General features: G+C 47.2%; 56 protein-coding genes and 1 tRNA gene (2 of these 57 running past the window's edge). 49 read left to right on the forward strand and 8 right to left on the reverse strand.

Features of this window, described 5'->3' with window-relative positions:
- The 11 genes from rpmD to bioB form a co-directional block, all read left to right on the forward strand.
- Window positions 1-43, forward strand: the 3' end of a protein-coding gene (gene rpmD / locus LEUMU_RS0121895) for a 50S ribosomal protein L30 (RefSeq protein ID WP_022954441.1). The gene continues 146 nt to the left of window position 1, outside the view; 43 of the gene's 189 nt are visible here — the last part of the coding sequence; its start codon lies off the left edge, out of view; it ends in the stop codon at window positions 41-43.
- A gap of 2 nt (window positions 44-45) precedes the next feature.
- The gene (gene rplO, locus LEUMU_RS0121900; protein WP_022954442.1) at window positions 46-480 is read left to right on the forward strand and encodes a 50S ribosomal protein L15; all 435 of its coding nucleotides are present in this window, start codon (window positions 46-48) and stop codon (window positions 478-480) included.
- 39 nt (window positions 481-519) lie between these two features.
- On the forward strand, window positions 520-1851 hold the full coding sequence (secY, locus tag LEUMU_RS0121905; RefSeq protein ID WP_022954443.1) for a preprotein translocase subunit SecY: 1332 nt from the start codon (window positions 520-522) through the stop codon (window positions 1849-1851).
- A 25-nt stretch (window positions 1852-1876) separates the two neighbouring features.
- Window positions 1877-1990: a 50S ribosomal protein L36 gene (gene rpmJ / locus LEUMU_RS28665; protein ID WP_084708161.1), complete on the forward strand. Its 114-nt coding sequence runs from the start codon at window positions 1877-1879 to the stop codon at window positions 1988-1990.
- Window positions 1991-2124: 134 nt separating this feature from the next.
- A complete protein-coding gene (rpsM, locus tag LEUMU_RS0121910; protein WP_022954444.1) occupies window positions 2125-2481 on the forward strand; it encodes a 30S ribosomal protein S13 in 357 nt (118 codons plus the stop codon).
- 20 nt (window positions 2482-2501) lie between these two features.
- Complete coding sequence (gene rpsK / locus LEUMU_RS0121915; protein ID WP_022954445.1) at window positions 2502-2888, forward strand: 30S ribosomal protein S11; 387 nt, start codon at window positions 2502-2504, stop codon at window positions 2886-2888.
- A gap of 23 nt (window positions 2889-2911) precedes the next feature.
- Window positions 2912-3532: a 30S ribosomal protein S4 gene (gene rpsD, locus LEUMU_RS0121920; protein ID WP_022954446.1), complete on the forward strand. Its 621-nt coding sequence runs from the start codon at window positions 2912-2914 to the stop codon at window positions 3530-3532.
- A 50-nt stretch (window positions 3533-3582) separates the two neighbouring features.
- A complete protein-coding gene (locus tag LEUMU_RS0121925; RefSeq protein ID WP_026745026.1) occupies window positions 3583-4566 on the forward strand; it encodes a DNA-directed RNA polymerase subunit alpha in 984 nt (327 codons plus the stop codon).
- A 45-nt stretch (window positions 4567-4611) separates the two neighbouring features.
- Window positions 4612-4989 carry a 50S ribosomal protein L17 gene (gene rplQ / locus LEUMU_RS0121930; RefSeq protein ID WP_022954448.1) on the forward strand — a complete coding sequence of 126 codons (378 nt, stop codon included), beginning with the start codon at window positions 4612-4614 and terminating at the stop codon, window positions 4987-4989.
- Window positions 4990-5119: 130 nt separating this feature from the next.
- On the forward strand, window positions 5120-5503 hold the full coding sequence (locus LEUMU_RS0121935; RefSeq protein WP_022954449.1) for a hypothetical protein: 384 nt from the start codon (window positions 5120-5122) through the stop codon (window positions 5501-5503).
- Window positions 5500-6462: a biotin synthase BioB gene (bioB, locus tag LEUMU_RS0121940; protein WP_022954450.1), complete on the forward strand. Its 963-nt coding sequence runs from the start codon at window positions 5500-5502 to the stop codon at window positions 6460-6462. Before LEUMU_RS0121935 ends, bioB begins: the two co-directional genes overlap by 4 nt.
- A 168-nt stretch (window positions 6463-6630) precedes the next feature.
- On the opposite strand, the gene LEUMU_RS0121945 is transcribed toward bioB, so the two are convergent.
- Together LEUMU_RS0121945 and LEUMU_RS0121950 are read right to left on the reverse strand one after the other, a co-directional pair.
- Entirely contained in the window at window positions 6631-7521 is an 891-nt protein-coding gene (locus LEUMU_RS0121945) for a recombination-associated protein RdgC (protein WP_022954451.1), read from the reverse strand.
- A gap of 80 nt (window positions 7522-7601) precedes the next feature.
- Window positions 7602-7916, reverse strand: a complete 315-nt coding sequence (locus LEUMU_RS0121950; protein ID WP_022954452.1) for a BolA family protein — start codon at window positions 7914-7916, stop codon at window positions 7602-7604.
- A 107-nt stretch (window positions 7917-8023) separates the two neighbouring features.
- Between LEUMU_RS0121950 and LEUMU_RS0121955 the strand changes: the two genes are divergently transcribed.
- Genes LEUMU_RS0121955 through LEUMU_RS0121980 form a run of 6 tightly spaced genes read left to right on the forward strand, consistent with a single transcriptional unit; the run spans window position 8024 to window position 15034 of the window.
- A complete protein-coding gene (locus LEUMU_RS0121955; protein WP_022954453.1) occupies window positions 8024-8995 on the forward strand; it encodes an AAA family ATPase in 972 nt (323 codons plus the stop codon).
- Between the two features lie 2 nt (window positions 8996-8997).
- Window positions 8998-9927 (forward strand): DUF58 domain-containing protein, encoded by a 930-nt coding sequence (locus tag LEUMU_RS0121960; RefSeq protein ID WP_051156083.1) that lies wholly within the window; start codon window positions 8998-9000, stop codon window positions 9925-9927.
- A complete protein-coding gene (locus tag LEUMU_RS27300; protein WP_022954455.1) occupies window positions 9927-10406 on the forward strand; it encodes a DUF4381 domain-containing protein in 480 nt (159 codons plus the stop codon). Before LEUMU_RS0121960 ends, LEUMU_RS27300 begins: the two co-directional genes overlap by 1 nt.
- Entirely contained in the window at window positions 10399-11373 is a 975-nt protein-coding gene (locus LEUMU_RS0121970; RefSeq protein WP_022954456.1) for a vWA domain-containing protein, read from the forward strand. Before LEUMU_RS27300 ends, LEUMU_RS0121970 begins: the two co-directional genes overlap by 8 nt.
- A complete protein-coding gene (locus LEUMU_RS27305; RefSeq protein WP_022954457.1) occupies window positions 11370-13292 on the forward strand; it encodes a vWA domain-containing protein in 1923 nt (640 codons plus the stop codon). The genes LEUMU_RS0121970 and LEUMU_RS27305 overlap by 4 nt, the downstream gene beginning before the upstream one ends.
- Window positions 13286-15034, forward strand: coding sequence for a BatD family protein (locus LEUMU_RS0121980; RefSeq protein WP_022954458.1), 1749 nt, complete (start codon window positions 13286-13288; stop codon window positions 15032-15034). The genes LEUMU_RS27305 and LEUMU_RS0121980 overlap by 7 nt, the downstream gene beginning before the upstream one ends.
- On the opposite strand, the gene LEUMU_RS27310 is transcribed toward LEUMU_RS0121980, so the two are convergent.
- Together LEUMU_RS27310 and LEUMU_RS27315 are read right to left on the reverse strand one after the other, a co-directional pair.
- Complete coding sequence (locus tag LEUMU_RS27310) at window positions 15026-17440, reverse strand: acyl-CoA dehydrogenase (RefSeq protein WP_084708162.1); 2415 nt, start codon at window positions 17438-17440, stop codon at window positions 15026-15028. The two genes, LEUMU_RS0121980 and LEUMU_RS27310, sit on opposite strands and share 9 nt — an antisense overlap.
- Window positions 17437-18306 (reverse strand): YiiX/YebB-like N1pC/P60 family cysteine hydrolase, encoded by an 870-nt coding sequence (locus LEUMU_RS27315; RefSeq protein ID WP_084708163.1) that lies wholly within the window; start codon window positions 18304-18306, stop codon window positions 17437-17439. Before LEUMU_RS27315 ends, LEUMU_RS27310 begins: the two co-directional genes overlap by 4 nt.
- Before the next feature lie 260 nt (window positions 18307-18566).
- Between LEUMU_RS27315 and rplM the strand changes: the two genes are divergently transcribed.
- From rplM to murU, 26 genes are all read left to right on the forward strand, one after another.
- The gene (rplM, locus tag LEUMU_RS0121995) at window positions 18567-18995 is read left to right on the forward strand and encodes a 50S ribosomal protein L13 (RefSeq protein ID WP_022954460.1); all 429 of its coding nucleotides are present in this window, start codon (window positions 18567-18569) and stop codon (window positions 18993-18995) included.
- Window positions 18996-19024: 29 nt separating this feature from the next.
- Window positions 19025-19417 (forward strand): 30S ribosomal protein S9, encoded by a 393-nt coding sequence (gene rpsI / locus LEUMU_RS0122000; protein ID WP_022954461.1) that lies wholly within the window; start codon window positions 19025-19027, stop codon window positions 19415-19417.
- A gap of 177 nt (window positions 19418-19594) precedes the next feature.
- Complete coding sequence (locus LEUMU_RS0122005; RefSeq protein ID WP_026745027.1) at window positions 19595-20413, forward strand: porin family protein; 819 nt, start codon at window positions 19595-19597, stop codon at window positions 20411-20413.
- 86 nt (window positions 20414-20499) lie between these two features.
- Window positions 20500-22404, forward strand: coding sequence for a peptide-binding protein (locus LEUMU_RS0122010; protein ID WP_022954463.1), 1905 nt, complete (start codon window positions 20500-20502; stop codon window positions 22402-22404).
- A 16-nt stretch (window positions 22405-22420) separates the two neighbouring features.
- Window positions 22421-23800 carry an ABC transporter permease gene (locus LEUMU_RS0122015; protein WP_022954464.1) on the forward strand — a complete coding sequence of 460 codons (1380 nt, stop codon included), beginning with the start codon at window positions 22421-22423 and terminating at the stop codon, window positions 23798-23800.
- Window positions 23793-24977, forward strand: a complete 1185-nt coding sequence (locus LEUMU_RS0122020) for an ABC transporter permease (protein WP_022954465.1) — start codon at window positions 23793-23795, stop codon at window positions 24975-24977. Before LEUMU_RS0122015 ends, LEUMU_RS0122020 begins: the two co-directional genes overlap by 8 nt.
- Window positions 24974-26641 carry an ABC transporter ATP-binding protein gene (locus tag LEUMU_RS0122025; protein ID WP_022954466.1) on the forward strand — a complete coding sequence of 556 codons (1668 nt, stop codon included), beginning with the start codon at window positions 24974-24976 and terminating at the stop codon, window positions 26639-26641. Before LEUMU_RS0122020 ends, LEUMU_RS0122025 begins: the two co-directional genes overlap by 4 nt.
- A 70-nt stretch (window positions 26642-26711) precedes the next feature.
- Window positions 26712-27188: a Fe-S cluster assembly transcriptional regulator IscR gene (iscR, locus tag LEUMU_RS0122030; protein WP_022954467.1), complete on the forward strand. Its 477-nt coding sequence runs from the start codon at window positions 26712-26714 to the stop codon at window positions 27186-27188.
- Between the two features lie 31 nt (window positions 27189-27219).
- Complete coding sequence (locus LEUMU_RS0122035; protein WP_022954468.1) at window positions 27220-28443, forward strand: IscS subfamily cysteine desulfurase; 1224 nt, start codon at window positions 27220-27222, stop codon at window positions 28441-28443.
- A gap of 48 nt (window positions 28444-28491) precedes the next feature.
- Complete coding sequence (iscU, locus tag LEUMU_RS0122040; protein ID WP_022954469.1) at window positions 28492-28869, forward strand: Fe-S cluster assembly scaffold IscU; 378 nt, start codon at window positions 28492-28494, stop codon at window positions 28867-28869.
- Window positions 28870-28903: 34 nt separating this feature from the next.
- Complete coding sequence (gene iscA, locus LEUMU_RS0122045) at window positions 28904-29227, forward strand: iron-sulfur cluster assembly protein IscA (protein ID WP_022954470.1); 324 nt, start codon at window positions 28904-28906, stop codon at window positions 29225-29227.
- An 81-nt stretch (window positions 29228-29308) separates the two neighbouring features.
- Window positions 29309-29851, forward strand: a complete 543-nt coding sequence (hscB, locus tag LEUMU_RS0122050) for a Fe-S protein assembly co-chaperone HscB (protein WP_022954471.1) — start codon at window positions 29309-29311, stop codon at window positions 29849-29851.
- A gap of 10 nt (window positions 29852-29861) precedes the next feature.
- Entirely contained in the window at window positions 29862-31733 is a 1872-nt protein-coding gene (hscA, locus tag LEUMU_RS0122055) for a Fe-S protein assembly chaperone HscA (protein WP_022954472.1), read from the forward strand.
- 5 nt (window positions 31734-31738) lie between these two features.
- On the forward strand, window positions 31739-32077 hold the full coding sequence (fdx, locus tag LEUMU_RS0122060; protein WP_022954473.1) for an ISC system 2Fe-2S type ferredoxin: 339 nt from the start codon (window positions 31739-31741) through the stop codon (window positions 32075-32077).
- A gap of 10 nt (window positions 32078-32087) precedes the next feature.
- The gene (gene iscX / locus LEUMU_RS0122065) at window positions 32088-32288 is read left to right on the forward strand and encodes a Fe-S cluster assembly protein IscX (protein ID WP_022954474.1); all 201 of its coding nucleotides are present in this window, start codon (window positions 32088-32090) and stop codon (window positions 32286-32288) included.
- A 27-nt stretch (window positions 32289-32315) separates the two neighbouring features.
- On the forward strand, window positions 32316-32840 hold the full coding sequence (gene moaB / locus LEUMU_RS0122070; RefSeq protein ID WP_022954475.1) for a molybdenum cofactor biosynthesis protein B: 525 nt from the start codon (window positions 32316-32318) through the stop codon (window positions 32838-32840).
- Between the two features lie 271 nt (window positions 32841-33111).
- Window positions 33112-37683 (forward strand): glutamate synthase large subunit, encoded by a 4572-nt coding sequence (gltB, locus tag LEUMU_RS0122075; RefSeq protein WP_022954476.1) that lies wholly within the window; start codon window positions 33112-33114, stop codon window positions 37681-37683.
- A gap of 14 nt (window positions 37684-37697) precedes the next feature.
- A complete protein-coding gene (locus LEUMU_RS0122080; RefSeq protein ID WP_022954477.1) occupies window positions 37698-39149 on the forward strand; it encodes a glutamate synthase subunit beta in 1452 nt (483 codons plus the stop codon).
- A gap of 95 nt (window positions 39150-39244) precedes the next feature.
- The gene (dnaG, locus tag LEUMU_RS0122085) at window positions 39245-41002 is read left to right on the forward strand and encodes a DNA primase (RefSeq protein ID WP_022954478.1); all 1758 of its coding nucleotides are present in this window, start codon (window positions 39245-39247) and stop codon (window positions 41000-41002) included.
- 114 nt (window positions 41003-41116) lie between these two features.
- Window positions 41117-43033, forward strand: a complete 1917-nt coding sequence (gene rpoD / locus LEUMU_RS0122090; protein WP_022954479.1) for an RNA polymerase sigma factor RpoD — start codon at window positions 41117-41119, stop codon at window positions 43031-43033.
- A gap of 15 nt (window positions 43034-43048) precedes the next feature.
- A tRNA-Ile gene (locus tag LEUMU_RS0122095) sits at window positions 43049-43125 on the forward strand.
- Window positions 43126-43322: 197 nt separating this feature from the next.
- Entirely contained in the window at window positions 43323-44195 is an 873-nt protein-coding gene (locus tag LEUMU_RS0122100; protein ID WP_022954480.1) for a hypothetical protein, read from the forward strand.
- 179 nt (window positions 44196-44374) lie between these two features.
- Window positions 44375-45967 (forward strand): S1 RNA-binding domain-containing protein, encoded by a 1593-nt coding sequence (locus LEUMU_RS0122105; protein WP_022954481.1) that lies wholly within the window; start codon window positions 44375-44377, stop codon window positions 45965-45967.
- A gap of 243 nt (window positions 45968-46210) precedes the next feature.
- Window positions 46211-47110, forward strand: coding sequence for a UTP--glucose-1-phosphate uridylyltransferase GalU (galU, locus tag LEUMU_RS0122110; RefSeq protein ID WP_022954482.1), 900 nt, complete (start codon window positions 46211-46213; stop codon window positions 47108-47110).
- Between the two features lie 62 nt (window positions 47111-47172).
- On the forward strand, window positions 47173-48174 hold the full coding sequence (locus LEUMU_RS0122115) for an aminoglycoside phosphotransferase family protein (protein ID WP_022954483.1): 1002 nt from the start codon (window positions 47173-47175) through the stop codon (window positions 48172-48174).
- Entirely contained in the window at window positions 48171-48836 is a 666-nt protein-coding gene (murU, locus tag LEUMU_RS0122120; protein WP_022954484.1) for an N-acetylmuramate alpha-1-phosphate uridylyltransferase MurU, read from the forward strand. The genes LEUMU_RS0122115 and murU overlap by 4 nt, the downstream gene beginning before the upstream one ends.
- A gap of 22 nt (window positions 48837-48858) precedes the next feature.
- Here murU and lipA read toward each other — a convergent pair whose 3' ends face one another.
- Both lipA and LEUMU_RS0122130 read right to left on the reverse strand, forming a co-directional pair.
- Entirely contained in the window at window positions 48859-49821 is a 963-nt protein-coding gene (gene lipA / locus LEUMU_RS0122125; protein ID WP_022954485.1) for a lipoyl synthase, read from the reverse strand.
- 161 nt (window positions 49822-49982) lie between these two features.
- Window positions 49983-50528, reverse strand: coding sequence for a hypothetical protein (locus tag LEUMU_RS0122130; protein WP_022954486.1), 546 nt, complete (start codon window positions 50526-50528; stop codon window positions 49983-49985).
- Window positions 50529-50690: 162 nt separating this feature from the next.
- On the opposite strand from LEUMU_RS0122130, the gene ubiE reads away from it, so the two are divergent.
- Genes ubiE through ubiB form a run of 3 tightly spaced genes read left to right on the forward strand, consistent with a single transcriptional unit; the run spans window position 50691 to window position 53730 of the window.
- The gene (ubiE, locus tag LEUMU_RS0122135; protein ID WP_022954487.1) at window positions 50691-51443 is read left to right on the forward strand and encodes a bifunctional demethylmenaquinone methyltransferase/2-methoxy-6-polyprenyl-1,4-benzoquinol methylase UbiE; all 753 of its coding nucleotides are present in this window, start codon (window positions 50691-50693) and stop codon (window positions 51441-51443) included.
- Window positions 51443-52078, forward strand: coding sequence for a ubiquinone biosynthesis accessory factor UbiJ (locus tag LEUMU_RS27320; protein ID WP_022954488.1), 636 nt, complete (start codon window positions 51443-51445; stop codon window positions 52076-52078). Before ubiE ends, LEUMU_RS27320 begins: the two co-directional genes overlap by 1 nt.
- Window positions 52075-53730 carry a ubiquinone biosynthesis regulatory protein kinase UbiB gene (ubiB, locus tag LEUMU_RS0122145; protein WP_022954489.1) on the forward strand — a complete coding sequence of 552 codons (1656 nt, stop codon included), beginning with the start codon at window positions 52075-52077 and terminating at the stop codon, window positions 53728-53730. The genes LEUMU_RS27320 and ubiB overlap by 4 nt, the downstream gene beginning before the upstream one ends.
- Before the next feature lies 1 nt (window position 53731).
- Here ubiB and LEUMU_RS0122150 read toward each other — a convergent pair whose 3' ends face one another.
- Both LEUMU_RS0122150 and LEUMU_RS0122155 read right to left on the reverse strand, forming a co-directional pair.
- The gene (locus tag LEUMU_RS0122150; RefSeq protein ID WP_022954490.1) at window positions 53732-54391 is read right to left on the reverse strand and encodes an outer membrane beta-barrel protein; all 660 of its coding nucleotides are present in this window, start codon (window positions 54389-54391) and stop codon (window positions 53732-53734) included.
- Between the two features lie 156 nt (window positions 54392-54547).
- A complete protein-coding gene (locus tag LEUMU_RS0122155; RefSeq protein WP_022954491.1) occupies window positions 54548-55384 on the reverse strand; it encodes a sulfite exporter TauE/SafE family protein in 837 nt (278 codons plus the stop codon).
- A gap of 39 nt (window positions 55385-55423) precedes the next feature.
- Here LEUMU_RS0122155 and LEUMU_RS0122160 point away from each other — a divergent pair, with 39 nt between their 5' ends.
- The 3 genes from LEUMU_RS0122160 to LEUMU_RS0122170 all read left to right on the forward strand — a co-directional run.
- On the forward strand, window positions 55424-56380 hold the full coding sequence (locus tag LEUMU_RS0122160) for a tRNA dihydrouridine synthase (protein WP_022954492.1): 957 nt from the start codon (window positions 55424-55426) through the stop codon (window positions 56378-56380).
- A gap of 176 nt (window positions 56381-56556) precedes the next feature.
- Window positions 56557-56985 carry a response regulator gene (locus LEUMU_RS0122165; protein WP_022954493.1) on the forward strand — a complete coding sequence of 143 codons (429 nt, stop codon included), beginning with the start codon at window positions 56557-56559 and terminating at the stop codon, window positions 56983-56985.
- 36 nt (window positions 56986-57021) lie between these two features.
- Window positions 57022-57671 carry the 5' portion of a cytochrome b/b6 domain-containing protein gene (locus LEUMU_RS0122170; RefSeq protein ID WP_022954494.1) on the forward strand. Its footprint extends 16 nt past the window's final position, so 650 of the gene's 666 nt are visible here — the first part of the coding sequence; the start codon lies at window positions 57022-57024; its stop codon lies beyond the right edge, outside the window.

Consider the following 57671-nt stretch of genomic DNA (forward strand, 5'->3'; position numbering starts at 1 on the left):
GATCAATAAGATCTCCTACATGGTTAAAGTTGAGGAAGTTTAATAATGAGACTTAATACGCTGAAGCCAGCAGATGGAAGTACTACCGATCGCAAGCGCGTTGGTCGTGGTATTGGTTCTGGTCTGGGTAAAACAGCTGGCCGTGGTCATAAAGGTCAGAAGTCACGTTCAGGTGGTTTCCATAAGTCAGGTTTCGAAGGTGGTCAGATGCCTTTGCAACGCAGACTTCCGAAGCTTGGCTTTACATCACGTAAATCTCGCGTAACCGCAGAGATTCGTTTAAGTGAACTTGCATTGCTTGATTCTGAAGTAATCGATTTAGATGCACTTAAAGCCGCTAATATTATTAGTAAAAATATTCGTTTTGCCAAAGTCATTTTGTCTGGAGAGTTATCCAAATCTGTGACATTGAAAGGCATCGGTGCTACCAAGGGCGCTCAGTCTGCCATTGAAGCCGCCGGAGGCAAAGTCGAAGCATAACCGGAGATAAACTCTGTGGCACGTCAGAATCCTACAAGTATGCTCGGTGGCATGGGTAAATCAGCTGAAATAAAACAAAGATTACTCTTTGTTTTTTTCGCTCTAATAGTTTACAGAATTGGTACTTTTATTCCAATTCCAGGGGTTAACCCAGCTGCTCTGCAACAATTTTTTGATCAAAACACCGGAACCATTTTAGGTGTTTTCAACATGTTTTCTGGTGGTGCGTTACAGCGTTTGAGTATCTTTGCATTGGGTATTATGCCGTACATTTCGGCCTCTATTATCGTGCAATTGATGACAACAGTTGTGCCGTCGCTAGAGCAATTAAAGAAAGAGGGTGAAGCAGGTAAGCGTAAGATTACCCAATACACTCGTTACGGTACTGTTGGTCTAGCATTATTTCAAAGCTTTGGTATTGCCATCGCCTTGGGTGGTCAAGATCTAGGTGGCGGACAAACCATTGCCCTGTACCCTGGTACAGGCTTTGTTATCACCACAGTGATCTCTCTCGTTACAGGAACTTTGTTTCTAATGTGGCTTGGTGAGCAAATTACTGAACGTGGTATCGGTAATGGTATCTCTTTGATCATATTTGCTGGTATAGTTGCCGGCTTGCCAACTGCGATCGGTGGAACGTTGGAATTAGCTCGTAATGGTGAGCTTCGTCCAGAGTTCGTTATAATCTTGCTCGCAATGGCAGTACTGGTGACAGCTTTTGTGGTTTTTGTTGAACGAGCGCAGCGTCGTATTACGGTCAACTATGCGAATCGTCAACAAGGTAGGAAGATGGCAATGGGTCAATCCAGCCATTTACCACTAAAGCTGAATATGGCAGGTGTAATACCTCCAATTTTCGCATCAAGCATTATCCTGTTCCCATCAACTTTGGGATCGTGGTTTGCTAGCGGCGAAGGAATGGAGTGGTTGCAGTCAGCGGTTAATAAGTTACAACCTGGTCAGCCTTTGTATATTTTGTTTTATGCATTAGCGATCATATTCTTTACTTTCTTCTATACAGCACTGGTCTTTAACTCACGTGAGACAGCAGACAATTTGAAGAAAGCAGGCGCGTTTATTCCAGGTATTAGACCTGGGCGCGAAACAGCTAAATATATTGATGGTGTGATGACGCGACTAACAGCGGTTGGTGCGATTTACATTACCTTAGTATGTTTGTTGCCTGAGTTTTTGATCTACGGTTGGAAAGTGCCATTTTACTTTGGTGGTACATCGCTGTTGATTATTGTAGTTGTTGTAATGGATTTCTTGGCTCAAGTGCAGGGACATATGATGTCTCAGCAGTATGAAGGCCTGATGAAAAAAGCAAACTTTAAAGCTGGTGGCAAGAATAAGCCGCGGACCAGTTGATAGTATTCTGTTAGAGGATTAAGTAATGAAGGTACGTGCTTCGGTGAAAAAAATGTGTCGCAACTGCAGCGTTGTAAAGCGCAAAGGTGTTGTGAGAATCATTTGTACAGATCCAAGACATAAGCAACGTCAAGGGTAATATCCCGTAAGACGATTTTTTGGGAAAACTTTTGGATATGAATAATATTCAAAATGTTTTCCCAAGTTGTATTGATTAACGTCAGTGAATAGGGTATATTTGCCCGCCTTTCACGACTGCCTGGAGATAGGTTCATGGCTCGAATAGCGGGTATTAATATCCCTGTTAACAAACACGTTGTGATCGCTTTGACCGCAATATATGGGATTGGTCGTTCGCGTTCGCAGGACATCTGTGCAGCAGCTAATGTTGCTACTACTACCAAAATTCGCGACCTGACTGAAGAAGAAGTTGAAAGTCTTCGTACAGAGATCGCTAAATACACGGTAGAGGGTGATCTGCGTCGTGAAGTATCCATGAGCATTAAGCGTTTAATGGATCTTGGTTGTTATCGCGGTATACGCCATCGTCGTGGTTTACCACTACGTGGACAGCGGACCAAAACGAATGCACGTACGCGTAAAGGCCCTCGCAAGCCGATTCGCAAGTAACAGACGATAGGAATTGAAACATGGCTAAAGCCACTAAAGCGCGTAAAAAAGTCAAAAAGTCAGTGAGCGATGGTATCGCTCACGTGCATGCGTCTTTTAATAACACGATTATTACAATTACGGATCGCCAAGGTAATACATTATCATGGGCTACTGCCGGTGGCTCTGGTTTCCGTGGTTCACGTAAAAGCACACCGTTCGCTGCGCAGGTTGCTGCAGAGCGTGCTGGTGAAGCAGCTAAAGAATACGGTTTGAAAAATCTTGACGTAATGGTTAAAGGTCCTGGTCCTGGTCGTGAATCAGCTGTCCGCGCCTTGAATAACATTGGTTACAAGATTACTCAAATTATGGATGTGACGCCGATTCCACACAATGGTTGCCGTCCGCCAAAGAAACGTCGCGTTTAGCCGCAATATACAGGAGATAGGTCATGGCTAGATATATTGGAGCTAAGTGTAAGTTAATGCGTCGTGAAGGAACAGATTTGTTCCTGAAGGGACGTGGTCGTTCTTTGGATAACAAATGTAAACTGGATAAGATCCCAGGTGTACATGCTGAGCGTCGTAGTCGTTTATCTGACTATGGACTGCAGCTTCGTGAGAAGCAAAAAGTCAGACGTACATATGGAATTCTTGAAAAGCAATTCCGTAGCTACTTTAAAGAAGCTGCTCGTAGAAAAGGTTCTACCGGCGAAAACCTTCTTAAGTTGCTTGAGTGTCGCTTAGATAACGTTGTATACCGTATGGGTTATGCTTCTACTCGTGCAGAAGCACGTCAGTTAGTAAGTCATAAGTCTGTAATGGTTAACGGTTCTTTGGTTAACATTCCATCTTTCCAAGTTAAAGCAGGTGATGTTGTTTCTGTTCGTGAAAAAGCGAAGAAGCAAACTCGTATTGTTGATGCTATGTCTGTAGCTGATCAGTTAGGTCTTGCTGCTTGGGTTGAAGTTGACTCAAAGAAACTGGAAGGTACTTTTAAGTCTGTTCCAGAACGTGATGAATTATCACAAGAGATTAATGAGTCTCTCATCGTTGAACTTTACTCTAAGTAATCTTCTGATTCGTTCAGTTATATTATTTAGTTAATTTTAGAGGGATTGTTATAGTGTCTACTGCAACAGATTTGCTAAAACCTCGTAATATACAGGTTAGCGAAGTCAATGGCCGGACATCCAAGATCGTATTGGAGCCACTTGAGCGAGGCTTCGGTCACACGCTTGGAAATGCTCTACGTAGAATACTTCTCTCATCAATTTCGGGTTGTGCCGTAACTGACGTTAGAATTAATGGCGTCGATCATGAGTACACGGCAATTGAAGGCGTTAAGGAAGATGTTGTTGAGATTCTGTTGAATCTTAAAGGCCTTGCTGTTCGTCTGAATGAAAAAGACAGTGTAACTCTGGATCTGCGTAAGCAGGGTCCAGGGTTAGTAACTGCCGCAGATATTCGTTTGGATCATGACGTTGAATTGATTGATCCTGATCACGTGATTGCAACACTGACATCTGATGTTGAACTCGATATGAGCATTACTATTGCTCGTGGTCGTGGTTATCAGCCTGCCAGTGTTAGACGTGGTCCTGATGCTGAAGAATTGCCGTTAGGAACATTGCTGCTTGATGCAAGTTTTAGCCCAGTTGTTCGCGTAGCTTATACCGTGGATAGTGCACGTGTTGAGCAGCGTACTGATATGGATAAGCTGATCATTGAGTTGGAAACTGATGGTTCTGTTGGTCCTCAGGAAGCGATTAGTCGTGCAGCGACGATCCTACATGAGCAGCTAGCTGTATTCTTCGATCTGACTATTGTTGAGCCAGAGCCAATTTCAGAGCCAGAGCCTGAAGTTGATCCTGTTTTGTTGAGACCTGTTGATGATTTAGAGTTAACAGTACGCTCCGCAAACTGCTTGAAGGCAGAACAGGTTTACTATATCGGTGATCTGGTACAGAAAACTGAAAATGAGCTGTTGAAGACACCGAACCTTGGTAAGAAGTCTTTGACTGAGATTAAAGATGTATTGGCGTCACACGGTCTTACACTTGGTGCAAGATTGGAAAGCTGGCCGCCATCAGCCATCGATAAGTAATTTTGCCATCTGGCGAAGATTAGAATTTAGGTAAGGATGTAGAAAATGCGTCATCGTAAAATTGGTCGTCAATTAAGCCGTAACAGCAGTCATCGTAAAGCGACACTGCAGAGTTTGTCTAACGCTGTGATTCTTCACGGTGGTATCAAGACTACTGTTGCTAAAGCTAAAGAATTGCGTCGTGTTGTTGAGCCTCTAGTTACTCGCTCTAAGAGTGACAGTGTTCATAACCGTCGTATCGCTTTTGCTCGTCTACGTGATGATGTGACTGTAGGTATGTTGTTCAATGACCTAGGTCCTCGTTACAAAGAAAGAGCGGGTGGTTACATGCGTATCATCAAGTGTGGCTACCGTGCTGGTGACAACGCTCCAATGGCTTACATTGAGTTTGTTGATCGCCCACAAGACACAGCATCTGCCTGATTCTTGTTACAAGTTATAAAAAAAGCTGAGTTTATCTCGGCTTTTTTTATGCCCATTATTAAGTCGTTTGTATTTTAACTGTGTCATACTTTGTGAATTATTAGTGTTAACAATTTGCAGGATAAAGGTCATGGATACCGATCTGGTTAAGGTAGAACCCGCTGAAAGCTCCAGAAAATCGGCTCGCGCTTTTAGTTACGGAAACATCATCGCAGCGTTGTTTCCACCCTTGTTTGTGCTGTGGTTTGGCGCATCAATTATTGTCTATGCGATACTACGGCACCATCCCAATCCTCGTGTCGGTTTCTATACGCAAAGAGCGGCTTATTATTACTATGCTATAGCCGGATCACTAGTTCCTATTCTTACATTCGCTCCGAGTGGATTTTTAAAGAATTATTGGCTCTATCTATGGGCTATTTGTGGCGTAGTTCTGATAACATTGTCCGTCCTGTTGATTCGTCAGATCAATCGGGAGTCCTGGGAAGATATTGAATACAAAGGTAAATCATGAACGAATTGCGCAATAATTGGACCGTCGAAGAAGTTGAAGAATTATTTGATCTGCCGTTTAACGATCTGATATTTCGTGCACATCAGTTGCATCGTGAAAACTTCCAACCAAATGAAGTACAAATTAGTACCTTGTTGAGTATCAAAACCGGTGCTTGTCCGGAAGATTGTTCGTATTGCTCACAGAGCGCGATTAACGACACTGGTCTTGAGAAGGAGCGCTTGCTTGAGCTTGAAGCTGTTAAGTCAGCGGCTGCTGAAGCTAAAGCCAATGGCGCAACCCGTTTTTGTATGGGTGCTGCATGGCGTAACCCGACGGATAAAAGTCTGGATAAAGTAATCGATATGGTTACTGAAGTGCGTGGTATGGGTCTTGAGACGTGTGTAACGCTAGGTATGCTTAAGCAAGAGCAGGCTAAGCGCCTTAAAGATGCTGGCCTTGACTACTACAATCACAATCTTGATACCTCTCCAGAGTTCTACGGCAGTGTTATCACTACCCGTACTTATCAGGATCGTATCGATACCTTACAGTTTGTTCGTGATGCAGGTATTAACGTGTGTTCTGGTGGTATCTTAGGAATGGGTGAAACCCGTCGTGACCGCGCGCGTTTACTGCAGCAGTTATCTAACTTGCCACAGCACCCTGAATCAGTGCCTATCAATGACTTAGTTCAAGTTAAAGGTACGCCTTTAGATGGTATTGATAAGCTGGATGCTTTCGAGTTTATTCGCACAGTGGCGGTTGCTCGTATCATGATGCCAAAGTCCTATGTACGCTTGTCAGCGGGTCGTACTGAGATGAATGAGCAGACTCAGGCTCTATGTTTCTTCGCTGGTGCCAATTCAATGTTCTATGGCGACCGTTTATTGACGACTGATAATCCAGATGAGAATCACGATCAGGTTCTATTTGGCAAGTTGGGAATTGAGCCTGAGAAGGCTAGAGTTTCTGCTTAAGCTAAATCGTAAGGGCAAATAAAAAAGGGAATCGTAATGATTCCCTTTTTTGTGCCCAACACTCCTAAAAACCTAGCTTATAAACCTCGAAAGTAGCAGTGACAACTCCGCGAGCAGTGGTTTTCAGTAATGGTGAGCCTTTGCTTATAAGAAAGTTATAAACAAATTTTAAGTGAACTGCTTAACTAAATCTGGAATCATCTGCGATAACTCGCCAGTCATTAGCGTAAACTCAATGTCCATTCGCTCTTCATGAGACTGTGGATCTTGCTCGTTCATTTTCTCATCTAGCACATCAAGAAACTTCAGCTTTTTAACGACCATATCTTCGCCAACCACAAAGCTCACTTTGTTGTCCCAAATCAGTGCTAGCTTGGAAACATATTTGCCGCTTTCCAAGTTAGTCTTAACGTCATCCGTTCCAAGCTCATGTTTCTTAAATGCTGCTACGCCAGTATTATCACCGCTGCCTTTTAGCTCGCACTCATCGCCGATCACAAATGGCTCAGGTGCTTTGTAATCTGATAACCATTGAGTCAGGCATGGGCTAACTGCTTCAGTCTTAGGCGGAACAACAGGCAGGCTACCAATCGTCTTACGCAGTAGCGTACTAAAGGTCTCAGCGCGAGATGGCGAAGACGTATTAATTACCAACCAGCCACCAGCAGGATCAATCCAGGCATCCATTTTTTGAGTGCGGGTAAATGCTCTTGGCAGTAATTCATCTTCGATACGCTCACGAAGCTCTTTCTTTTCTTTCGAGCCGACTTTGCGACTCTCGCGATCCTGAATCTCGATCACTCGCTCATCAAGCTCTTCACGAACGACAGACGCTGGTAACAAACGCTCTTGGCGTGCCATCGTTAGCAGAATGAAGCCATTAGCCGAATGTGTATATGACTCTGAGTTTTTGCCCAGTGGCGGTACCCAGCCCATACTTTCGCGCTGCATGGCGGAGCACTCTGTAAATGGTTTTCCGCTTAGTTCCTCGTGGAGTGCTTCTGCATCGAGGGTGAAGTCCTTTTCGAACTGATAGAGATATAGATTTTTAAACCACATATAATTTTTATCACTTAGCTGGGAAATCGAGGCGCGATTATGCACCAAATACTAATGTTGTACAAAGTTAAGCCACAATCTTAATTGCTTTTGCCGCCACCAAGGCACTCTGGAGAGTCTGGGACTTTACCTGATTTTGCAAAATATTCTTCAGGTGTCATTGTGTGAATGGCTAGAGCGTGGATGCTGTTTAATTCCTCACTCAATGTCTTGTTAATTAAGCGATGACGAGCCAGTAGCATCTTGCCAGCAAAGGCCTCAGATACCACGGTAACTTTGAAGTGAGACTCGGAGCCCGCAGGCACATTATGCATATAGCTTTCATTGATAACATCGAGAAACTCGGGCTGGAAAGTCTCTTCGAGTTTTTGCTCAATAATTGATTGAATGGTCATGAATTAAGAATCCTTAACGATGTGAAAGTACCTTGAAATCAGTAAGATCTGCTACCATGCTAAGCAGGCAACCTAATGACAATAAATAACGAAATCGGAAAGTCAGAATGCAGCAGAAACAACAATTTGACAAGCTTCAGCAATATATCAGTGGAAAAATAATCGGGCAAAGTGAGTTGGTTAACCGACTGCTGATTGCAATGTTGGCGGATGGCCATTTATTGGTTGAGGGTGCGCCGGGCTTGGCTAAAACACGAGCCATCCAAGTGTTGAGTCAGGCGGTTGAAGGTGACTTCCATCGTGTTCAATTTACACCCGATTTACTACCTGCCGATATTACCGGTACTGAAATATTCCAGCCGCAAACTGGCGAGTTTCAATTTCGCAAAGGGCCGTTATTTCATAACTTAGTTTTAGCCGATGAGATTAACCGTGCACCCGCTAAAGTTCAGTCAGCGTTGTTAGAGGCTATGGCCGAACGTCAGATCACTGTTGCAGGTACTACGTATCCTTTGTCTGAACCGTTTATGGTAATGGCGACGCAAAACCCAATCGAGCAAGAGGGTACCTATCATCTGCCAGAAGCACAGCTCGACCGCTTCTTAATGCATGTGAAAGTGGGATATCCAAGCCTCGAAGCTGAGCAGCAGATTCTCCATCTAAACCGTGCTGAAGCCTTGCAGCAGATCAAGCACGAAGTGACTGAGCCCGCAATTCAGCTCAGTAAAGATGATATTTTGGCTGCACGCCAGCAAGTTATGCAGATGTATATGGCTGACAGTGTTGAACAGTATTTGCTACAACTGGTTATGGCGACGCGTCAACCAGAAGCTTATGGCGATGCATTGACGGGTGTGATTGCCTTTGGTGCAAGCCCACGCGCCACGATGGCTCTGGATCGTTGTGCCAGAGCGCATGCATGGCTCCAAGGCCGTGATTACGTCGGGCCGGATGATGTGCAAGCAATCGCACACGATGTATTGCGTCACCGTATTTTGCTAACTTTTGAAGGCGAAGCTGCCGGACAAACCAGCGATCAGGTAATCGACACGCTGCTAAGTTTGGTTGCAGTGCCCTGATTATGAGCAACACTGAACAGGCTATGGGTGAAAACCTAATCTTCAGTTCGTTGGATGCTTTAATTCAACAGCAGCAATCGGCTCGTTTGTTGCAACAAAGCGGGCGTCGTCGTAAAGCCGCTCGTCAAATCGGAAATCACCATGTGCGTCAGCTTGGGCGGGGAATGGAGTTTGCAGAGTCCCGTCCTTACAGCCCCGGCGATGATATTCGCAGTATGGATTGGAAAGTGACTGCTCGTACTGGCGAGCCACACACTAAATTATTCGAAGAAGAGCGCGAACGTCCTGTTTTACTCTGGTGCGACTTTCGTCCCGGCATGTTTTTCGCAACCCGCGGCCAGTTTAAATCAGTCGTTATGACTGAGCTTGCTAGTCTCGTTGCCTGGAAAAGCTGGATTGACGGGGATAGGGTTGGTGGCATGTTTGTAGCGGCTAATAACCACGACGAGCTTCGTCCCGCTCGCAGTAAAAGTGCCGTCCTACATCTACTGCAGCAGCTATCGCTGGAATCTAAACAGATGCCAGACTTTAGTGCCCAAGCGCCTTCCTTGGCGGAGTCTTGGAGGCGATTACACCGAGTATTGTCTCCTGGTTGTCAAGTGACGTTACTGAGTGACTTTCGTGGTTTAGATGAAGCTGCTGAGCAACAGCTAAAACGCATTGCCCGACGTGCCACCGTCACGTTGATTGTGATTAGTGATCCTTTTGAGCACCAACTACCCGAACGTACCCGCCTCAGCCTCAGTGATGGCCTACGATTTTTAAAGTTGAATACCGCTAAAGATAAAGTACGTGATGAATATCAGCAACGCGACCTTAGTCATTCAGAGCGTTTGCAACAACTGGCGGTGCAATGTTATGCCAGCCTGATTAATATCTCCACGCAGGATGATATGCAGCAGCGATTGGCAAAACTGAGGGGAGTGCTCTAATGAATCCCTTGGACGAATTAAAAGATATTCACCTACCGACATCTGTTGATTGGTGGCCTCTAGCCCCCGGTTGGTGGGTGCTGGCTGCCTTAATCTTGGTTGTTCTGGCATTGCTTATTCTAAAACGCTCACGTAATCGCAAGCATCGCCAATTAACTCAAGCCGCCATTGGCTCGCTGGATCAGCTGGCGCAAGATACAACGCTGGATAAAGCTGAGTGGCTAAAAGCACTATCAAGCTTACTACGTCAAATCGTGATTAATTTTCATGGGCGCCAAGCCGGTGCCGGACTTGTTGGCAAAGATTGGCTTGCATACCTTGATCGACAGGGCGGCGGCCAAGAGTTCAGTCAAGGCGTGGGTCAAGTCATTGCATCTCAGCCTTATCAGCAAAGTGGTGATTATGATCGCGAAGCCTTGCTGAAACTGGTGCGTCATTGGGTTAAGCGCCAGCGCTGTGGAGGATCATCCGATGCTTGAGTGGGAATGGATCTGGGCGTTTTATTTATTGCCAATACCACTACTGGTTTGGTTGATTTTCAAGCCTCAAACAGAACGCAATGGGGCAAGCTTACGAGTCCCTTTTTTACAGGACTTACCTGAGCAAGTGGATGCTGAAACCTCACGTAGTTGGCGCTGGTTAGCAAAGCTATTAGTCGTGTTGGCCTGGTGCTCATTGGTTACTGGTTTAGCCCGTCCTGTAATGGTTGGTGAGTTAGTGCAGTTACCAATGAGTGGACGCAACTTGATGCTAGCTGTCGATTTATCCCTCAGTATGCAAGAGCGGGATTATCAACTGGGTAACACCTATGTTGACCGGTTAACGGCGACTAAATACGTTGCCGGAGACTTCATTGAGCGTCGCGAAGGCGACCGGATTGGTTTGATCCTATTTGGTGATCAGGCGTATCTGCAAGCTCCGCTAACCTTCGACCGTAAAACAGTACGCCGCTTACTTGAAGAATCCGCGTTGGGCTTGGCAGGGCGAAATACAGCCATCGGTGATGCCATTGGTTTAGCCCTCAAGCGACTAAACGAAGAGCCAGATACTGAGCATATTTTAGTGCTAATGACCGATGGCGAGAATACCGCCGGTGTGGTCTCTGTCGAAGATGCTGCCGAGATGGCCGCTAAAAATGGTCTGAAAATCTACACAGTCGGAATTGGCTCTGAGCAAAATAACGCATTGGACTTTTTCAGTCGGCAAAGTGCCTCCGGTTTGGATGAAGAGACCCTGAAGAAAATAGCTGATATGACAGGCGGACGTTACTTCCGTGCCCGCGACACCGACAGTTTTAGAGATATTTACGAAGAGCTAGATCGCTTGGAGCCCATTGAGCGTAACCAGCAACAATGGCGGCCGCGTACTGATTTATTCTTCTGGCCTTTAGCGCTAGCACTGTTATTGGCATTGTCCGCCGTGATTATGCGGGAGAAGGCACTGTGAGTAATTTCCAAGACTTTCACTTTTTATATCCTCATTGGTTTTTTCTGTTGCCGCTAATCCTGTTGGTTTGGTGGTGGCTGGCAAAGCAAGTTGGCAACAGTCAGGCATGGCAGCATTTTATCGATGAGCGTCTGCGGCCATTTGTGATTAGTGGTCAGGATGGCGTAGCCGGTGCATCCGTGCGTCATTTGCTATTAATTGCCGGATTGATTGCCATTATTGCGTTGGCGGGTCCTAGTTGGCAAAAGCGCTCTGCGCCAGCATTTCAGGCACAGCAGGGCCTAGTGCTGGTATTGGATTTATCTAGCTCGATGTTGGTGGCGGATGTCACGCCCAATCGCTTAGAGCGTGCGCGCTTCAAGCTCATGGATTTACTGAAAAACCGCAAAGAAGGCCAAACAGGCTTGGTGGTATTTGCTGGAGATGCATTCGCCGTTTCGCCACTCACCGATGATGTTGAAAACATCATTGAGCAAGCTAAAAACCTGTCACCGGATATCATGCCAATACAAGGTAGTCGCTTGTTTCGCGGGATTGATGAAGCGGTTGAGTTATTACAGCAGGCTGGTTACCCCAAGGGCGACATCTTATTAATTACAGACGGCAGCTTTGACCAAAACAGAACCTTAAGTCGTGCAGAAGCGGCTAACGAGTCTGGCTATCGCGTCTCTGTAGCCGCCATTGGTACGGCAGATGGCGGGCCGATTGTATTGTCAAATGGTGAAATATTACGTAACGCTCAAGGTCAGGTGGTTATTGCTCAATTGGATGCCGACTCCTTGCAACAGATTGCTGCACAAGGTGGAGGCCTCTTTCAACAGTTGAGCCTTACCGATCAGGAAGTTAATCGTTTCGCACAATTTTTTGAAACAGAGAATAGTGGCGTGTTGGATGATCGTCAGCAAGCGGTTGAGCATTGGCAAAATGAAGGTATTTGGCTGTTGTTTCTGCTGATACCTTTCGCATTGCTGATGTTCCGTAAAGGGTACCTGTTTTCACTGGCCGCCGTATGTGTGGTCAGTAGTGCTTTATTGCCACAGCCTGTTCAAGCTTTCAGCTGGGATGAGCTATGGTTAAATGCAGATCAACGTGCTCACAAAGCCTTGTTGGAAGAGAAGCCAGAAGAGGCTAAAAACTTATTTGAATCGCCAGAGTGGAAAGCATCAGCAGCTTATCGCAATGGTGATTTTGAGGAGTCGGCCAGTATTTTTGCACAGAATCAGCGTGCTGATGATTGGTACAACCAAGGCAATGCGCTGGCTAAAGCTGAAAAGCTGGATGAGGCAATCGCGGCTTATGGCAAAGCGCTGGAGTTACAAGCTGATCATGCGGATGCCAAGTTTAATCAGGATTTACTGAAAAAAATGAAGGAACAACAAGAGCAACAGAATCAGGATCAAAAGCAGAAGGATAAGCAGGACGATAAAGACCAGGAAGACTCAGAAGATAAGCAAAAGAGCGACACTAAGCAGCAACAAAAAGAAGATCAGCAGGGCTCATCTGATAAGCCCGATTCTCAAAAAAGTGAGTCGTCTGATGATCAGGATGCTGATAGCAAGCAAGGCGAGAAAAGTCAGCAAGAGAAAGACGCTGACGAAAAGGATACCCAGCAAGCTCAGGATCAGCAAAAGTCCAAGCAAGAGCAGGCTGACCAAGCTCGAAAAGAAGCCGAGGAAGCCAGAGACAAACAAGCGGAGGAGCAGGGTGAGCAAGAGGCTGATGAAAAAGCTGAACAGCAAGCCGCGAAGCCAGCTGTGAGCGAACAACCAATGACTGAAGAAGAAAAGCAACAGGCGCAGCGTACCAAGCAATGGCTACGCAAAATACCAGATGATAGTGCTGGCTTATGGCGTCGTAAATTTCAGTATCAATATCGTCAGCGCCAGCCGGTGAATAATGGTGGAGAGCAGTTATGGTAAAGCGTTTTATTGCGATGATCGCTTTGTTGCTAGTCGCGTTAGTTAGTCATGCTGCGCCTGTGTTGCAAGCAATGGTTGATCGGCAAACGATTGGAATTGATGAAACAGTACAGCTAGTGATCAAGCTCTCCGGTGCAGGTGCAGGGCGGCCCGACCTATCAGAGATCTACCAAGACTTTAGTATAGATAGTCACTCGCAAAGCTCCAGCGCGCGTATCATTAATGGCATTCTGAGTCAGGATGTGAGCTGGACCTTTGTGTTGTCGCCGAATCACACCGGTGAGCTAACGATTCCAGCTTTAACCGTTGGCGGTGCTCAATCACAGGCCATTACCATTACAGTCACCGATACGCCCACGCAACAAGTGACTAATGACGATGCCTTGATGGAGGTTGAGGTTTCGCCGTTACACCCTTATGTGCAAGGGCAGGTAATTTATGTGCAGCGTTTGTATTATTCGCGGCCATTGGTTGATAACGCTTCGATTTCCAGCCCGAGAATTGCCAAAGGTAAGGCTGATATTGAGTTTTTAGGCTCATCTAATCCAATTCGCACCACTCTAAACGGTAGGCCTTATCAGCGCCTGAGTCGTTATTATGCAGTGTATCCACAAGAAGTGGGTACGCTGGAATTTGCGCCCTCCGTATTTCGTGGCAGCTTGGCTCGCAGTACGCAGCGAGATCCTTTTCAGTATTTCCCGAATAGTGGGACTCGAATTAGTGCTTCCTCTGCCGCAGCTTCAGTAGAGATTGAGGCGAAGCCCGCAAGTTTTACGGGTAGCGAATGGCTTGCTGCTTCTCAAGTTAGCTTAAGCATTAATTGGTCGATGCCACCAGAATCATTACAAGCAGGCGAGCCGGTTACCGTGACTATTGCTTTGATTGCTGAAGGTAAGCGTGCCGAGACGCTGCCTGAAATTCAATTACCCGTGCCGGACGACATTAAAATCTATCCTGAAAAGCCGGTATTCCAGAATCAGAAAAGTGCTAGCGGTATTGGTGGAATGCGTCAGGAAACGATCGTATTGGTGGCTAATAAAAATGGGGAATACACGATTCCTGCGGTTGAAATTCCTTGGTGGGATACGAAAGCGGATAAGCAAAAGATTGCCCGCCTAGACCCGGTCACGATAAAAGTGAGTGGGGCAGCTATTACTGCTAATACCCCGCCGGTAAGTGCTGAACCTGCAGAGCCGAAAGTAAATGAGCCTGAGCCTATCAATCAAGCGGATGATAAGACGTTATCAAAAGTAGGTACGACTGAGTTGATGTCAGGTATCAATACTTTAATGGATGATTGGATGGCTAAAGCCCAACTACATCGCAAAGAACTCGCAGCGGGCTTGGGCGCATCAGCACTATTGATTTTGGGGTTAGTTTTCATTACGCGTCGTAATCGTAAAAAGCGCCAATCTCCAGAGTTTCAGCAGCAACAAATTCAGCAGGAAGCGACGCGTAAAGTCATCGCGGCTTGTAATGCGAATGATTCAGCGGCTGCTATTTCAGCATTGCCAGCATGGGCCGCTAGTGTTGGTATTTATCCGACAACTTTAGCCGGTTTTGAAACCTGTGGAGATGAGGCAATGGTGTCCGCGGTTCGTGAGCTATCGGCATCCCGCTATGCTAAGCAGGATGCCCAATGGAATGGCCGCACACTAAAGCAGGCTGTTCAGGCCTATGGTGCTAAGGCCTCCGCAACTCCGGTGGTTGCACTAAGGCCATTGCACCCAATCTCACAATAGCTCCTCTGGTTCAAATGAATCCACCCGAATGGCATTCAACATTGCGATTCGGGCATTTTTCAGCAGCGTTGCCTCATCCTCAGTGATCAGTTGATAACGCAGCGCCTCCTCAATTCGCTCCTCTTCGGTATGTGTCGATAACCTGCCATCTTTGCGTAGTCGGCGTAGACGTGTTTCTGCCGCTTTGGCTTCCGTGGCTAATTGAAAAGCATGCTCAATGCGTCCGGTACGATCGGTTGGGTCGTTGCTCATATAGATTCCACTACATAAGCGAGCACGAGTAGCACTTGGCTTAAGGCCGAGCTGAGCTACCTGATGAATCAATTTGTCACTGGGTGGCGAGTAGGGCTTGCCAAAGGGAAACATAAACTGCCGCAGCACTTTGCCGAAGAGTGGCGCGGGTAGATTGTAAAACACTGCTAACATCGCTTGCTGTGCATCATGAATCAGACTTTGGCAGCTGTAGTCCAGTAAGGGCAGGTCAGCAATTGGCTCACCCTGATCTTCAAAGTGTTTTAGCACTGCGGAGCAAAGGTAGAGGTTTGCCAGAATATCGGCAAAGCGTCCAGATAGGCGCTCGCGGCGCTTCAAAGTGCCACCTAAAGTCAGCAAAGCATAGTCAGTTAGTAGGGCAAAGCTGGCACTCAGGCGCGTCAAGCGCCGATAGTACTTGCGCGTCATCGGTGTGCCGGGTGATTCAAAGTAGGCATTGCTCATACCAAACCAAACACTGCGGGCTAAGTTGCTCATCACAAAGCCAACATGCGCCATGAGTGTTTTATCCAGCAGCTTTAAATCATCCGATTGTGCTGCTTTGATTTCGGTCAGCAAATAGGGGTGACAACGAATCGCACCCTGACCAAATACAATCAAGCTACGGGTTAAGATATTCGCGCCTTCCACGGTAATTCCGATGGGTACTGCCTGATACATGCGGGCAATGAAATTATCCGGCCCCATGCAAATTCCCGAGCCTCCGTGAATGTCCATGGCATGATTGACAATCTGACGCATCCGCTCGGTTAGTTGGTATTTTAGCAGTGCCGTAATGACCGCTGGTTTCTGCTCCTGATCGATCGCAGTGGCAGTCAGGCGACGTCCGGCGTCCATGATATAGGTCTGCACTAAAATCTCTGCCAGCGGCTCTTCAATGCCTTCAAAACGACCAATAATGCTGCCAAACTGTTTTCGTACACCGGCATAAGCGCCAGTAACGTGGGAAAGCTGCTTTCCGGCTCCCGTGGCGAGTGCGGGAAGCGAAATTCCGCGTCCTTCGCCTAAGCACTCCACCAACATTTGCCAGCCTTTACCGGCATGCTCCGGCCCGCCGATTAACCAGTCCATGGGGATAAATACGTTTTCACCCCATACCGGACCATTCTGGAAAGGGATATTCAGTGGGAAGTGCCGCTTGCCGATACTGATCCCCGCAGTTGTCGTTGGAATGAGTGCCAGACTAATCCCGACTTCCGTTTCATCACCCAGCAAATGATCAGGGTCTTTAAGTTGGAAGGCTAAGCCAAGTAGTGTGGCAACGGGGGCTAGTGTGATATAGCGCTTTTCCCAGTTAAGGCAAATACCTAAAACATCATCTTTGCCTTCAAAGCGTTGTCTGCACACCACGCCAATATCTGGAATGGCGCTGGCATCGCTACCAGCTTCAGGTCCGGTTAGCGCGAAGCAGGGGATTTCCTCGCCACGAGCTAAACGTGGTAGAAAATAACTTTTTTGTGCAGCCGTTCCATAGCGATGCAGTAGCTCACCAGGGCCGAGAGAGTTAGGCACCATCACGGTGACTGCCGCCGTAATACTGCGTGAAGCGATTTTCATGACCACTTCTGAATGCGCCAGTGCAGAGAAACCAAGCCCGCCATATTCCACTGGGATAATCATCCCGAAAAAGCCTTCACGCTTCAGGGTTTGCCAGATTTCGGGAGGGAGATCTAGCAATTCGTGAGTAATCTTCCAGTCATCCAGATTTTTACAGAGCACCTCAACCGGCCCATTCAGGAAGTCGGTTTCCTCGGGCGTTAAGCTGCTACTGGCGAGATCGCGTAAGTGGGGCCATTTTGGTTTGCCGGAAAACAGTTCAGCATCCCACCAAGTATTGCCTGCCTCCAGTGCTTGCTGTTCGGTATCGGAAATTCTGGGAAGGTTCTGTTTGAGTAAGCGAAGCGCGGGACGACTGATTAACTTTAGGCGCAAGGGCTCGTAGTAGATAATTACCAAGCTCAAAACGCAAAGGATGGCAATGAACCAGATGCCGTTATGCCATGCATCAAAGATAAATATACCGGCTAACCAAGTCAGTATAAATGGGGCTGTTTTCACCAAAGATAGTCGCAAATAGCCGCTTATTAGTAAAATGACTAATAGGCTGATGAGTGCGAGAAGTGATGAGATCATGATGAGCCTCCTTCAAGGATGGTTCGCGAGGGTTTTGATGTTTCGGAGCGTTCGGCGATTAATGGCAGTTCGTCACCTTCACCAGTTTCCCAAGGTAGATAGCGATGGGAGTGGCCGTGTGACAGATCTAGGTCTGGAAACTTGACGATCTCAAAGTAAGGTGAGTAGTCAAAATCAGCGGGTACAAATAATCGGAAATTACGTTTATAGATTTTTTTGTATTCGTTATTGTCCGTTACCACAACCGGCAAAATGGGGTAATCAACACTTTGAAAGCATCTTGCTATCATTCCTGAGCATACCACATGCGTCGGTTTACCTGCGTTGTGTTGAAATAACGTGGAGCGCCAGTGCCTAGGTAGTAAGCCGTAAGGGAAAAAGAAGCGGGCCAAATCTAGCAGTTGCCTGACATCGTAAGAGAGTCCCAAATGCTCAGCAGCAAAGCAGACGACTTTTTGTTGGTCTTTGGGTCGTAGATGAGTGGGGCGGCAGACTCGAAGGTTATCATCCATGTAGTCACTCATGGGCCTCACCACGGTGCCATAACCCAGTAAGGATTCGATCACCAGTTGTTCATTTGGATCGCCATCGTAAAACTTCAGAATGCGGGCACGAATGGCCGGATCTTTGACTTCGCTCAGGCGACCAATGTACAGGGCAGAGTGAATCCATGGCGAGAGCGTGATTAGCTTGATGATATCGCCAACCCGAGTGCGGCCTTCAAATAAAATCACATCAGCTGGCTTGAGTGACTCCAATAATCGCTTGGGGTTATTGATTGCGGACAGGTTCCTGTTTGCCTCCGGAATGGCGATTAGCCAACCGACAACTTTATTCCATATCAGGTTACGCAGTTTGCTCAACATGAACCGTTCCTCCATTGGTATGATTATGACACGATCATGACCCTTGTTATCTTAAACGCTGTGATTACGGGTTTAGATTCACTTGAGGCTCTATGGTTGCAAATTTCTGTTTAAGGGAAGTTTCAAAAAAAGCGTAAAAAGCGCTTGAGTAAGTTCGATGATTAACCTAGAATGCTGCGTTCTTTGAATTTGATTAGATATTCGTTCTATTCAAGTAATCAATACCGAACAGATTTAGCTTCATTTCCTGGAGAATTGACATGGGAACATTCAGTGCAAAGCCGGCAGAGGTTAAGCGCGACTGGTTTGTCGTAAATGCTGAGGGCAAAGCACTTGGTCGACTGGCCAGCGAGATTGCATCACGTTTGCGCGGTAAGCATAAGCCGATTTACACACCACACGTTGATACTGGCGATTACATCGTTGTTATTAATGCAGATAAAGTGGCAGTAACTGGTAACAAGTTTACTGACAAAATGTACTACAGAAACACCGGCTACGTTGGTAATCTGAAGTCCATAAGTTTTGACAAGCTACAGGCCAAGGCGCCTGAGCGTATCATCGAATTAGCGGTTAAAGGCATGTTGCCTAAAGGTCCGCTGGGTCGTGACATGTATCGTAAACTCAAAGTGTATGCGGGGCCAGAGCACAATCATCATGCTCAGCAACCACAGCCTTTAGAAGTTTAAGATTTAACAGCATTAGAGAATACAGAGCAATGGCTGATACACAGTACTACGGAACAGGTCGCCGGAAATCGTCTTCTGCGCGCGTCTTCATGAAGAATGGCTCGGGCAATATTACGGTTAACAAGCTGAGCATCGACGAATATTTTGGTCGTGAAACGTCTCGCATGGTTGTTCGTCAGCCATTAGATGCGACGGATTCAGTTGAGACTTTTGATATTAACGTCACAGTTGCCGGTGGTGGTGACAGTGGTCAGGCAGGCGCAATCCGTTTAGGTATTGCCAGAGCTCTGCTTGAATTCAACGAAGGTCATCGTGATGTCCTGAAGCGTAGTGGCTTCCTGACACGTGATGCACGTAAAGTTGAGCGTAAGAAAGTTGGTTTGCACAAAGCACGTAAGGCGACTCAGTTCTCCAAGCGTTAATCGCAAACAGATTTTCGGCTACACGTTTTACAAAAAGCGGCAATGTTTACATTGCCGCTTTTTTGCGTTTCCCATTCAGACGAGCTGTGTTGCATTTTTGCCACACCGAAGATAGACTTGAATTAGTCTTTAGTGAACTCAGTCGAGTTCATGTGGCGACAGACTCTGGGAAATATAATGAAAATAACAAATACCCTCATTTTGATGGCTCCGGTTTTGGCATTCTCGTCGAATGTTTTAGCTTATGCGGCCTCATCTGTTTCATCTCCAGAGTCCGAACCTCTAGGTCTTTATGACCTGTCTTATGCGGCAGATGCGCATTATTCCTCAAGAAACCTTGAACGATCCGATGTCGGTCTTGGGTTGCTGACTGCCTACGATTTAGTGATTCGGGGTGACGACGCAGCATCATCAGTGACTTACCTGAATCAGTCTGGGCCATTTGAAGTGGGTGCGCAATATGCTCCAGCTGATATTGACACGGATAGTGATACTGTGGGTTTTTTGGTCAATACGCAACAAGGTCCCTATGAAGCGGCAATGGCTTATCACCAGTCTGGACAGGAAAGCGGGGCGCTTAAAGGTAGGCTTACTTATAAAAGTCGCAATAATAGTCAGGTGCGTCTTGATCTGGTGGCTGAAAAGTATGTTGCGAACATTAGTCGACCAGAAGCAGATTCAACGCTATCAAAGTCCGGCGACTCGCTATCCTTTTTAGTTGGTGCTAAGTATCAGGTGACGCCGAAGGCTTATGTGTCTGGTCAATATGGTGCGGTTGGTTTTGCGGAGTCTTCTAAAGTTGAGGGTGCAGAGCTTGATTCAGAGCGTGACTATTGGGCGCTGTCACTAGAAGCTGGTTACAAGTTAAATGACTCTAGTGTTATCTATGTGAGTCATGCGCAGAAAAAATTCAATAACGTCGCCGAGTCTGATGACCCATCCACCGACTTGCTGGCATCTCAGCTGAATTCAATTGGTGTAAAGCTCAACTGGTAGCACTACCACGCCTCTGGTTGCTGGATAATTTTACTTAAGCTCGCTATAGTGAGTCTACATTAACAATAACATGTAGATAGCTTGCCATGCAGAAGAGACTGACCGCCCGCGATGTGATCCTTTACGTGCTACTCACTTTGATAGTGCTTCTGTTAATTCTGGTCATGTATCAGGTTGACCGGCAATGGAATAAACTGACAGAAATGCAAGTGGCTGTCACAGAGCAGGCCAAAGATGTTCACGATGTGCGCAATACTGTCAGCAAGTTGCAGCAATCTTGGAACGAAGGGCTGGTGGTTCAGCAGGTAGCTGCATCAGATGCGAATGGTAAAGTAGTTGCTAGCGGTGGTTCAAAAGCAAGTGGCACCATTCCAGAGTCCTTTCGGCGCGCTTATCAAGCATCACAACAAGAGAGTTACGCCGAAGGCGACTGGAAAGTTGATACTTTCGGCAACACACTCAAAACCATTACTCCCTATGTCTCCAGCGATGTCTATGCCAGCGAGGTGCAGGCCTATGTGTTGGAGTCCTTGTTGACTCGTGACCCTGATACGCTGGAGTGGACCGGGCTAATTGCCAAGTCTTGGACGGTTAGTGATGGTGGCCTGGTCATTAACTTTAAGCTTAACTCGAATGTAACCTTCTCTGATGGCAAACCGTTAACTGCCGAAGATGTCGCCTTTACCTATGACTTCATGATGAATGAAGGAATCAATGCGCCGGGTGAGCGTGCCTATTATGAGAAGGTAAAAAGCGTCACGGCTAAAGGGCCGTACGAAGTTGAGTTCGTATTTAAAGACCCGTACTTTGAGGCACTTGGCGCAGCGGGTGGTATTCCGATTCTGGCTAAGCACTTTTATGAAGAGTACATGACTAAGACGGAAGCCTTTAATAATTCAAAAGGTTTGCTGATTGGCTCTGGCCCTTATCGCTTGGCCGACCCTAAATCCTGGAGTTCAGAGCAAGGCACTGTCGAATTGGTTCGCAACCCACGCTATTGGGGATCAGTACAGCCAAGTTTCGATAAAATGGTTTGGCGGATTATTCAAAATGACAGTGCGCGGTTAACCACTTACCGCAATGGCGATATTGATGTGTATTCGGCACGTCCTATTGAATACGACCGCCTGCTGCAAGATGAACAAATTAAAGAGAAAAGTCACAACTTTGAATACATGTCTCCAACGGCAGGTTACAGCTATATTGGTTGGAATCAGCAGTCTGGGGAGCAGGCGACCCGCTTTGCCGATAAGCGCGTGCGCCAGGCAATGACCTATTTGACCGATCGTGACACCATTATTCGTGATATTTACCGTGGCTATGCCGAGGCAGCAATTAGCCCGTTTAGTCCGCGCAGTAAGCAGCATGATCCAGCTTTATTACCCCGAAAAGCGGATGTGGATAAGGCCAAGGCTTTGTTAAAAGAAGCTGGTTATGAAGACCGAGATAATGACGGCCTGCTGGAAGACGCTGCCGGTGAGCCATTTAGCTTTAAGCTCATGTACTCCCAAGGTAGCGATGACACTAAGAGTCTGGTGCTGCTGCTCAAAGATATGTACGCAAAAGCGGGTGTTCAATTAGTGCCTGAGCCAACTGAATGGTCAGTCATGCTGGAGCGTCTCGATACTAAAAACTTCGATGCCACAATATTGGGTTGGAGCAGTGGCTTTGAAACCGATATTTACCAAATGTTTCATAGCTCACAGGCTAAAACCGGCGGTAATAACTTCATCAGTTACCGTAGCAAAGAGCTGGATAGTTTGATTGATGAGGCTCGGGTCATTGTTGATGAGTCTAAGCGCATGCCCGTTTGGCAAAAGGCTGAGGCGGTTTTTTATGAGGACCAGCCGTACACCTTCCTAATGCGTCGTAAGTCTTTGGTCTTTTTGGATAAGCGAATTGAGAATGTTGATCTTACGCCGTCTGGCTTGAATCTCAATTTCCAGCCAGTTGAGATTTTCGTGCCGAAAGCTGCGCAAAAATATCAGTGATTAAGGTGCTTATTCAATGCTGACTTATTTGCTGCGCCGATTATTGTTGATGATTCCGACCTTGCTGGGTATCACCCTAGTGGTGTTTACCATTATGGCGATGTCGCCAGGTGGCTTGACTGGTCAAATGTTAGTGGGCGGTATGGATCTTAAGCCCGAGCAAAAGCAGGCGAAAATCGACTACTACAATAAACGCTATGGGCTGGATGATCCGGCCCCCGTGCAGTATTTGCGATGGCTGAATAACGTCTCACCGGTCGGCATCATCTATGATGACGATCGAAAGTCGCAAGGGTTTTCATGGTCTAAAGGCTCGGATCTGGGCGAAAGCGTGTTTTTTGGTCAGCCAGTAATTGCGCTGATTAAAGAGCGCCTACCTATCACTCTGCTGCTAAATGTGATTACCATTCCTTTGATCTACTTGATTGCCATTGTGGTCGGTATGAATGCCGCACGAGATCGGGGAGGGCGCTTCGATGTTGGCTCGAATGTCATTATGCTGGCGTTGTGGTCACTGCCTTCCATGTTGGTCGGCGTCATGCTAATCGGCTTTTTTGCCAGTGTGCAGCATTGGCAGTGGTTCCCAACGGGTGGGTTGAGTGCCAGTGAAGCTTATCAAATGCCATTCTTGCCGCACTGGTCCTCGGTCGGCGATATTCTGAAATTGTTTATATTAGGCATGGCTGGCGTAATGTTGGCTGTAATGCTGTCACGTTTAACTAATCGAAATTTACGAACCATTATTGCAGTGGTTGTTGGGTTAGTTGGTGGTAGTTGGATGTCATTAGCGCATCCTGAGTTCTTATGGTTGAACTGGGCGGTCTGGCCGTTGCTACTTGCTGGCGTATTAGCACTAATCGCCCGTAGTGAATCGCCTATTTTACGCGTCGTTATTTTTGCAGTTGTCGGTTTGGCGATAGCGTCGATGCTGGCTATGCAATGGCTGGGTGGCGACTTTACCCGAGGCTATTTACTGGATCGTATTTGGCATCTGATTTTACCGACCATTGTTTTATCCTATGGTGGCTTTGCCTCCTTAGCCAAAATTATGCGAACCTCCATTTTGGAAAATCTGAATGCCGACTACGCTCGCACTGCCCGTGCTAAAGGCGTCGATGAAGAATCCGTACTTTGGCGTCATGTCTTCCGAAATAGTTTGCTTCCATTGATTACCATTTTGGCCGGTATCTTACCAAGCTTATTGGCTGGCTCTGTGATCGTAGAACAGATCTTTTCCATTGATGGCATGGGTAAGTTAGTAATTGAGGCAGTGCAAGCGAGAGACCGTGAGTTGGTGTTATCCATTACTTTGATTTCAGGCATTTTAACGCTGATCGGTTATCTGATATCCGACATGCTTTACACGCTGGTTGACCCGAGGGTGCAATATGACTAGTCGCGCACAAGTGGGTGAAAGTTATGCCAAGCATATTTTGCGCACGGCATTTTCCGGTTGGGGCGCACGCATTGGCTTTACCTGGGTTTTATTGCTGGTGTTTGTTGCATGTTTTGCACCGCTACTAGCCAACAGTATGCCGCTGTTGATCAGTCAGCAAGGGGAGGTCTCCTCGCCGATTTTGCGATACTTATCTGCAGAAGATATTGCTTTGATGGTGTTATTCATTGTCAGTCTATTGCTTTGGAAAATCCCAATAAAGTTTTCGAAAAAAGTAGTCGTGGTGTTAGCAACAGTAATTGTTAGCTATCTGATCGCGCTATCCTTCTTTTCGCCACCCAAAACCATTATTTATGAGCAGTTTCGTGAGCAGGTAGCGGCAGGTGCTTATGACTGGCAAGTGTTGCCTCCAATCCCTTATTCACCGAGTGACTACCTACGCGATTTCGGCGATACCAGCCTGACCGCGCCAACCTTTGAAGGCGGACGTTTCCATCTAATGGGCACTGATTCAACCGGCTCAGATGTTGCTAGCCGTATGGTGCATGCCTCGCGGGTTGCGCTGAGTATCGGATTTATTGCGACCGGCATTTCGATGTTTATCGGAATTATTATCGGTGGGCAAATGGGCTACTTCTCTGGTCGCTTCGATATGATTGGAATGCGGTTGGTTGAGATTTTTGAAGCCATACCGGTATTGTTTTTGCTGTTGGCCTTTGTCGCATTTTTCGGTCGCAGCGTTTATATCATTATGATTATTATCGGCATCACCGGTTGGTCGGGTTATGCCCGCTATGTGCGTGCTGAATTCCTCAAGCTGCGTAAGCAGGACTTTGTTCAAGCCGCGATTGCCAGCGGTTTATCACTACGCTCGATACTCTTCCGTCATATGTTGCCTAATGGCATCGCGCCAGTGTTGGTGGTCGCCAGCTTTGGAGTTGCAGCAGCGATCTTGACCGAAGCGACATTGAGCTTTCTGGGTTTGGGGCCAGTTGAAGCGCCATCTTGGGGTGGCATGTTGAATGAGGCGGTTAAGTCATCGGTATTTAACTGGTGGTTGGCGGTATTCCCGGGCGGCGCTATTTTCTTTACCGTTTTCTCCTATAACCTGATGGGCGAGGCTTTGCGTGATGCGGTTGACCCACAGTTGGCGCGCAAAGCTGGAGTCGTGTCATGAGTTTGTTGCAGGTAAAAGACCTGCGAACCACTCTGGGGCGTGGCAGTGAAAAAGTTGAAGCGGTCGCGGGTGTTAGTTTCAATATTGCACGTGGCGAAACCTTTTGTTTAGTGGGTGAGTCGGGCAGTGGTAAATCAATCTGCGCGCTCTCGATTATTCAGCTATTACCGACAGGTCTTGCTTCGCATCCTTCGGGGTCTATTCAATTTGAGTGGCGGCGAGGGGAGTCGGAAAAAAGCGAGTCAGTGAATATGCTGGAGCTCGTTGATGAGGATTTGCGGAAAATTCGTGGTGCACGCATTGCGATGATTTTTCAGGAGCCAATGACCTCGTTAAATCCGGTGTTTAGTGTCGGTGAGCAAATTGTTGAAGCCCTGCAGTTACACAATCCCAATCTGTCGGATGCTGATGCGCGTGCTCAAGCCATTGAAGCAATGGAGCAGGTTAAGCTGGAGTCGGCAGCATCACGCTTTAATGATTATCCGCATCAATTATCCGGTGGACAGCGCCAACGGGTAATGATTGCCATGGCGTTGGCCTGTAAGCCGGATTTGCTGATTGCAGATGAACCAACCACTGCGCTTGATGTCACCGTACAAGCTGAGATTCTGCATTTGATGCGGGAGCTGCAGCAAGAGCAGGGCATGGCGGTTCTGTTTATCACTCATGATTTTGGTGTGGTGGCGCAAATGGCGCATCGCGTTGGTGTGATGCAGCAGGGCAAGTTGGTAGAGGAGGGTACCACTCGTGAAGTGTTGACCAATCCGCAGCACCCTTACACGCAGCAGTTGCTCGCAGCAGTGCCGGAAAATCTGGCTAAGCCAGTGCTGAGTGAGCGGCAAGTTGCTGAGAGCACTCAGGAATCGATTATCCAAGTTAAGCAGCTGAATGTCTGGTTTCCTATTCGCAAAGGGGTATTCCGACGGGTAGTCGACCACGTTAAAGCGGTGGATGGCGTTGATCTCTCTATTCGCAAAGGCAGTATTATGGCGTTGGTGGGTGAGTCGGGTTGTGGTAAAACCACGCTAGGTCGAGCGATTTTGCAGCTGGAAAAACCAACCTCTGGCAGCGTAAAGCTGGATGGTGTGGAGTTAACCGGTTTGAGAGCCAACGAATTACGCCCCATACGTCCACGCATGCAAATCGCCTTTCAGGATCCGCAATCCTCGTTGAACCCTAGGCTACAAATTGTAACCACCTTAACTGAGCCAATGGCCGCACATGGTATTGGTGAAAACCGCGACGACCGTATTGCGCGAGCAATTGCCGTACTAGAGCAGGTGCAGCTGAGCGAAGAGCATTTGTGGCGATATCCCCATGAGTTTTCGGGTGGTCAGCGTCAACGAATTGGCTTGGCGCGCGCATTGGTTCTAAACCCTGAGTTTATTGTTTGTGACGAAATCACCAGTGCCTTGGATGTCTCCGTGCAGGCGGAAGTGTTACAATTACTGCTGGAAATACGTCAGCAGCGTGATCTGACATTGCTATTCATCACTCACAATATTGCAGTGGTTGAATACCTAAGTGATGAGACGGTCGTGATGAAATCAGGCCGGATTGTTGAGCAAGGCCCTACCGCACAAGTGTGTGGCAACCCCCGCGAGTCCTATACCCAAACGCTCCTGAATGCAGTGCCGAGGCTTAATCTGTCAAAGATTTTGTGAGTACTTGACTAATTTTGTCAGGTATTCTAACATGCGCGCAAATGCAGTATTCCAGAACGGAGCATCAGCCATGAAATTGACAACCAAAGGCCGTTACGCAGTAACCGCTATGCTGGACTTGTCGCTACACAGCAAAAGCGGCCCGGTGTCACTTGCGGACATTTCGGAAAGGCAGGATATCTCATTATCCTACCTGGAGCAGTTATTTTCCAAATTACGTAAGCGCGGCTTGGTAGTAAGTATGCGAGGCCCGGGCGGTGGTTATAGCCTTAGCCGCACGCCATCAGAAATTGCCATGTCCAGTATTATACTGGCGGTAGATGAAAATGTAGATGTCACCAATTGCGGTGGCAGCGGTGATTGCCAACAGACAAAACGCTGCCTGACCCATGATTTGTGGGCCGACCTGAGTGGACGAATTCAGAGTTTTCTCGATGACATCACGCTTGAAGATATGATGAGCCGCAAAGAAGTGTTAGAAGTTGCGGCGAGACAAGATACGAAGGCTGTAAAAGAAGCAACGCTGCACAATTTGAGCGGTTGCTAAAATATTCAGGAATTGAACAAGGTAATATCCCATGAGTGATTATAAAACACCCATTTATATGGACTACTCTTCAACAACACCGGTAGATCCTCGTGTTGCTGAGAAGATGATGAAGTGTCTAACGCTGGATGGTGTGTTCGGAAATCCGGCATCGCGTAGTCATGCAATCGGTTGGGCTGCAGAAGACCTGGTCAAAGAAGCACGCGAAGAAGTCGCTAAGACAATCAACGCTGATGCACGCGAAATCGTATGGACTAGTGGCGCGACTGAATCAGACAACCTGGCTATCAAAGGCGCGGCTCACTTCAACGAACGTCGTGGTAAGCACATCGTTACGATGAAAACTGAGCACAAGGCAGTATTAGATACTTGCCGTCAGTTGGAGCGTGAAGGCTTTGAAGTCACGTACCTTGACCCAATGCCAAACGGCTTGTTGGATCTGAAAGTATTCGAAGATTCACTGCGCGATGACACGACGGTTGTCTCTATTATGCACGTGAACAATGAAACGGGCGTCATCCAAGATATTGCTGCGATTGGCGAGATCTGTCGCGACCGTAAGATTGTATTCCATGTGGATGCGGCGCAAAGTATCGGTAAAGCACTGATCGACGTTGAAGCAATGAAAGTTGACTTAATCAGCTTCTCTGCTCATAAAGCATACGGCCCTAAAGGTATCGGTGCGTTATTTGTTCGTCGTAAGCCACGGGTACGTATCGAAGCACAGATGCACGGTGGCGGACATGAGCGTGGAATGCGTTCAGGTACTTTGCCAACGCACCAGATTGTAGGCATGGGCGAAGCGTTCCGTATCTGTCGTGAAGAAATGGCGACTGAAAATGATCGCATCCGCATGTTGCGCGACCGCTTATATGATGGCTTCAAAGATATGGAAGAAGTCTATGTGAATGGTGATCTGGAGCAACGCATTGCCGGTAACCTGAACATCAGTTTCAACTATGTTGAAGGTGAGAGTCTGATGATGTCTTTGAAAGATATCGCGGTATCTTCCGGTTCAGCCTGTACCAGTGCCAGCCTTGAGCCAAGTTATGTTCTGCGTGCCTTAGGCCGTAGCGATGAACTGGCACATAGCTCGTTACGTTTTACCATTGGACGTTTTACAACTGCTGAAGAAGTAGACGTTGCAATACAACAAACCCGTGCTGCGGTTGAAAAACTACGTGACCTGTCCCCATTATGGGATATGTTTAAAGACGGTATTGATCTAAGTACTGTTGAGTGGGCTGAGCACTAAGACTGATTGTTAACTCAGTCAACTGACGAATTTTTTGAGGATATAGATATGGCATACGGCAATAAGGTAATGGATCATTACGACAACCCACGTAATGTTGGTTCTTTCGATGCAAAAGATGCAGCGATTGGAACGGGCATGGTTGGAGCGCCAGCCTGTGGAGACGTTATGCGTCTGCAAATTAAAGTAGGTGCTGATGGCATCATCGAAGATGCTAAGTTCAAAACATATGGCTGCGGTTCGGCTATTGCATCTTCTAGCTTGCTGACAGAGTGGGTTAAAGGCAAGACTTTGGACCAGGCAAAAGAAATTAAGAACACTGATATTGCTGATGAGCTGGAATTACCACCGGTAAAAATTCACTGCTCAGTACTGGCAGAAGATGCCATTCGCGCAGCAATTGATGATTTTCAGAGTAAGCAGTAATTCGGCTGATAGAAACGTGTGACGAGGTGTAACCATGGCAATTTCCTTAACTGAAACCGCAGCAGATCGGGTTAGTTCCTTTTTGCAAAAGCGAGGCAAAGGTGTCGGCTTGCGTTTGGGTGTTAAAACGCACGGCTGCTCAGGAATGGCTTATGTGATGGAATTCGCAGATGCTGTTGATGAGCACGATACAGTGTTTGAAGACCATGGTGTGAGCCTGATTGTTGATCCGAAAAGTCTGGTTTATCTGGATGGCACGGTGATGGATTACACACGTGAAGGCCTGAATGAAGGCTTTAAGTTCACCAATCCGAATGAGTCGGGTGCTTGTGGCTGCGGTGAGAGTTTCACCGTTTAAGCGACATCTGTAGTACCCTTCCAATGAGCCGGTTATCAATCGGCTCATTCTCATTCTGCCCCCGAAATAGTGATTACTCACATGTCGATCGATTTTAAGCAAAACTACTTTCAGTTATTTGGCTTGCCGGTTCAGTACGAACTGGATAAGGCTAAACTCGCTAGCGCTTTTCGCGAGCTTCAGGCAAAACACCATCCCGATCGTTTTGCCAGTGGCACCGATGAGCAGCGCCGTATCGCCCAGCAAATTACCAGCTTCATCAATACCGCTCAGGATACGCTAAAGCAGCCACGCTTACGGGCACGTTATTTGCTCGAACTAGCCGGCGTTGACTTTGATGATGAGCGCGATACTACCAGTGATATGGCTTTTTTGATGGCTCAGATGGAGCGTCGCGAAGCTTTGGAGCAAGTATCTCAAGCTGATGATCCATTTGATGCAATTGATGCCTTGTCTAAAAGTGTGCGAGCTGAGCAATCCGGTTTAGAGCTGGATTTTGTTGAAGATCTTGACGCGGGCAACTTGGATGATGCGAAGCAGATTGTGCTGAAGTTGAAGTTTTTTGAACGATTGATGGGCGAAATTAAGCAGCTTGAAGAAAAGCTGGAAGATGACGCAAGCTAAAGGTTGATGCATGGCATTATTACAAATATCTGAACCCGGAATGTCTACCGCACCGCATGAGCATAGGCTCGCGGTCGGAATTGATCTGGGAACCACGAATTCGTTAGTCGCCGCTGTTCGCAGTGGCGAAGCCAGTACACTACCGGATGAGCAAGGTCGGCATTTACTGCCCTCGGTCGTTCGTTATATGGATGACGGTAGTATTATCGTCGGTGATAAGGCCAAAGCAGCGCTTGGCTTGGATATTCACAACACGATTGCCTCAGCCAAGCGTTTGCTCGGTCGTGCAGTCAGTGAAATCAAAACTTTAGGCGGGCAGTTGCCTTATCGCTTTGTCGAAGGTGATAGCGCCGTTCCGCAAATCAAAACACGCTCCGGTAACGTCACCGCGATTGAAGTCTCTGCTGAAATTCTAAGAGCGCTTAAAGATCGTGCCGAAGAAAGTTTGGGTGGCGAGCTAACCGGTGCAGTGATTACCGTGCCCGCGTATTTCGATGATGCGCAGCGCCAAGCGACTAAAGATGCCGCACGCCTTGCGGGCTTAAATGTATTTCGCTTATTGAACGAGCCAACTGCTGCCGCTGTCGCTTATGGTTTGGATCAAAAAGCAGAAGTTGATAATCAAGTCATTGCAATTTATGACTTGGGTGGCGGTACCTTCGATGTTTCTTTATTGCGCTTAAATAAAGGTGTTTTTGAAGTGATGTCAACCGGTGGCGACTCGGCACTGGGTGGTGATGATTTTGATCATGTCATCGCTGAATGGCTACTAAAATCCATCGATCAGCAAGCTGAGCCTGATGCACAATTATTGCGTGATGCAATGATTGAAGCGCGTCGTGCGAAAGAGGCATTGACCGATGCTTCAGAAGTCGCGGTATCGCTGGCGGATTGGCAAGGCAATTTAACACTGGATCAGTTCAATACCTTAATTGAGCCGCTGGTGAAAAAGACGCTGATGGCATGCCGCCGCGCAGTGCGTGATGCGGGTGTTGAGAAAGAAGAAATTGCTGAAGTCGTGATGGTGGGTGGGTCTACCCGTGTGCCATTAGTTCGTCAGCGTGTGGGTGAGTTTTTCGAGCGTCCGCCGTTGGTTGATATTGACCCGGATAAAGTGGTCGCCATTGGCGCGTCCATACAAGCAGATGTACTGGCCGGTAATAAACCCGATAGCGAAATGCTGTTGCTGGATGTTACCCCGCTGTCACTAGGGCTTGAGACGTATGGTGGCTTGGTTGAGAAAGTAATCTCCCGAAATACCACGATTCCAATCGTTCGCGCACAAGAGTTCACGACGTTTAAAGATCACCAAACTGCGATGACCATTCACGTGCTGCAAGGTGAGCGTGAAACCGTTGAAGAAAATCGCTCTTTAGCCAAGTTTGCATTGCGTGGAATTCCACCAATGGTCGCTGGTGCGGCTCGCATTAAAGTGACCTTTCAAGTAGATGCCGATGGTTTGCTGAGTGTCATGGCGGAAGAAGAATCAACCGGTGTACGCGCTGCGGTTGAGGTGAAGCCTTCTTATGGTTTGTCCGATGGGGAAATCGAGTCGATGATTCGTGCTTCCATGGAAAATGCCAAAGCGGATGTTGAGCAACGCCGCTTAAGAGAGCAGCAAGTTGAAGCAGACCGCTCAATGCAGGCTTTAGATGCCGCAATGGCTGCCGATGCGGATCAATTGTTAACGGCTGAAGAAAAGCAGACCTTATTGGCAGCTCGCGCAGTATTAGCGGAAGCCCGCAATAGTGATGATGCCGAGGCCGTTAAAGCGGCAATCAAGCAGCTTGAGCACACCGCAGAGTTTTACGTAGCACGGCGCATGGACAGCAATATTCAAACTGCCATGTCCGGTCATAATATTACTGAGTTTGAGAGATAAACCTTATGCCACAGATTATATTTTTACCGCATGAAGACCTGTGCCCAGATGGCGCAGTGATCGAAGCTGATGCCGGCACCAGTATCTGTGATGCTGCGCTGAAAAACGGGATCCAAATTGAACACGCTTGTGAGAAGTCTTGTGCTTGCACAACTTGTCACGTGCATATCCGCGAGGGCTTTGATTCTTTAGCTGAAGCCACTGATCTGGAAGAAGATTATCTGGATAAGGCTTGGGGCGTTGACCCTGATTCACGCCTAAGCTGCCAAGCTTGTGTGAAGAATGAAGATCTGGTGATTGAAATTCCGAAATATACGATTAATATGGTTTCTGAGAACCATTAAGGAGTAGGTCATGGAATTAACTTGGACAGATACGCTGGATATCGCTATTTCCTTAGATGAAGCGCATCCGGATGTAGACCCACAGTACGTTCGTTTTACAGACTTGCACCGTTGGGTTACTGAGTTGGAAGAGTTTAAGGATGATCCTGAGCGCTCCAATGAGAAGATTCTCGAAGCGATTCAGATGAGCTGGATTGACGAAAAAGATTAAAGTTTAAAAAACTGCGGAGGTTGAGTGATGGAGAATGAAAAGCGGGCGTTTATCCCATTAAATTTGGCGGTGCTAACCGTCTCTGACTCCAGAACTGAAGCAGATGACAAGTCCGGCCAAACCTTAGTTAAGTTATTGGAGGCTGATGGCCATCGTCTTTATGACAAGCAAATTGTTAAAGATGATCGCTATCAGCTACGGTCAGTGGTGTCGCAATGGATCGCTGATCCTGAGGTTCAGGCAATCGTTACAACAGGTGGTACAGGCCTAACCGGAAGAGATGGTACACCTGAAGCACTTGTTCCCCTGTTTGATAAAACCATTGATGGCTTTGGGGAAATGTTCCGCGTGCTGTCGTATGAATTAATCGCTACCTCAACGCTACAATCTCGTGCAGTCGCTGGCGTTGCAAATGGTACCTTCATCTTTTGTTTGCCGGGCTCTACCGGTGCCTGCAAAGACGGTTGGAGCAAGCTAATCTCTGCCCAGCTGGACTATCGCACTCGTCCTTGCAACTTAGTTGAGATCATGCCAAGGTTGTTGGAACAGTAAGCAGATTCTGTTTCAGCATAAGGTCATGAGTTTTCATTATGGGGCCAGTGCTGGAAAATAGTGGTACCAACTATCCCTCATAGTATGGTATTTTGCGGCTATCCGAATTAGCCGAAAATCCCCTGTTCCCACAGGGCGCTTAATAGTGTGTATTGAGATTTTCCGCAGTTCACCACAAATCCCGAAACGCTGATATACTAATCGGCCATTTTTTTACGTGATCGTTGTGAGAGGGGTTTTTCATACGATTCAATCATTTAGCGAGGACTGTATGCATTTAGGATCATTGCCTGAACGGCAGGGGCTTTACGACCCGGCCAATGAGCATGACGCGTGTGGTGTTGGTTTTGTTGCCCATATTAAGGGTGAAAAGAGCCACGACATTGTTACACAAGGGCTGACTATTCTTAAACGTATTGTTCACCGTGGTGCGGTTGGGGCTGACCCCAAAGCAGGTGACGGTGCTGGTTTATTAATGCAGATTCCTGACGCATTTTTTCGCGCTGTTGTTGATTTCAAACTTCCCCCTGTTGGTGAATACGGCGTTGGTATGCTGTTCTTTCCAAAAGACGCTGACGAACGTGCGGCACTGGAAGATGAAGTTGTTCGTGCCATCACCGAAGAAGGTCAGCGAGTATTAGGCTGGCGCGATGTGCCGGTTGATAGTTCAGACTTAGGTGAGAGTGTTAAGCCGACTGAGCCTTTCATCCGTCAAGTATTTATTACCGGCGCGGATGCGATCACTTATCAAGTAAGCTTAGAGCGTAAGTTATTCGTTATCCATAAAATGGTGAGTGCCCGAATCAGAGAAAATCAGGTTCCGGGTTACAGAGATTTTTACATCAACTCCATGTCCACCCGCACCATCGTTTATAAAGGGATGTTGTTGGCTGAGCAGGTTGGTGAGTATTACCAAGATTTATTAGACAAGCGCGTTGTTTCCGCTTTGGCTCTGGTTCATCAGCGTTTCTCCACAAACACATTCCCGACTTGGGGACTGGCACATCCGTTTCGCATGGTGGCTCACAATGGTGAGATCAATACCAATCGCGGTAACGTTAACTGGATGGCTGCCCGTCGCCACTCAATGAAGTCCACGCTGTTGGGCGATGATCTGAAAAAGATCTGGCCAGTGATTCCTGAAGGTCAATCAGACACAGCGTGTTTTGATAATGCTTTGGAATTATTAATCGCCGGTGGTTACACACTGATTCAAGCGATGACCATGTTGATTCCGGAAGCATGGAGCCATAGCTCTAGCGCAATGGAACCTAAGCGTCGTGCTTATTATGAATACAAGGCTGCTTTGATGGAGCCATGGGATGGTCCTGCTGCCGTTGCGTTTACCGATGGTCGCCAGATTGGCGCGATGTTGGATCGTAACGGTCTGCGTCCTGCGCGCTACCTAATCACCGATGATGATTTGGTGGTAATGGCGTCTGAGATGGGCGTATTGGATATCCCTCAAGATAAGATTGTTAAAAAATGGCGTTTGCAGCCAGGTAAAATGTTCCTGATCGACATGGAGCAGGGCCGCATCGTTACCGATACAGAAATCAAGAACGAGCTAAGCAATGCTCATCCATACCAAGAGTGGTTGGATAAAGGCCAGATTGAATTGTCTGACCTGACTGGCAAAGCGAATCCAAAGCCACCATTGACGCCAAAAGACTTGCTGAAAACTCAGCAAAGCTTCGGTTACACACAGGAAGATATTAAGTTCTTACTGCATCCAATGGTGAACGGTGGTGAAGAAGGTTTGGCATCAATGGGGACGGATAGTCCGGTTGCCGTACTGTCAGATCGTTCGCGTCATCTATCAAACTACTTCAAGCAGAACTTCGCGCAGGTAACCAATCCGCCGATTGATCCAATTCGTGAAGAAGTGGTTATGTCGTTGATTACTTTGATTGGTCCTCGTCCAAACTTGTTGGGACATGATAACTCTGGCTCGCACATGCGCCTTGAGTCATCTCAGCCAGTCTTAAGTAATGAAGATTTAGATCGTATTCGTCATATTCATGATCATGCGGGTGATGCATTCCAGACGGCAACGTTGGACATTACTTACTACGCGTCTAAAGGCCCTGAGGGCATGCGCGAAGCGATTTATGATCTATGTAAAGCGGCGAAGAACGCGGTTCTGGGTCATTACAATATCCTGATCCTGTCAGACCGTGCGGTAAGTGCACAGCGTTTGGCGATTCCAGCATTGTTGGCAACCTCAGCAGTTCATCAGTATCTGATTCAGGAAGGATTGCGAACTGAAACCGGTCTGGTCGTTGAGACGGGTGCGGCGCTTGAGATTCATCATGTGGCGACCTTAGCCGGTTACGGTGCGGAAGCGGTGAACCCTTGGTTAGCGTTTGAAACAATCGATCGTAACTTGGCTGATTTAGCGCCGGGTATGACGGTTGGTAAGGCGCACGCTAACTACATTAAAGCGATTGGCAAAGGCCTTCGCAAAGTCATGTCTAAGATGGGTATTTCAACCTACCAATCTTACTGTGGCGCGCAGATTTTTGATGCGATTGGTTTATCGACTCCATTCTTGGATGAGTTCTTTACCGGTACCAAGACAACCGTTGAAGGTATTGGTCTGGATGGAGTGGCTAAAGAAGCGGTTGCACTGCATTCACAAGGCTTTGGTAACCGCATGCGCTTTGCTAAGCATCTGGATATCGGTGGTGATTATGCTTACCGTGTCCGTGGTGAAAGCCATGTTTGGACGCCGGAAACCATTGCTAAATTGCAGCACTCAGTCCGTGGTAATGATCCTAAGACGTTTAAAGAGTTCTGTAAGTTGGTCGATGAGCAGTCTGAAAAGCTGCTGACCTTACGCGGTCTAATGAAGTTTAGATTTGCCGACAAAGCGATTCCATTGGATGAAGTTGAGTCTGCAAAAGATATCGTGAAGCGCTTTGCAACCGGTGCCATGTCATTCGGTAGTATCTCGCATGAGGCGCATTCAACCTTAGCGGTAGCGATGAACCAGATTGGTGGTAAGTCAAATACCGGTGAGGGTGGTGAAGAGCCAGAGCGTTACTCGCTAATGCCAGATGGCAAGATGAATCCAATGCGCTCTGCAATTAAGCAGGTTGCGTCTGGTCGTTTTGGTGTGACGGCGGAATACCTCGTGAATTCCGACATGATCCAGATCAAAATGGCTCAGGGTGCGAAGCCCGGTGAAGGTGGTCAGCTTCCTGGTCATAAGGTTGATGCGCGCATCGCAAAGGTCCGTCATTCAACAGAAGGCGTTGGTTTGATTTCACCGCCACCACATCACGATATCTACTCGATTGAAGATTTGGCGCAGTTGATTCACGATCTTAAAAACGTGAATCCTAAAGCGGACATCTCAGTGAAGCTGGTATCTGAAATCGGCGTTGGAACGGTTGCGGCGGGTGTGTCTAAGGCGCATGCGGATCACGTGACCATTTCTGGCTACGAGGGTGGTACGGGTGCATCGCCAATTACGTCTATCAAGCATGCTGGCTCTCCATGGGAAATCGGCTTGGCGGAAACACATCAGACATTGGTGCTAAACAAACTGCGTAACCGTATCTGTGTACAGGCTGATGGTGGTCTGCGTACTGGTCGCGATGTCGTGATTGCTGCCTTGTTAGGTGCGGATGAGTTTGGTTTCGCGACGGCGCCGCTGATTGCTGAAGGGTGTATCATGATGCGTAAGTGTCATCTGAATACCTGTCCGGTTGGTGTGGCAACGCAAGACCCTGAGCTGCGCAAGCGCTTTACGGGTAAGCCAGAGCACGTGATTAACTACTTCTTCTATGTTGCTGAAGAAATGCGTGAAATCATGGCGCAGTTGGGCTTCCGTACTGTGAATGAAATGGTTGGTCAGTCTGATCGTTTGGATATGCGTACTGCCGTTGAGCATTGGAAAACACAAGGTCTGGATTACACTCGCTTGTTGACTAAGCCTGTTGCTAAATCAGCAAAAGATATCTACTGGACTCAAAAGCAAGATCATGGCTTGGATGCAGCATTGGATAATGAGCTGATCAAGCAGGCAGCACCGGCACTGGAAAATGGCGAGAAGGTGTCGATTGATATCGATATCCGCAACCATAACCGTACGTTTGGTACTATGCTGTCAGGTCGTATCGCTGAGAAGTATGGTCACGCTGGATTGCCAGATGACACCATTCAAATCAAAGCAACCGGAACGGCTGGTCAGTCATTCGGCGCTTGGTTAGCAAAAGGTGTTTCACTGGAGCTATGTGGCGAAGGTAATGACTACGTGGGTAAAGGTCTGTCCGGTGGTCGTATTGCGATCTATCCGCCGGAAGATGCCAAAATTGGCCGCGCTGAGAAAAACATCATTGCTGGTAACACGCTGTTATACGGAGCCATTAGTGGTGAAGCATATTTGCGCGGTGTTGCTGGTGAGCGTTTCTGTGTTCGTAACTCCGGTGCATCAGCCGTTGTAGAAGGTGTTGGTGATCACGGTTGTGAGTACATGACCGGTGGTGTGGTTGTTTGTTTGGGTGAGACCGGACGTAACTTCGCAGCGGGTATGTCAGGTGGTATTGCTTACGTCTTGGATCGCAACGGTAGTTTTGCCGCTAGCTGTAACAAGCAGATGGTTGAGCTGGAAACGGTCGATAGCGATACACCCGATGAGTTGGTTAGTGATCCGATGCAGGCTGATGAGGTGCGCTTGAAGAAGCTTATCGCGAATCATTATGCATACACTGGCTCTGAGTTGGCCAAAGAAATTTTGGGCGACTGGGATCATTACCTCACTAAGTTTGTGAAGGTAACGCCAACGGATTATCGCCATGCGCTACGCGTATTGAAAAAACGCCAAGAAGCTGCTTAATAGAGGAATTTGCAATGGGAAAAGTAACAGGATTTAAAGAGATAGAACGCAAAGACCGAAGCTATGCACCTGTCGAAACGCGAGTGGTTAACTTTAAAGAGTTTGTCATTCCGTTAAGCGATGAAGAGCTGAATAATCAAGGCGCTCGCTGCATGGATTGCGGTATTCCGTTTTGCCATAACGGTTGTCCGGTGAATAACCTGATTCCGGATTGGAATGATTTGGTCTACAACAACAAATGGAAGGAAGCGGTTGATGTGCTACACAGCACCAACAACTTCCCAGAGGTTACCGGACGTATTTGTCCGGCACCTTGCCAGGAGTCGTGCACCTTAAACCTGACGAGTGAACCAGTCACGATCAAGTCTATCGAGTGCGCAATTGTTGATAAAGGCTTTGAAAATGGTTGGATTTTGCCAGAAGTTGCGCAAATAAAATCAGGCAAGCGAGTGGCGGTTGTCGGCTCTGGTCCTGCGGGTATGGCGGCGGCGCAGCAATTAGCGCGAGCTGGTCACCACGTGGTGCTGTTTGAAAAAGAGTCTCGTATTGGCGGATTGATGCGCTTTGGTATTCCAGACTTTAAGCTGGATAAATCATTGCTGGATCGCCGGATGAAGCAAATGGCGGCTGAAGGTGTTGAGTTCCGTACTGACACCTGTGTCGGTGTAGATATCAGCACGAGTGACTTGTTGGCTGAGTTCGATGCAGTTGCATTGACCGGTGGTTCTGAAAAGCCACGTGATTTGCCAATTCCGGGCCGTGACTTGAATGGCGTTTACTATGCGATGGATTACCTGAAAGCCAATACTAAGTGGGTTCAGGGCGTACATGCTCGTGAGAACGTGATTTCAGCCGAAGGTAAGCACGTAGTGGTCATTGGTGGTGGTGATACAGGGTCTGATTGTATCGGTACTTCAACCCGTAACGGCGCGCTGTCGGTCACTCAGTTAGAGATCATGCCGAAGCCACCTGAGCATGAAGATAAGCAGCTGGTATGGCCTGATTGGCCAAACAAGTTCCGCACCTCGACTTCTCAGGAAGAAGGCTGCGAGCGCATGTTCTCAGTATCGACCAAGTCATTCATTGATGACGGTGAGGGCAATGTAAAAGCCATCGCTTGCGTCCATGTTGAGTGGGTAAAAGATGAGAAGGGTCAGTGGAAACTGAATGAAGTGGAAGGCTCAGAGTTTGAGCTTAAAGCGGATATCGTGACCTTGGCGATGGGCTTCCTGCATCCTGTTCATGAAAACATGATTGAGCAGCTGGGTGTTGAGTTAGACCCTCGCGGTAACGTGAAGGGTGAAACTGAAGGCAAGCAGGCTTATCATACCTCTTTAGATAAGGTATTTGCCGCAGGCGATATGCGTCGTGGACAGTCGCTGGTGGTTTGGGCGATTCGCGAAGGCCGTCAATGTGCTCGTGCAATTGATGAGTACTTAATGGGAAGCACTGTGCTGCCTCGTTAAACGAATTATCTCATCGAAATAAAAAAGCCTGTAGAATGCATTCGTTCTACGGGCTTTTTTGACGGCGACAATAATTAATTGAGTAATCAGGGTTTATGGCGGGTTTGATTCCACAGGATTTTATCGATCAGGTATTGGCGCGTAGCGATGTCATCGAAGTGATCAATGCACGTGTGCCTCTGAAAAAGCATGGTCGTGAGTATCAGGCGTGCTGCCCCTTTCATAATGAGAAAACACCGTCCTTCACGGTAAGTCCGACTAAGCAGTTTTACTATTGCTTTGGTTGTGGTGCGAGTGGTTCGTCAATTACCTTCCTGATGGAGTATGAGCACCTTGACTTTGTTGAGGCGGTTGAGTCGTTAGCCAGCTCAATGGGAATGCAAGTGCCTCGGCAGGAGGCTAAGCAACGCAGCCCGCTACAACAGAAGCAGCGCAAAGGATTAGAAGAGCTGATGGAAGAGGCGACTCGCTACTACCAGCAGCAATTGAAAAAAGCCCCTGCAGCAGTAGATTACCTGAAGCAGCGTGGCTTAAGTGGTGAAATCGCGCAAACGTTTAGTTTGGGTTACTCACAACAATCCTGGGATGCGGTGATTAAGTATCTCGGGAAAAACTATTCGCCACAGCAGATTATTGATTCTGGTTTGGCGATTAGCAAAGATAACGGTGGCAGTTATGACCGCTATCGTGATCGCATTATGTTTCCGATCCGGAACCGTAAAGGTCAGGTAATTGGCTTTGGTGGACGGGTGATGGGTGATGACACGCCTAAATACATCAACTCGCCGGAAACGCAGCTGTTCCATAAGGGTAATGAACTTTACGGACTCTACGAAGCACGAAATGCTACGCGAAAGTTAGATCGGGTGATCGTGGTTGAGGGCTATATGGATGTTATATCCTTGGCTCAATACGGCATCAGTTATGCCGTGGCGACACTCGGAACAGCGACGACCCGACAGCACATTGAAATGCTCTATCGCACCGTGCCAGAGATTATTTTTTGCTTTGATGGCGATCGGGCGGGAAAGGAAGCGGCGTGGCGTGCGCTGGAAAATGCTTTGCCGGTTTTGCGTGATGAAAAAGAGATTCGGTTCTTGTTTTTGCCGGAAGGTGAGGATCCAGATACGCTGGTTCGACGTATAGGACAAGAAGCATTTGAGGCCGGCTATGCGGAGGCTTCCTCATTAAGTAGTTATTTTATAGAAGGTTTAAGTAGCCGGTTCAATATTAGTAGCAATGAAGGCAAGGCTCGATTTTTAACCGAAGCAGGTGGCTTGTTAAAGCAAGTTCCGGAAAGTTTGTTAAAAGATCAGCTGATTGCTAATTTATCGCGCTTAACGGGGGTTGAGAAGCGGTCAATATTGAGAGGGCAGGGAGCCGAGCCGGAAGCGGTGCGCAGCCAGCCACAGCGCGCTAATCCCGGAAGTCGTAGACAAGTTCAGCGTACACCGATTAAGTATGCGATTACGCTCATCCTGTCACAGCCATCGTTGGTCGGGTTGGTCGAAAATCCCGAGCAGATTGCGTTATCTGGCCTGCCAGGAGCGGATTTATTGGCTACACTTATTGAATCTATAGAGGAGAGTCCTCATATTAATGCAGTGTCATTACTGGAACGCTGGCGCCACACGGATCTTGAGGCGCCGTTATTGCAATTAATGAAGTTGCAACCCGGCAGTGATGACGATGAGGTTTTGAAACAGGAGTTTCAGGACTGTCTACGGTATATTCGTACTCAGGCTAATGAACTACGGCTAGAAAACTTATTGCACAAGGATAGAAATGATGGGCTGTCGCAACAAGAAAAAAACGATGTTAATTTTCTGCTGCGACAAAACAAAGCCTCATAATATCGAGTCGCTGTGAGAGATGCTGTTTGCGATAGTCTGGTGGGTAAATAATGTATGTAATGCACTTTGGTGTGTTATCATACTCGATTAACTTTTTTTCGGGAACTCAGTTACATGAGTGGACAAGAGAAGCAGAAGTCTAGCTTAAAGTTATTGATTTCTAAAGGTAAGGAGCAGGGCTACCTTACCTACGCTGAAGTCAACGATCACCTGCCTGATACTATCGTCGATCCTGAACAGATCGAAGATGTTGTCAGCATGATTAATGACATGGGCATCAAAGTATTTGAGAAGGCACCCGATGAAGATAGTCTGAATCTGGGTGACGAGACAGTTGATGCCGATGAAGACGCAGCGGAAGAAGCCGCAGCGGCGCTAAGTAGCGTAGACAGCGACTTCGGTCGAACAACAGATCCCGTACGTATGTACATGCGTGAAATGGGTACGGTTGAGCTGTTGACACGTGAAGGCGAAATCCAAATTGCAATACGTATCGAAGAAGGCCTCTATGAGGTTCTAACATCTTTGGCTGAATTCCCGGGGTCTGCAGAATACGTTCTGGAGCGCTTCGAGAAGATCGAGCTGGAAGAAGTTCGTCTGACGGATGTTGTGAATTCATTTGTTGATCCGGATGCGGATCGTCATGCCGTTGTAGCGCCACCTCCAGTGGTTGCCGAGCCTGAAGTGGCTAGCACCGATGATGACAAAGACGGTGATGAGAAACCTGATACTGACGATGATTCTGAAGTTGATGTGGATGGCGCAGGTGATGATGACGATGAAGATGAAGAAGTCATCGACACTGGTCCTGACCCTGAGGAAGCTCGCGAGAAATTCCTACAGTTGAAAGAGTTGTATGACGCAGCGGTTGAAGCCAGAGATGCGGATGACATGAGCCGTTACGCTGAGATTCGCGTGGCTCAGGCTCGTAAGCTGTTGGAATTTAAGTTTACTCAGCCAGTTATCGATCACTTGGGTGGACAGCTTAGCGAGATTATTTCTCAGATTCGCGGTTACGAACGTCAGATCATGCGTCTGTGTATTGACCGTGCGGGTATGGCTCGTAAGGATTTCATTGCAAGCTTCCCACAGAACGAGACTAACCAAAGCTGGTTGACTGATGTGATGGCTGCGAAGCCTGCATTGGCATCAGCACTTGATCTGTATTCGGATGATATTCTGAAACTTCAGAAGCAGCTGATCCGCATTGAGAATGAGACTCGTCTGTCTATTCAGCAGATTAAAGACATCAGCCGCAGCGTGTCTGTGGGTGAGGCGAAAGCCCGTCGTGCTAAGAAAGAAATGGTTGAAGCAAACTTACGTTTGGTTATTTCGATTGCAAAGAAATACACCAACCGTGGTCTGCAGTTCCTCGATCTGATTCAGGAAGGTAATATTGGTCTGATGAAGGCCGTGGATAAGTTTGAATATCGCCGTGGTTATAAGTTCTCAACTTATGCGACATGGTGGATACGACAAGCGATTACCCGTTCTATTGCAGATCAGGCGCGTACTATTCGTATTCCAGTGCATATGATCGAAACGATTAATAAGCTGAACCGTATTTCCCGTAAATTATTGCAGGAAAAAGGACGCGAAGGCACGCCGGAAGAGTTGGCGGAAGCGATGGAAATGCCGGAAGATAAGGTTCGTAAGGTAATGAAAATTGCCAAAGAGCCTATCTCAATGGAAACTCCAATCGGTGATGATGAAGATTCTCACTTGGGTGACTTCATTGAAGACGGTAATGTTCAATCGCCAATGGACAATGCAACGGCATCGAGCTTGGGTGAAAGTACCCGTGAAGTGCTGAGCAGCTTGACTCCACGTGAAGCAAAAGTTCTGAGAATGCGCTTTGGTATTGATATGAACACCGACCATACTCTGGAAGAAGTAGGCAAGCAGTTTGATGTGACGCGTGAACGTATCCGACAAATTGAAGCGAAGGCGTTAAGAAAATTGCGTCATCCGAGCAGATCGGATATGCTACGCAGCTTCTTGGAAACGGATAACGATACTACGTCTCGTTAATGCGTTAACAGGTCCGGGCCCATAGCTCAGTTGGTTAGAGCAGCGGACTCATAATCCGTTGGTCGAAGGTTCGAGTCCTTCTGGGCCCACCATATTAGAAAGCCCCCGTAACAGCAGTGTTGCGGGGGCTTTTTTGTGTCTGTGGCTTTATCTAAGCGAAATATATGCATTTTTATTAAAATCTATTTGATATCTGCTTATTTTTAATTCATTATTGTTGTGTAAAAAACAGGCAAAGGATTTGCCGAGACTGAGTTCCTCCTGAAACAATACCCCGCCCGGCCATTTGATGACGACAAAAATAACCATTGCGAGCTTGGTGCTGATAGCACTGTGGCTGGCATCAAGTTGGTATCCCATAAAATATCTGAGTGATATGCGGCTTGGTAGTACCCAACTGGTATTTTTTGCCTTTATTGCGGCTACCTTGGTCACCGCGCCTTGGTTGTTTCTACAGGTTCGCCAGTGGATTACTCAGAGTAAAGCACTGATCCTAATTGCTATCGGTGGTGGTGTAGCAAACACCTTGTTGCACTTGGCTGTTTTGAATGGCGAATTACTGCGTGTGCTACCTGCTTTTAGCACAGTGCTGATGTCGCTGTTGTTGCTTGATCAGATCTTTTTTTCCGTTGAGCCTAAGTTCTCTCGAAGTCTAACGTTGGCTAGTCTGGTGTTAATTGCCAGTATTGGTATGCGCTCTTTGTCAGGCTTTGGTGGCATTCAATCGAATGAGATTTTAGCGGGTTTGGCAGGCGTTGGTTTTTACTTGGCATTAGCGATTAGTATTAAAAGCGGAAAGCAGTTACCGCTCATTAGTAAAGTGTCTGCCATTATGGTGTGTAGTACCTGGTTTGTTGGGATGATTATTATTTTTTCATCACACACGTCCAGTTTCCCCGAGCAGTACGCCATTACCCTCAGTGGTGTTTACGGTTTGATGTACCTGCTGCCATCGGTTGTCATGCTCTGCTGGCTTGCGTTGCACTATGAAACTAAGCACTTGGTTTTTTGTTTTAGTCTGCTGTTGGCATTTCATCTTGCAGGGTTGATCTTGCTTGATAAATTGGTCATTTCTCAGGTAGTGCTCGTTATTCTTGCTTTATTGCTTGCGTTAGCGGCTTGGCAGCTGCGCCTGATTACCAATCAGGTTTCGCGACAGTAACGTTTTTAGTGTTCAATTAAATAACTATAAAAGATTGTATTTAATATTTATCAGCTAATTTTTATCTGAATTGTTTAAAATATGCCCAGCTAAATGTTATCATAGCCAACTTAATATCCTCCTCACTTTGAGATTTATCCAGTCATCACTTTTGCTCTTTAATTCCGAATGGTTTGTATATGTTCCTAAACCCTGTTGTTAACTTACTACAGACTATTGTCAGCAAAAAGAAGGCTGTGGAAGAGACTGAGAGTGTCATTGGTTGGGATGAGCTTGAAGATGCCTATGAGAATGAGACGGTGGTGTTGGGGTACCTCGATCATCGTGTAGATCGTGGTTATATCATCCGCTTTGGCGAGGTTAGAGGTTTTGCGCCGCGTTATCGTTTTGACTTGTGTGAGTACGATGAGATTCCCGACGTTTTTCTGAATAAGCCACTCCCCTTTATCATTTTGAGTATCGATTACAGCAATGACCATTTGGTGGTCTCGCGAATTGATGCTGTTCAGATGCTGCATCAGGAATACCTGAGTTCACTGAAAAAAAATCAGATTGTTAAGGCTCAAGTGACGGCGGTGATGCCGAATTTGGTCGCGCTAAACCTGTCGGGTATGACCTGCCTGATTCCTCATAATGAGTTAAGCTGGGGTGAATTTGAACATCCTTCTGATCTGGTGAGTATTGGCGATTGGCTTAGTGTTAAGTTGCTAAAAATTGTACCTACCAAGGCCTATATCACCGCTAGTTTGAAGCAATTGGATAGTACTTGTTGGCAACGGTTTACAGATGAGTTCTCTGAGGGAAGTGAGGTCTCGGTTGTCATTACCAATGTGACTGACTTTGGTTACTTTGTTTCTTATCGTGGTGAAGTTTCAGGAATTTTGCATTGGTCAGAAGTGAGCTGGGGAGCACGTAACCGTCAGCAGGCTATGCAATACGAGAAGGGTGAGCAGTTAACGGTTAAAGTCAGTGCCTTGGACTTTGACAAACAACAGGTTTCCTTTAGCTTAAAAGCGATGCAGCCAGATCCTGCAGACCAGGCTTGTAGTCGTTATCAAATTGGCGATGTGGTTGAGGGCATTGTGCGCTCCCGTACAGACTTTGGCTTGTTTCTTGAGATCGCTGAAAACTTTAATGGCTTGCTCCATTTTTCAAACCTCTCTTGGTATACCAACTCAAAGAATAATCTGGTCAACTTTCGTAGCGGGATGACGATTAAGGCCAAGATTGTCGATATTGATAAGAGTAATGGTCGCGTTGGTTTGGGTTTAAAGCAGCTGTATGACAATCCTTTTGAAGTGTTGCCATCACCGCATAGCCTACTAAAAGCGGAAAGCTTTCCACGGCCCGTAAGCATCGGCGTGACGTCATTTTTTCAGGCGAATTGTCATAATCAGATCGTCGCTCAGCTGGAAGATATGCGCTACAAAATGCGTCAGCATGTTGACCTTACCATCGACAATTTATTTTTTGAAACAGATGATGTGATCTTGCCGGAAATTCTGCTGGTATTAATCAGTGATGACTATTTGAGTTCAGAAGGGCATAAGGTGTTACTAGAGCTGTTGTCTTCTCACTCTGGGGTGAAGCCATTAGTGATCCCTATTGTCGCTGATTCGGTTATGACAGGGCGGGAAGATCCATTGTTGGAGCTTGCTTGTTTGCCCGTTGATCGCGCGCCTGCCCAACAATGGCGGGTGAAAAGTGCGTATTGGTCAACAATTAATAAATCGCTGATCAAAGCGGTGCGATATGTTGCTGGTTTAAAGTAAAAATTACCGATTACTAAACCTCACTTTTTTTGTGATTTTTATGTACACTCCAAGAGGTCGCTGCTTACTAATGGTTATTTTATGTATACCAGCGGTCGTGTCTTCTAGATTAGCGTACTTGGTCGGCGTGGGTTCGATGTGTCATAATTATACTTAAGCTATACGATTACAGGGCTAATCTTAAAGGCAGTGATAACTAATAATAATACACAGCCCCTAAATAATTCCTATGAGAGTTAAAAAATGAGTAATAACAAAGTCCGCAAAGCCGTCATTCCTGTAGCAGGTCTGGGTACCCGCATGTTGCCGGCAACTAAAGCTATCCCTAAAGAGATGCTGCCTGTTGTTGATAAACCGATGATTCAATACATTGTGAATGAATGTATCGCGGCTGGCATCAAAGAGATTGTGCTGGTAACTCACTCTAGTAAAAACTCAATTGAAAACCATTTTGATACCAGCTACGAGCTTGAAGCGACGCTAGAAAAGCGTGTAAAGCGTCAGTTGCTGGATGAAGTCCGTTCTATTTGCCCTGAAGATGTCACGATTATGCATGTGCGTCAGGGTGTTGCTAAAGGTTTGGGGCATGCCGTGTTATGTGCAGAGCCATTAGTTGGTAAAGAGCCATTTGTTGTGGTGTTACCTGATGTCATTATCGATGATTATTACAGTGATCCTAAGACCGAAAACATGGCGGAAATGATTCGCCTATTTAACGAGACTGGCGAGAGTCAGATTCTGGTTGAAGAAGTGCCAATGGAGCTGGTTAGCGGTTATGGTGTGGCTGATGTAAATGGCCATAAACTGGCCCCAGGTCACAGCGCACCAATGACTAAAGTGGTTGAGAAGCCACCGGTTGATCAGGCACCTTCTAACCTAGCGGTTGTAGGTCGTTATGTATTATCAGCTAATATCTGGGACTTACTTAAGCACACGCCAGTTGGCGCGGGTGATGAGATCCAGCTAACCGACGCGATTGCGATGCTGATGAAGCAGGAAACGGTTAATGCCTTTAATATTACCGGTAAAAGCCATGATTGTGGTTCTAAGCTGAGCTATATGATGGCTAACGTTGAGTATGCTTTGCGTCACCCTGGTATTGGTGAGCGTTTCAGAGCTGCATTAAAGAAGATGGATATATAACAGACTATTTTTCTTTGTAGTTGATGGGCATAATAGACTCAATATTATAACAATGAGCTATTATGTCCATCGATCAACGCCTGCAACAACTCACCGACTGGGTTCGTTCTGAAAGACCTTCCGCCACTTTAGCACCGGCTTCTGCTGATGCCAGTTTCCGCCGCTACTTTCGAGTATTGGACTCTGGAAATAGCTGGATTGCCATGGACGCGCCACCGGAAAAAGAGAGCCTCGACTCTTTTATCGATATCACCCATCGCCTACTTCAGGCTGGTATACAAGCACCGGGCATTCACCAACAATCGCTAGAGCATGGATTCCTGTTACTGTCCGATCTTGGCAGTACCCCTTATCTTGATGTGTTGAACTCAAATACTGCTGATGCGATGTATCACGATGCGGTAACTGCTCTGGTTAAAGTGCAGCAAGCAGATATCACTGGTTTACCTACTTATGATACAGCCTTGCTCCAGCAGGAAATGTCTTTATTCCCTGAGTGGTTTTTGGGTACGCATTTAGATATTACGCTGTCTGAATCTGAGCAAGTGGATTTAAATGATATCTTCAATCGTTTGGTCCAGTCTGCGCAACAACAGCCACAAGTTTTTGTTCACCGTGACTATCATTCCCGCAACCTCATGGTTACCGAGCAACACAATCCAGGTGTTATTGACTATCAGGATGCTGTGCTAGGGCCTGTGACTTACGACTTAGTTTCATTATTGCGTGACTGTTATATCGCGTGGCCAGAGCATCAAGTCCGAGCTTGGGTTCAGCAGTATCAAACACTGGCAACTGAGCAGAAAATACTAGAAGCAGTTGATACGGATACCTTCTATCAATGGTTTGATTGGATGGGCCTACAGCGCCACCTTAAAGTTTTAGGGATCTTTGCAAGACTGTCTCACCGTGATGGCAAGCAAGCGTATCTAAACGATTTGCCGCTCACTCTGAGTTACGTTTTATCAGTGGCTAAGCGCTACCCTGAAATGGCTCCATTGGTTGCACTATTTGAGCGTTATGATATTCCACAACGCATTGGAACGGTTGAGTTATCCGCATGAAGGCAATGATACTAGCTGCCGGTTTAGGCACACGGATGCGTCCTTTAACTAATCATGCCCCAAAGCCATTACTGCCCGTGGGTGGAAAGCCGTTAATCGTTTGGCATTTAGAAAAGCTTCAGGCTTGCGGATTTACAGAAGTTGTAATTAATATTGCGTGGCTTGGCGGCATGATTCCTGAAGCTTTAGGCGACGGAAGTCAGCTAGGTTTGTCCATTCAGTATTCCGATGAACGTGATGAGCCTGTGTTGGAGACTGGTGGTGGCATTATCAAAGCTTTGCCACTTTTAGGCGATGAGCCTTTTCTGGTAGTGAATGGCGATATCTGGTGCGACTATAACTTTCAGGCTGACTTTAAATTGCAGGAAGGGGATTTAGCGCATTTAGTACTAGTCGATAACCCGCCACATCATCTGGAAGGAGATTTCTTGCTACAAAACGGACGATTACTAGAAACCGGCGAGCAAAAGCTAACCTTCAGTGGAATTGGCTATTATCACCCTGATCTATTTGCGGACTTGGAGTACGGAAAGCGTGCTCTAGCACCAGTACTACGTGACGGAATGCGAGAGGGGAAGGTTAGCGGAGAACGACACTCCGGCGTGTGGTTAGATATTGGTACGCCAGAGCGTTTATCAGAGCTAGATAAATCCTTGCTCTGACGTACCATCATCGAAGGGTCGATTAGTTAGACTTAATCGATCCTTCAGCTTGTAAATCGGCATGATAAGACGAGCGAACCATTGGCCCACTGGCGACATGCGTAAATCCCATTTCGTAACCAATGGTTTCAAGCTGCTTAAACTCATCCGGTGTTACAAAGCGCTCAACCGCCAAATGATCCAGACTTGGCTGTAGGTATTGGCCTAAGGTCAGCATGTTGCAGCCATGATCTAGTAAGTCCTGCATCACTTCCTGAACTTCTTCTAAGCTCTCACCCAGTCCCAGCATTAAGCCGGACTTGGTCGGAACATCAGGATACATACCCTTAAAGCGCTTGATCAGATCCAGCGACCATTGATAGTCAGAACCCGGACGTGCTTTTTTGTATAAGCGTGGAATCGTTTCCAGATTATGATTGAATACATCCGGCGGAGACTTGCTCATTACTTCCAGCGCAATATCCATACGACCACGGAAATCCGGTGTCAGAATCTCGATATTGATGCCAGGGTTCATCTCACGGGTCACACGAATACAATCCACAAAGTGACCAGCGCCACCATCGCGTAAATCATCACGGTCAACTGACGTAATAACCACGTATTTCAGTCCCATCGCCTTGATAGTTTCTGCCATGTTCATTGGCTCATCAGGGTCTAGTGGGTCAGGACGGCCGTGTGCCACATCGCAGAACGGGCAACGGCGAGTACAAATAGCACCCATGATCATAAAGGTCGCGGTGCCTTTGGTGAAACACTCGCCCAAGTTAGGGCAGGCAGCTTCTTCACAAACCGTATTTAACTTTTGCTCGCGCAGAATTTCTTTCAGACGCCTTACTTCAGGTGTAGTCGGAGCCTTGGCGCGAATCCATGACGGCTTGCGCTTAATCTCAGTGCTTGGAATAACCTTCACAGGGATGCGTGCAACTTTCTCTGCACCACGTAATTTAACGCCTTGTGTAACGCTAGGAGTGTTTTGGCTCATAAGTGTATAACCTGAAACTCAATACAGAATCAAAGGCTGAGTATAGCAAAGTTTACTCAGTATGCTCAGACAAAGCAGAAATGCCGGGGGCAATTTTTCTAAAGGCGGGGAATACTTGTTTGTTACGGTCGGGCTAATCAGAAAGCCCGACCGTTTGGTGATTACTTACGGCTAATAACAGTCACCACAGGACCTGCACGACGATTCAATGCATCAGTCAGTTCGCAATCTGCTTTTTGAACGGCATTGTGGTGTGTGTGGTCGCCATGCTGAATAACAGCACCCGCACGGTAGCTTGGTGGCGTAGTCACACTGCTGCTATGTGCTGGATGGTTCTGCATTGCTGAAGCTTGGCCATCTTTTAAGCCTTTGCGGTAACCGGCTTTAAAGCAATCCTGACAGCTGGCAAGGCGTGGCTTTGCAGGGGAATGAGCAGGGGTAACGGCAACCGTATGTTGCTGAGTGACTGCTTGTTCGGTTTTACCTGCAACAGTTTCCGGACAATTTGCCTTGAAATACAAAGTGGCTTTGTGGGATTCAGTATACTTGTCGCGGTCACTCCATGATTTTGGATTCCCTTTGTAATCGCGAATCACTTTAGCGGCAGCACCACACATGTTCATATGGGGTACTTCGGGCCAAGCATGAGCCGGTGCCGCGAAGATAGTCATTAAGAGAATAATGAAAGCAAGGCTAAGTTTTTTCATAGTGACGTTTCCGTACAATTATTGTTTAAGTTTGTTGAGCCAGTTGGTAAAACACTGACGATGGTTGTTACAATGCAGCATTGCTTTGCGTACGGTTAGTGCAAAACTGACCGTCGTTGTATTCCTTTTTATGAATGGTCTAAGCGACTATCAGGTAACAATATGTCAGACAAACAAGAAACCACTCACTTTGGCTACCAGAATGTAGCCGTTGAAGAAAAGGCAGCTAAAGTGGCGGAAGTCTTCCACTCAGTTGCAGGAAAGTACGACATCATGAATGACCTGATGTCGGGCGGCGTTCACCGTTTATGGAAGCGCTACACCATTAATAAAGCTGGCGTGAAAAAGGGCGACAAGGTCCTTGATTTAGCCGGTGGAACAGGTGATTTAGCGGCTAAGTTTGCGCGCATCGTTGGTCCTGAAGGTAAGGTCACCTTGTCAGACATCAACGAATCCATGCTGGAAGAAGGCCGTGCACGCCTGACCAATATGGGTATTGCTGGCAACATTGATTACGTACAAGCCGATGCTGAAGACTTGCCATTTGATGACAATAGTTTTGATTTGGTCACCATGGCATTCGGTTTGCGCAATGTGACGCATAAAGAAAATGCCTTGCGCTCAATCTTCCGCACCCTAAAGCCTGGCGGCAAATTAATGGTTCTGGAATTCTCTAAGCCTGTCGTTCCGGGCTTAAACGTTATATACGATCATTACTCATTCAAAGTGCTGCCGTTTGTGGGCCAAGTCGTTGCGAATGATGCAGAGAGCTATCGCTATCTTGCTGAATCCATTCGCATGCATCCTGATCAGGAAACCTTGAAAGGCATGATGCAAGAGGCTGGCTTTGAAAACGTGAGCTACCACAATATGACTGGTGGCATTGTCGCCTTGCATACCGGATACAAGTTTTAATGCAGCTACCCGTTTCGATATTGGCACTGATTGAAATTGCGCTGAATGCGTATTTGCGCCTAGATGGCGAGGCGCTAACTAACTGCGCCTCGCTGGAAGGCAAAATTATCGCCCTGAATCTCAAAGGGCCAGCGCTAACCTTGTACTTTTTACCGAGCACTCAGGATATTCAAGTGCTGGGTGAATACGTTGGCGAGCCTGATGCTACCATTCGTGGTTCGGTTGCAGGCTTGATGCGTTTGGGTGCCAGTAACGATAGTGTGAGTACCTTGCTGGAAACCGATGTGGAAATCCTGGGCGACTTACGCAGCGCTGAAGCGTTTAGCAAAATCTTATCTGATGCTTCCATTGACTGGGAAGAGATTCTATCCAAATGGGTAGGGGATGCCGCTGCGTTTCAAGTTGGCAGTGCGGTTCGTAGCTTAAATGGTTGGCTGAAAGACAGCTCTGAGTCGATGAAGCTTAATACCGCTGAGTACTTGAGCGAGGAAAGTCGCGTGCTACCTGCTGAGGCAGAAGTGCGTGAGTATATGGATAAGGTGGATGAGGTGCGGATGGCGGTTGATCGCCTCTCTGCACGTATCAGTGCCTTGCCAACAGCAGATTCAGCTAATAAGGAAAGCGCTGACGAATGAAAGTTTTTTCTCAGGCGCGTCGCACGCTGACGATTGGCCGCGTACTTATCCGTTACGGTCTGGATGATCAACTGTTTGCGGTTCCGGCCTTGCAGCCCTTACGCTATCTCTATCGCTTAATGCCATGGAAATGGAAAAAGAAGGAGCATCCTGAGCCTGCGGTTGCCATGCGCTGTGCCTTAGAAGATCTTGGCCCGGTGTTTGTGAAATTCGGTCAGGTGCTGTCAACCCGTCGTGATATGTTGCCAGAGCGCTTTGCCGATGAATTAGCGCGCTTGCAGGATAAAGTGCCGCCATTCCCCAGTGATCAGGCACATGCCATTATCGAAGAAAATTTAGGGCGACCAATTAAGGATGTCTTCCTGAAATTTGATAATGAGCCCTTAGCCGCAGCCTCCATTGCGCAGGTTTATTCTGCGGTATTGCAGGATGGTGAGCAGGTCATTGTTAAAGTCGTACGTCCGGAAATAGAAAAGGTTATCCAGCAGGATATTGACCTGATGTTTCTGATGGCGCAGATGGTTAGCCGCCTGAGTAATACCGGCAAGCGTCTAAGGCCTGTCGAAGTGGTTGCCGAGTACGAAAAAACTATTTTCGATGAGTTGGATCTGCTACGTGAAGCGGCGAACGCCAATCAGTTACGGCGCAATTTTGAAGGCTCCGATATGCTGTATATCCCGAAAGTGTATTGGGATTATTGCACGACTAATGTAATGGTCATGGAGCGGATCTTTGGCATTAATGGTGGCGATATTGCTGCTTTGAAAGCCTTGAATACCGACATGAAGCGATTAGCCGAGCGTGGCGTTGATATCTTTTTTACCCAAGTATTCAAGCACAACTTCTTTCATGCCGATATGCATCCCGGCAATGTGTTTATGGATGCTAGCAACCCCGCAGACCCCAGCTATATCTCTGTAGACTTTGGGATTGTCGGTTCCTTGGATTTGGCTGATCAACGCTACCTCGCTGAAAACTTACACGCCTTTTTCAATCGCGATTATAAGCGAGTAGCCGAAGCACATATTGAGTCCGGTTGGGTGCCTGCTGAAACCAGTGTTGTCGAATTTGAAGCAGCGATTCGTACTGTTTGCGAGCCAATTTTCCAGCTACCGATGAAGGATATTTCCTACGGAAAGCTATTATTACGCCTGTTCCAGACGGCACGTCGCTTTAATATGGAAGTGCAGCCGCAGCTGGTATTGCTGCAAAAGACCTTATTGAATATCGAGGGAATGGGGCGCGAGGTATATCCTGACCTTGATCTATGGGTAACTGCTAAACCATTCCTGCAGCGCTGGATGGATGAGCAAGTTGGTTTTCGCTCGCTAATCTCTGGCGCACAAAAGAATCTGCCAAAGTTTATTGAGCAGCTTCCGGGTATGCCGGTGGCTTTGAATGAAGTGATTCTTCAGCTGCATTGCCAGCAACAGCAGCAAGCGCAACATGCGAGCGCGCAGGCAGATAACAATCTTCTGGAACTAAAGCGCGCTAATCAGCGGATTGTGCTGAGCATTGCGGGGTCGGCACTATTGCTAAGTGCGATGGTTAAAGATGGTTTGAGTATGGCTGGGGCGGAAAGCCCACCAACAACCCCGCTCATGGCAGGGTTGGGGCTAATTTTACTGTGTTACGCGATTTTCAGGCGTTAATTTAGAAGTTAATGCGTAAACCGGCGCTGGCAGATTCGTCTTCTTCACCTTTGGTGAGGTTAACACCAACCGCCATGCGCTGGTTGATATTCATTAAACCACCGACTGTGGCAGAGGCTTGATTGCGGTTATCGACATCTTCATAACCGACACTAGCAAGGCCTTCAAAGCGTGAGTTGAATTTATGGCGTAGACCTAAATCCAAGCCATAGCCGCCACCTTCTTGGTCATCGTCAGAAAAGAAGAAAGAATCCACGCCGTTGATAGTGACTGATTTGGTGGTGTAGTCGGTTTCAACATACTTTACTTCACCAAACAAATCGGTACGCGGCCCTACCGCACGGTGTGCTCCGACACCAATCTCAAAGCGCTCAGCTTCAAGTTTTCCTTTAATGTCTAATGGCTTGCCAATATCAAAGGTGTGCGTTGTGCTTCCCTTGCTATACGCTCCAATCAGGTTAAAGTTCGGGCTAATCGCAACCGATCCCTTAACTGCAATCCCGTCGGCACTATCAATGCTTTCGTTCAAGCCGCCATATTTCAGGTCATAGTTAGTGGTGCCATAACCCAGATCTAAATAGTTGTAGTTGAAGTTGCTGCTATAAGCGTTAGCACTGGCTAGCAGCGCTGCTGATGTTAAAACAAGTAATGGTAGTTTCATGTTTAAATCCCTGTGTCCTAAGTTCCCATTTATAGGGTTGTTTAATTGACCTTGCTGAAAGCAAAAGGGGGCTCTGATTTCAGGTGTCTCTGGTGTATTAGTCCTAAAGGAGGCAGGGATCGTTGCATTAAAATTCAGTTAGCTTCGCGTGAGGGCTTAAAGCAGCCCGGTTATGCCATCCCATAGCAGCTTCAAGCCAGTAATGAACAAGAACACATAAGCCAGTCGGTAAAATAACTGCTCGGGGATTCGGTGGTGCAGCACGATGCCCAAATACATTCCAACAAATGCCAGAGGGAGGAGCACCAAAGATGTCACCAAGTTGTCAGTATTTAATTGTCCCAGCCAGAAATAGGGGATGAGTTTGATGTAATTAATCAGTGTGAAAAAGAGGACAGTTGTTGCCTGATAGACGCTTTTCTCCAGCTTAAGTGGCAATAAGTACACGCTGATTGGTGGCCCGCCTGCATGGGCTACGAAGCTGGTGAAGCCAGCAATACTGCTCCAAAAGCGCCCCCAAAATATGGATGGTGCCTTCTTATTATCACTGCGTTTAAACCAATACTGCAGCGCAAAGCCAATGGCAATCACCCCTAATAACAGCCGCACCGCACTGGCATTAAAGTAATGAAAACTCAGGGAACCTAACAAAATCCCCACTACCGCCGCTGGAATCAGGTTTTTGATCAGCGTCATATCCCATTGTTTCCAGTAGGCTTTAACACCGATCAAATCCATGGTGCATAGCACGGGTAATAAAATGGCTGCAGCCAGTACCGGATCAACTGCAAAGGTCAGCATCGGCACTGCAACCACTGCCAGAGCGCCACCGAAGCCACCTTTAGAGATGCCGATAATTAAGATGGCAGGAATGGCCATCATATAAAATAGAGGATCTTGCAGCATGGGATTGGCTCGCAGGCTTTTGAAAGGAGGCTTAGTATCCGCATAAAGGGCATTAGAATCCACCCGCATTTCACGATAATGTGCCACAATGCGCTCCCTGTTTATTCTGTAACGATTGATAGCTGTATGCGAATTATTTTGGCTCCGATGGAAGGTGTAGTTGATTACGAAATGCGTGATGTATTGACGCGTATCGGAGGCTTTGATCGCTGTGTGACTGAATTTGTTCGGGTGACAGATCAGCTGATGCCAGCAAAAGTATTTTTGCGCTTTGCGCCAGAGCTGGAGCGTGGAGGTGTGACACCATCCGGTGTGCCGGTTTATTTGCAGCTGCTGGGCGGAAGTCTGCGTTACATGGGGCTGAATGCCGCACGTGCTCAAAAGCTGTCACCGCCTGGTATCGATATAAACTTCGGCTGCCCATCCAAAACAGTCAATAAAAGTGATGGCGGTTCAGTGCTATTGCGGGAGCCGAGCCGGGTTGGTGATATTGTGGCCTCGGTGCGTCAGGCGGTTGATCCTGCGATTCCGGTCACAGCCAAAATCCGTCTGGGTTTTAGTAATCCTGACTTTTTGAGCGAAGTGGTTGAGCGTATTGTGGATGCGGGTGCGGATGAGGTGTGTATCCATGCGCGAACCCGTGAAGATGGCTATAAACCGCCAGCCTATTGGTCTGTGGTTAAAGCCGTGGCTGCTCGCACGCCGATTCCCGTGATTATCAATGGTGAAATCTGGTCAGTTGCTGATGCGCTAAAAGCTCGTGAAGAGAGTGGCTGTACCGATATTATGCTAGGACGCGGCGCGCTAACCTATCCGGACTTGGCCTTGCAGGTAAAAGCAATGGATCAGCAGGCACCGAAGGCAGAGTTAAGCTGGGCAGAAGTGCTGGAGATGATGCTGGTGTATTTGCATCGTTCAGAGAATGCCCACCCACGCTTTGTGAGTAACCGCTCCAAACAGTGGTTGGTATTCCTTCAACGCCACTACCCCGGTGCAGCTGACTTATTCCAGCGAATCAAGCGATTGAAAGAAGCAGATCAGGTATTTGCAGAAATTACGGCTTATCTGAAAGCCCTTCATTGATCATCAAAATAGCTTACTATACTCATAGAAATAATAAAAAATTCGAGTGTCTATTCTGTAATTGTAATCCCCCAATACATTGTCTACAGAAGCACAACCCATAGGTCAGGCAAGATTGATTGTTTGGAGCTTCGTATCCGGATGCTATCACTTTGAGCCTGTTTGGTAGGTGTTAAATGAAGTGTTTGCTAACAGATGATAACAGTGTCAATCGTGTAGTTGGTTCCCGTATTTTAGAAAAAATGGGCCATAAAGTGGTTACTGCCAAGAATGGCCTTGAAGCCGTGGAAGCTATTTCCGCTAGTCGTTTCGATTTGGTGTTTATGGATTGCCAAATGCCGGTTATGGATGGCTACATGGCAACCCGAGAAATTCGCAAGCTATCCCGCGATCATATCAATTTCAATATTCCCGTCATTGCCTTAACGGGCCATGCGTCTGATGGCAATCATATGGACTGTATTTTAGCCGGTATGAATGCCCGTATTAGCAAGCCCGTGGATCTTAATGAGTTGGAAGATTTGTTAATACGCCTGAAGCCACAGCTGAATCGCCGACTTGAGCTTTACCTTCAAAGGCATGGTTCTGTTGAAGCGGCTATGTGATAATTAAAGCCATTTTTATCTTCAAGAGTGCTGAAAATGGCAAAAGTTAAAGTATGGGATTTGCCGATACGCTTATTCCATTGGATATTAGTGGCGTGTTTTGCGTTTTTGTTTTTAAGTGGCGAGACGGGTTATCTGTTTGATTGGCACCCGGTCATCGGTATTGCGGTGCTTGCTTTGCTGTTGTTCCGGATTATCTGGGGCTTTGTTGGCAGTACCACCGCTCGTTTCTCAAACTTCCTGTATTCCCCTGCGCGTATCATTGCCTACGCGAAAACGTTACTAAGCCGCTCCGCTGAGCCACATGCAGGCCACAATCCATTGGGTGGTTTAATGGTGTTTGCGATGCTGGCTGGTTTATTGTTTCAAGGTTTTACCGGCTTATTCACGACCGATGATGTACTGGTCGAAGGGCCGCTCTACAGCTATGTTGATGAATCGACTGCAGAATGGTTTGGCAGTTTGCATCATCAAAGTTTTGAAATTCTGATGCCATTTGTGGTGCTACACATCGCTGCCATTATCTTTTACCGTGTGTATAAAAAAGCGAACTTGGTAACGCCAATGATTAATGGCTACAACGAATTACCCGAAGCAGAAGCGGGTCAGCTGAAAATGGTATCGGGTTGGGTCGGTGTTGTGCTGATGGCCGCTTGTTATGCCGTGCTGTACTTTACATTCCGCTG

The organism is Leucothrix mucor DSM 2157, from assembly GCF_000419525.1.
Classification (GTDB): domain Bacteria; phylum Pseudomonadota; class Gammaproteobacteria; order Thiotrichales; family Thiotrichaceae; genus Leucothrix; species Leucothrix mucor.

Coding starts and splice junctions, on each gene's coding strand:
- rplO (WP_022954442.1), top strand. CDS start 46: ATGAGACTTAATACGCTGAAGCCAGCAGATGGAAGTACTACCGATCGC.
- secY (WP_022954443.1), top strand. CDS start 520: ATGCTCGGTGGCATGGGTAAATCAGCTGAAATAAAACAAAGATTACTC.
- rpmJ (WP_084708161.1), top strand. CDS start 1,877: ATGAAGGTACGTGCTTCGGTGAAAAAAATGTGTCGCAACTGCAGCGTT.
- rpsM (WP_022954444.1), top strand. CDS start 2,125: ATGGCTCGAATAGCGGGTATTAATATCCCTGTTAACAAACACGTTGTG.
- rpsK (WP_022954445.1), top strand. CDS start 2,502: ATGGCTAAAGCCACTAAAGCGCGTAAAAAAGTCAAAAAGTCAGTGAGC.
- rpsD (WP_022954446.1), top strand. CDS start 2,912: ATGGCTAGATATATTGGAGCTAAGTGTAAGTTAATGCGTCGTGAAGGA.
- rplQ (WP_022954448.1), top strand. CDS start 4,612: ATGCGTCATCGTAAAATTGGTCGTCAATTAAGCCGTAACAGCAGTCAT.
- LEUMU_RS0121935 (WP_022954449.1), top strand. CDS start 5,120: ATGGATACCGATCTGGTTAAGGTAGAACCCGCTGAAAGCTCCAGAAAA.
- bioB (WP_022954450.1), top strand. CDS start 5,500: ATGAACGAATTGCGCAATAATTGGACCGTCGAAGAAGTTGAAGAATTA.
- LEUMU_RS0121945 (WP_022954451.1), bottom strand. CDS start 7,521: ATGTGGTTTAAAAATCTATATCTCTATCAGTTCGAAAAGGACTTCACC.
- LEUMU_RS0121950 (WP_022954452.1), bottom strand. CDS start 7,916: ATGACCATTCAATCAATTATTGAGCAAAAACTCGAAGAGACTTTCCAG.
- LEUMU_RS0121955 (WP_022954453.1), top strand. CDS start 8,024: ATGCAGCAGAAACAACAATTTGACAAGCTTCAGCAATATATCAGTGGA.
- LEUMU_RS0121960 (WP_051156083.1), top strand. CDS start 8,998: ATGAGCAACACTGAACAGGCTATGGGTGAAAACCTAATCTTCAGTTCG.
- LEUMU_RS27300 (WP_022954455.1), top strand. CDS start 9,927: ATGAATCCCTTGGACGAATTAAAAGATATTCACCTACCGACATCTGTT.
- LEUMU_RS0121970 (WP_022954456.1), top strand. CDS start 10,399: ATGCTTGAGTGGGAATGGATCTGGGCGTTTTATTTATTGCCAATACCA.
- LEUMU_RS0121980 (WP_022954458.1), top strand. CDS start 13,286: ATGGTAAAGCGTTTTATTGCGATGATCGCTTTGTTGCTAGTCGCGTTA.
- LEUMU_RS27310 (WP_084708162.1), bottom strand. CDS start 17,440: ATGATCTCATCACTTCTCGCACTCATCAGCCTATTAGTCATTTTACTA.
- LEUMU_RS27315 (WP_084708163.1), bottom strand. CDS start 18,306: ATGTTGAGCAAACTGCGTAACCTGATATGGAATAAAGTTGTCGGTTGG.
- rplM (WP_022954460.1), top strand. CDS start 18,567: ATGGGAACATTCAGTGCAAAGCCGGCAGAGGTTAAGCGCGACTGGTTT.
- rpsI (WP_022954461.1), top strand. CDS start 19,025: ATGGCTGATACACAGTACTACGGAACAGGTCGCCGGAAATCGTCTTCT.
- LEUMU_RS0122005 (WP_026745027.1), top strand. CDS start 19,595: ATGAAAATAACAAATACCCTCATTTTGATGGCTCCGGTTTTGGCATTC.
- LEUMU_RS0122010 (WP_022954463.1), top strand. CDS start 20,500: ATGCAGAAGAGACTGACCGCCCGCGATGTGATCCTTTACGTGCTACTC.
- LEUMU_RS0122015 (WP_022954464.1), top strand. CDS start 22,421: ATGCTGACTTATTTGCTGCGCCGATTATTGTTGATGATTCCGACCTTG.
- LEUMU_RS0122020 (WP_022954465.1), top strand. CDS start 23,793: ATGACTAGTCGCGCACAAGTGGGTGAAAGTTATGCCAAGCATATTTTG.
- LEUMU_RS0122025 (WP_022954466.1), top strand. CDS start 24,974: ATGAGTTTGTTGCAGGTAAAAGACCTGCGAACCACTCTGGGGCGTGGC.
- iscR (WP_022954467.1), top strand. CDS start 26,712: ATGAAATTGACAACCAAAGGCCGTTACGCAGTAACCGCTATGCTGGAC.
- LEUMU_RS0122035 (WP_022954468.1), top strand. CDS start 27,220: ATGAGTGATTATAAAACACCCATTTATATGGACTACTCTTCAACAACA.
- iscU (WP_022954469.1), top strand. CDS start 28,492: ATGGCATACGGCAATAAGGTAATGGATCATTACGACAACCCACGTAAT.
- iscA (WP_022954470.1), top strand. CDS start 28,904: ATGGCAATTTCCTTAACTGAAACCGCAGCAGATCGGGTTAGTTCCTTT.
- hscB (WP_022954471.1), top strand. CDS start 29,309: ATGTCGATCGATTTTAAGCAAAACTACTTTCAGTTATTTGGCTTGCCG.
- hscA (WP_022954472.1), top strand. CDS start 29,862: ATGGCATTATTACAAATATCTGAACCCGGAATGTCTACCGCACCGCAT.
- fdx (WP_022954473.1), top strand. CDS start 31,739: ATGCCACAGATTATATTTTTACCGCATGAAGACCTGTGCCCAGATGGC.
- iscX (WP_022954474.1), top strand. CDS start 32,088: ATGGAATTAACTTGGACAGATACGCTGGATATCGCTATTTCCTTAGAT.
- moaB (WP_022954475.1), top strand. CDS start 32,316: ATGGAGAATGAAAAGCGGGCGTTTATCCCATTAAATTTGGCGGTGCTA.
- gltB (WP_022954476.1), top strand. CDS start 33,112: ATGCATTTAGGATCATTGCCTGAACGGCAGGGGCTTTACGACCCGGCC.
- LEUMU_RS0122080 (WP_022954477.1), top strand. CDS start 37,698: ATGGGAAAAGTAACAGGATTTAAAGAGATAGAACGCAAAGACCGAAGC.
- dnaG (WP_022954478.1), top strand. CDS start 39,245: ATGGCGGGTTTGATTCCACAGGATTTTATCGATCAGGTATTGGCGCGT.
- rpoD (WP_022954479.1), top strand. CDS start 41,117: ATGAGTGGACAAGAGAAGCAGAAGTCTAGCTTAAAGTTATTGATTTCT.
- LEUMU_RS0122100 (WP_022954480.1), top strand. CDS start 43,323: ATGACGACAAAAATAACCATTGCGAGCTTGGTGCTGATAGCACTGTGG.
- LEUMU_RS0122105 (WP_022954481.1), top strand. CDS start 44,375: ATGTTCCTAAACCCTGTTGTTAACTTACTACAGACTATTGTCAGCAAA.
- galU (WP_022954482.1), top strand. CDS start 46,211: ATGAGTAATAACAAAGTCCGCAAAGCCGTCATTCCTGTAGCAGGTCTG.
- LEUMU_RS0122115 (WP_022954483.1), top strand. CDS start 47,173: ATGTCCATCGATCAACGCCTGCAACAACTCACCGACTGGGTTCGTTCT.
- murU (WP_022954484.1), top strand. CDS start 48,171: ATGAAGGCAATGATACTAGCTGCCGGTTTAGGCACACGGATGCGTCCT.
- lipA (WP_022954485.1), bottom strand. CDS start 49,821: ATGAGCCAAAACACTCCTAGCGTTACACAAGGCGTTAAATTACGTGGT.
- LEUMU_RS0122130 (WP_022954486.1), bottom strand. CDS start 50,528: ATGAAAAAACTTAGCCTTGCTTTCATTATTCTCTTAATGACTATCTTC.
- ubiE (WP_022954487.1), top strand. CDS start 50,691: ATGTCAGACAAACAAGAAACCACTCACTTTGGCTACCAGAATGTAGCC.
- LEUMU_RS27320 (WP_022954488.1), top strand. CDS start 51,443: ATGCAGCTACCCGTTTCGATATTGGCACTGATTGAAATTGCGCTGAAT.
- ubiB (WP_022954489.1), top strand. CDS start 52,075: ATGAAAGTTTTTTCTCAGGCGCGTCGCACGCTGACGATTGGCCGCGTA.
- LEUMU_RS0122150 (WP_022954490.1), bottom strand. CDS start 54,391: ATGAAACTACCATTACTTGTTTTAACATCAGCAGCGCTGCTAGCCAGT.
- LEUMU_RS0122160 (WP_022954492.1), top strand. CDS start 55,424: ATGCGAATTATTTTGGCTCCGATGGAAGGTGTAGTTGATTACGAAATG.
- LEUMU_RS0122165 (WP_022954493.1), top strand. CDS start 56,557: ATGAAGTGTTTGCTAACAGATGATAACAGTGTCAATCGTGTAGTTGGT.